This is a genomic window from Burkholderia sp. 22PA0099, from assembly GCF_047497165.1.
GTDB lineage: Bacteria > Pseudomonadota > Gammaproteobacteria > Burkholderiales > Burkholderiaceae > Burkholderia.
This window is the reverse complement of record NZ_CP163164.1, coordinates 2802937-2860607: the sequence shown is the minus strand read 5'-3', so window position 1 is coordinate 2860607 and position 57671 is coordinate 2802937. Positions and strand designations below refer to the sequence as shown.

Here is a 57671-nt window from a genome sequence, read left to right as displayed (position 1 = left end):
ATCGAGCGCGACGTGGACGGCTACCGCGCGTATTACGGCTACCTGCCGGCCGGCAAGACCTCGATCGAGTACACCATGCGGCTCAACGCGGTCGGCAGCTTCGGCTTGCCGCCGACGCGCGTCGAGGCGTTGTATGCGCCGTCCGCCTACGGCATGGCGCCGAACGCGCCGATCGTCGTGAAGCCGGCCGCGGCGCAGCAGCCGTGAGCGCGGGCCGTCCCGGCGCGCGGCGCAGGCTGCGCGTGCTGCACGTGCTCGCTGCCGCCGCGCTGATCGGCGGCGCGGGCGCGGCCCACGCCGTGCCCGGCTACGACGCCGTGCGCCGCGATTTCCGCAGCTCCGACTGGCTGCTGCTCGCACGCGACGGCACGCCGCTGCAGCGCACCCGCATCGACAGCGCCGAGCGGCGCGGCGACTGGGTCACGCTGGCCGACGTGTCGCCCGCGCTGCGCGCGGCGATCGTCGTCTCCGAAGACAAACGCTTCTACGACCACAGCGGCGTGGACTGGCGCGGCATCGCCGGGGCCGCATGGGCCAATCTGTGGAATTCGCGCACGCGCGGCGCCTCCACCGTCACCATGCAACTGGCCGGGCTGATCGGCGACAGTTCGCGCCGCTCGGGCCAGCGTTCGCTGCAGCAGAAAGCCGGTCAGGCGATCGATGCGCTGTGGCTCGAACGCAGTTGGCGCAAGGATCAGATTCTGGAGGCCTACCTGAACCTGGTGCCGTTTCGCGGCGAGACGGTCGGGCTGTCGGCGCTGTCGGTCACGCTGTTCGGCAAGGCGCCGTCCGGCCTCGACGAACGCGAATCGGCCGTGGCCGCTGCGCTGATCCGCGCGCCGAACGCCAGCTATCCGAAGGTCGCCGAGCGTGCCTGCCGGATTCTCCATGACATGCAGGCGGCGGCCGGCTGCACCGGCCTCGACGGCTTCGTGCAACTGGCGTTCGCACGCCCCGCGCCGCCCTCCTCGGCGTTCCTCGGCGGCGAGGCGCTCGCGCCGCATTTCGCGCGCCGCATCGCGGCGGAAACCAGCCCGCAACCCGGCGCACGCATCCGCTCGACGCTCGACGCCGGCCTGCAACGCTTCGCCCGCGATGCGCTCACGCACGCGCTGACCGAATTGAGCGCCGCGCCGCGCTCGCGCAACGTGCAGGACGGCGCGGCCATCGTGATCGACAACCGCAGCGGCGACATTCTGGCCTGGGTCGGCTCGTCGGGCGCGCTATCGGCCGCGCCCGAGGTCGATTCGGTGCTGGCACTGCGCCAGGCCGGCTCGACGCTGAAGCCGTTCCTGTATGCGCAGGCCATCGACGAGCGGCGCCTGACGGGCGCCACCCTGCTCGACGATTCACCCGTCGATCTGGCGGCCGGCGGCGGCCTCTACGTGCCGCAGAACTACGATCACGATTTCAAGGGCTGGGTCAGCGTGCGCAGCGCGCTCGGCTCGTCGCTGAACGTGCCGGCCGTGCGCACGCTGGTGCTGGTCACGCCGCACCGCTTCTCGCGCACGCTGACCGCGCTCGGCCTGCCACTCACGGAACAGGGCGACTACTACGGCTACAGCCTCGCGCTCGGCAGCGCCGACGTCACGCTGCTGACGCTGGCCAACGCCTACCGCGCGCTCGCCAATGGCGGGCTGGCGCGGCCCGCGTTCGATCTGCCGCGCAGCGCCGCGCAAGTAGCCGCGCAGGCTACGGCCAAGCGCGTGTTCAGCGCCGACGCGAGCTTCATCGTCACCGACATGCTGGCCGACAACAATGCGCGCACGCGCACGTTCGGCTTCGACAGCCCGCTCGCCACGCACGTGTTCTCGGCGGTCAAGACCGGCACCAGCAAGGACATGCGCGACAACTGGGCGGTCGGCTACACGTCGCGCTACACGGTGGGGGTGTGGGTCGGCAATGCGGACGGTTCGCCGATGTGGAACGTGTCGGGCGTGACCGGCGCGGCGCCGGTGTGGGCGGCGATCGTCGCGCGGCTGCATCGCGACGGCGGCAGCGTCGCGCCGAAGCCGCCGCCCGGCGTGGTAAGCGAGCGCGTCACATTCGAGCGCGCGATCGAGCCGTCGCGCGACGAGTGGTTCCTGAGCGGCACCGAAACGGCCGAGGTCAAACTGGCGGCTGGCGCGGGCGGGATGCCGGCGCGGGCTTCGGTGACCGCACCGGCCGCGCGCCGCGACGGTGCGGGCCGGCTTCGCAACGCGGCCGCCACGGCAGGTGCCGGCGGCCCGCATGCGCCACTGGCGATCGCCTCGCCGACCGACGGCACGATCTTCGCGCTCGACCCCGACATCCCGCCGCGCAACCAGCGGGTCTGGTTCGAGCGTGTATCGGGCGACAGCGGACGCGGCAGCTGGCGACTCGACGGCCGCACGATCGGGCGCGGCGAACGCGTCGCGTGGCTGCCGTGGCCGGGCCATCATCGGCTCGAACTGCTCGATGCCAGCGGCAAGCCGGCCGATCAGGTGGGGTTCGAGGTGCGCGGGGCCGTGGCGCGGCCCGGTGCGGCGGGACGCAGCGGGCCGTAAGCGCCGCTCGCCGTCCAACCGAAGCCGGCGCGCGGCCGCGGCCTCACCGGCGATTGCGCGCCGCACGCGCCCATAACAACCGGCCGACGATCAGGCCGATCACGATCGTCGCGCCATAGCCCGCCGCGAGCACGATCTCCGGATCGGATTCCGAACTCCGCGCGGCCACCACCGCCGTGCCGATCAAGACGATCAGCAGCCCTGCCAGCCATTTCATCGGCATCTCCCCCTCCATCCCGTCGTTTTATGTCGGTCGCACGCCGCTTCGGTCGTTATAACGGCTCGCGCCCGCTTGCGCAGGGAGGGAAAACACGGGAGACGTCGCGTCGTATCCAAACCGCGTCGGATTCCGAACGATTCGCGCTCGATGGCTCGAATCGTCGGAGGAATCGGTCGTTCGGATGCCTATGAACGGCTCGCCGGCGTCGCCGTAGGCGTGACGGCATGGCGGACCGCAAACCCGGTTCGGTGCGATACCGGTCGGCGGCGAGCAATGCGTGTGCCGTCGGGCTTTCCGGGGCATGGCAAGCAAGCGCGCGTTTCCACGCGGTGCGATCGGAAATCATTGCGCCGCGCCAATGAAAAAGCCCCGCCTGAAGCGGGGCCAAACGATTCCGGAATCGATCCAGTCAGTGAGCGGCAGCGACCAGCCGATAGCGCTTGTACAGTTCAGTCACATCGAAGTAATAGGTGCGCGACTGGCCGCCGGCATCCACCGTGTCGATCGCATCGATCTTGCGGGCCGGCACGGTATCCAGCGATTGGCGGCCTGCCCGCAGCTTCTTGGCGAGCAGCCAGTTCACTTCCTCACTGATGGCCACGACATGCACGGCCGTATCCGGCGTCAATCCGTCGCCGCTATGTGCAATATCCTGCTCGATACCGAACAGATACAGCCGTATCTCGTCTTGCGCCTGCGTATCACCGGATTTACCGAGCAGAAAACTGTAGACCGACATCAGGCTGAAAATCGGAATATCGCGAAGCGGCCGGATTTTCTCGATCTCTCGAAGTTTGGCGAGCGCGGCGGTTGCATCGCCTTGCTGTATCAATTGCATCGCCTGCTTCTGGTCGTCCTGCACGGCTCGAATCAATTCAAGATAATTGAAACTCGTATCGTTCAGGAATGTGATGCGCCGTTCATGCGCGTCTTTCAAGGCGGCGGCGAACTTGCCTTGATCGGCCGTAACCGGCAGCGGCTTGAAAATATCCGGATTCGCCTGCTTGATCTCCTGGGCTTCACGCGGATTCGTCGTGAAATAAACGATGCCCGGGCTGCCGCCGGCCGGTGCGACATACGACACTTTCTGCAGCGTCGCGCCCCGATATTCGAGCGTGCTCACGTTGCCGACCGTGCCCGAATGCAGGCGCACCCACACGCCCATCTCGCCGATCCGCACCACGCGCACCGGATCGTCGGGCGTATCGCCACTGCCGGAGCGCTTGAGCAGGATGTCCGCGAGGGCATCCACGCGCTGGCGGCATTCGGTGGCTTTGATGATCAGGCCGAGCTTGTGATAGATATTGAAGCAGACGATCTGCGCGTCGTAATCGGGATATTGCGCAAGTGGCGCGTATTTCTCCAGTTCCTGCAATTTCGTCAACGCGTCCCAATCCTTGCCCGAACGATCGAGTGCATTGGCGGCGGTCACGATGGACAGCGTGTCGCGGCTGAACTGCTGGAAATTGATTTGGGCATTGTCGGCAAGCGCTTGCCGCGCCGTTTGCATTTGTTCGACCGGCGACGCGGCGTCTTGAGCAATCGCGGCCGTGGCGATGAAGCCGCACAGCAGGAAAATCAGACATCTGATCGGCTGCATGAATACCTTGTTTTTGATTTGATATCGGGGAATTTATTTCAAGCGCGACAGTATGCCTTGGCGTTATCGACTTGCGTACTCGCCTGCATGTCTTTTTATTTCGGCGGTGGAAAGCGATTCATGCAAATTCCTTTCCCAATGCCATCTGATTGATTACCTATCGAGCGCTGTCAGGCGGCGCGGATACCCACCCGCCACGATGCCGCCGCTGCCGCTTCGCCGGTTGCCCGTCACGAACCGCACCCTTTCCTCGAAATTCCTCAAAAAACGCGGCCACAACCTCAAAATCTCAACTAGCAAACGTTTGCTTTTCAGAAAAAAATAAATCGGTGCGCTACCGCACCGTTGCAATCGAACCGATTCGCGAGTGACGTCGTCATGGGCGCCGTCGAATTCCCGACATCCATGCGATCGATCATGTATCTTGCGCGCCCCGGGGCCGGCGGCAGCTGGCACTGGCCGTTTCGGCCCGGGATCGTCGTCACGGGCGGCGCTTGCCGCCCCGTCGATCAGGCGATCAGGAAGCGGTCGCGATCCTGTCCGGCGATCCAGCCCGGCACGCGGCCGCGGCCGGTCCAAGTTGCGCCCGTTTCCGGGTCGCGATAACGGGGCTTCGGCTTCTGATCCTCCTTGCGGGGGCGGCCCAGGCGCGGCGGAAACAGATCGCGCTCGGTCAACCCGTATTCGGCGATGGCGCGCCGGATATCCAGAATCACGGTCTTGAGCTCGGCTTCCCGGGCTTCTCCGGCCTGGCGGGTCAGCTCGTTCAATTTCTCGAGCAACTCGTGGTAATTCGACATGACAGCTTCCTCGTAGAACACCGTCGTTCTCGCGCGTCTTGGCATGAGGCTGTGAGGAATCGATGCACGCTGCGACGGTTTATAACGATCAAACAGGTCTCAACCCACTATCGCAAGATAGTGGCTCGCTTTTTTTCATGCGTCCTGCCCCGACATCCGAGTCGATGCGGGAAAACGGCCCCCGATCGGGCGCGAACGATTGCGCGACACGCCGCCTTTGGCCATGGCGGAATGTTGTCGTCGGGTTGCATGGCATGCCGGCTGGCGCGCCTCGCATCCCGTCACGGCGTGCAGCGCGTTGCCCCACCGCCGTGCCTGTTGCCACGCAATCGTATTGGCTCTCGAAACCCAACCGGACACCGTGCGAAAACGGTACGCGCATCACCGGACGAAGCGGCTTCATCCCCTCCGGCGTTGCACGTCGAACCTGCGTATTGCCCGTGACTCGGCCGCCCGTTTTCGCAGACGACGACCGTGGCACCCGGCGTCGCCCGGCTCGCGCCGAACCCGTTACTCAACCTGCTACTCAACTCATTACCCATTGCGGCGACCCAGGCCCCACCCTGGCATCGCATGGGTCCTGCTGCCTGCCGCTTCATCAAGCCAGGCCATCCCCGCCTGCCCGGAATTCATGTGGTTCGCGTCGAGCCGCGCAGGCGGCGTGCCGCAAGCCGGCGTTGCCGGCAGGCCGCGCCCCGTCAGCATGCGCCGGCCCCATTCGAGCAAGCCGCCCGGCAACGCCGCCGCGGTGTCGCGCGCGCAGCGCGCCGCATCGTCCGGCTTACCGGCCGAGATGCTCGCGAGGCTGTTGCCGAGCCAGGCCGGCGCACGACCATCGGCCAGCGCGAACGGGCCGAGCCGATGTTCGAATTCGGCTGCCGCGAACGGATGCGCGACGCTCTGCGGATCGGTCGCGCGCGGCGACAGCACCACCACGCGGTCGTACAACGACAGCGCGCGGTGTGCCCCACCGCCCATCCGTTGAAAACAGGCATCGTTCACGCACACCAGCACGCGCGGCGCGGCCGTCGTATCACCCCAGAACGCGCGCACCCGCTGACGCCCGGCCTCGACCACGGCGCGGGCCCGAGCGGCATCCGCGGCCGTGGCGCTCCGTTCGAGATACAACGCGGGCGCCGTTTCGACAAAACCGAAGCACGACGGGCACAGCGCAGCCGCCGCCGCCGGCACGCTGGCGGCAAGGCCGCCTGCCAGCGCGGCCAGCACCAGCGCCACGACGCCATTCAGTACGGCGAACCGCAGCGCACGCGCCGCGAATGGCGTGCGCACGATCGGGCCGGTCTCGCCGCGCATCATGCGACGCACTCCGAACCGAGCCGTCGTGACAGCCGCCCTGTGATCACACCTCGCGCCCACCATTCAACCCGCGCAATCGGTTGCGCGCGCAACCGCTTCGCAACGCGGCGGCGGCATGCGCTCGACCTTGCGCACACCGCGAATATCGCGGTGGTCAAATACATGGTGGCGATGGCGGCCCAAATGAACGAAAGCATTGTGAAAGCTATGCCTGACGGGCTTTTGACCCATTGATCAATGGATCGGTAAACGGATTGGGAGAATAAAACTTGAGGGTTAAGGCGGAAATTTGAGCGTTGCCTGCCGATTTTCGAGTCATACCCCCTCCAAATTGGAAGCAATACGAATGAAATGCCGGTATTCATCGGACAATTGGAAGGTAATCCGATCACAGCATGCGCCGTGAATATGACGCCATCAGGCAGCGGCATGCAGCACACCAATTCGGAAAGCTGTTGCATGGCAACCTCCGCCATGAATTACTTTCGATGCGCCGGGGTGAAATACCGCGCCGGACTGCTACAATCGCGGTCCAACCTGAAAGATCGTGCGAAATGGGTTTCGAACAACTCGCTGAATTGAAGAAGCAGCTCGCCCAACAGCGAGCTGACGCCAAGCCGCAAGGCAAGTCCCCGAGCCAGGGCCAGTCCCAAGCCAGATCGTCGGCGAAGCCGTCGTCCGAGAAGCGTCACGGCCAGCCGGGGCAGAAGCCCGCATCCGGCAAGCCTGCCGGCCACGCGGGCGGCAAGCCCTCCGGCAAACCGCAGCAGGGCCGCCGTCCGGCGCCCGCCGTCGACGCCAAGCCGGTCAACCCCACGGTGCTCGCCATCGGCAAGCTGCAACGCCGCTTCCCCGCCGCCTTCCCGAAGAACCCCGCGCCCAAGGTGCCGCTCAAGATCGGCATCTTCAAGGATCTCGTTGCGCACACCGCCGAGCTGAGTCTCGACGAAGCACAACTGCGCGATGCGATCAAGGAATGGTGCCGCGGCAGCCGTTACTGGGCCAGCCTCGTCACGGGCGCGAAGCGCGTCGACCTGACCGGCGCCGAAGCGGGTGAAGTGACCGAACAGCAAGCCGCGGGCGCGGTGCGCCTCGACCAGGCTCGCCGTACGCGCGCCGCCAAGTCGAAGGCCGGCGAAGCCAAGCGCGACGAGGCAGCCAAGGTGGAAGGCGAAGCAAACGCCGACACCGCGGCCCAACCGCAGGCTGAAGCGGCACAAGCTGCCGACGCGGCAGACGTGCCGGCCGAAACCGACGCTGCCGCACAGGCAGCCGCCCCGGAAGCGCCGGCCGCCAGCGAAGCGGCGCCCGACGCCGCATCTGCCGATCAGGAAACCGAACCGAAGTAAGGCAGCGAACCCGGCACCTCGCAGGATCGTGCCTTGCTCCTCCCTCGCTTCATCCCACGCGCCGACGGCTCACCCCGTCGGCGCGTGTCGTTTGGCGCGCCCGGTTAACGGAACATCGTCGTCGCCAGTTCCACCACCTCGTTGCCCTTCGCGTTCAGCACCGCCTTCAGCATGTACAGGCTGAAGCCCTTGGCCTGCGCCCACTCGATCTTCGGCGGCAACGCGATCTCCTGACGCGCGATACGCACGTCGACCAGCACCGGCCGGCGCTGCGAGAACGCCTGCTTCAACGCCCCTTCCAGTTCATCCGACCGGTCGACGCGAATCGATTCGATGCCCGCGCCGCGTGCGATGGCCGCGTAATCGGTATCGGCCAGCCGCGTGTCGTCGTCGAGATAACCGCCTGCCTTCATCTCCATCGAAACGAAGCCGAGCGAGCTGTTGTTGAACACGACGAGCACGAGCGGCAGCTTCTGCTGGCGCGCCGTGAGCAGCTCGCCCATCAGCATCGACAGCCCGCCGTCACCACACAGCGCCACCACCTGACGATCGGGCTGCGCGGCCTGCGCGCCGAGCGCCTGCGGCAACGCATTGGCCATCGAGCCGTGATTGAACGAGCCGAGCAGGCGGCGCTTGCCATTCATCTTCAGATAGCGCGCGGCCCACAGCGTGGGCGTGCCGACATCCACGGTGAAGATCGCATCGTCGTCGGCCAGTTCGCTGACGAGCCGCGTCAGGTATTGCGGATGGATCGGCGCGTCGTCGGGCGACGGCCGGGCGAGGCTGTCGAGCCCCTCGCGCGCCTCGGCGTAATGCTTGCGCGCGGCGTCGAGGAAATGGCGGTCCGCCTTGCGCGCGAGCCGGCCGTTCAGCGCCGCCAGCGTCGCCTTGACGTCACCCACCACCCCGAAATCGACCGGCACGCGCTTGCCGATCGTTGAACCGCGACGGTCGATCTGGATCACCTGCGCGTCGCTCGGATAGAAATTCCGGTAGGGGAAATCGGTACCGAGCATCAGCAGCGTGTCGCAGGATTTCAGCGCGTGATAGCCGGAGCTGAAGCCGATCAGCCCGGTCATGCCGACGTCGAACGGGTTATCCCATTCAACATGTTCCTTGCCGCGCAGCGCATGGACGATCGGCGCGCCGAGCATGTCGGCCAGCGCCACCACCTCGTCGTGCGCACCGGCGCAGCCACTGCCGCACAGCAGCGCGACCTTCTTCGACGCGTCGAGCCGTCGGGCCAGTTCGTCGACCTGGGCCGCCGCCGGCACCAGCGCGCTGCCCTCGTAGCCGATATGGCTCGGCGTGGCGTCGGGCGCGGCCTCCAGCGCGATATCGCCGGGCAGCACGATCACGGCCACGCCGCGCTCCTCGATCGCCGTGCGGATCGCGCGGTCGAGCACGCGTGGAAATTGCTTCGGATTCGATACCAGTTCGACGAAATGGCTGCATTCGCGGAACAGCTCCTGCGGATGCGTCTCCTGGAAATAGTCGAGGCCGATTTCGGACGACGGGATATGCGCGGCGATCGCGAGCACCGGCACATGACTGCGCTGGCAGTCGAACAGGCCGTTGATCAGGTGCAGGTTGCCGGGGCCGCAACTGCCGGCGCACACCGCCAGCTTGCCGGTGATGGCGGCTTCCGCACCGGCCGCAAACGCGGCGGTTTCCTCGTGACGCGTGTGCGACCACGCGATCGTGCCAAGCCGCCGCAGGCTGTCCGAGAGGCCGTTCAGGCTGTCGCCCGTGACGCCCCAGATACGTTCGACACCGGCTTGCGCCAAGGTGCTGGCAAGATAGTCCGCGATGGTTTTGCTGGCCATAGGCCCTCCGCTCGAGTGGAAACAGGGTTCGCGCGCGGCCGTGCGCAAGCACGCAACGGCCGCGCATTCGAATCAGAATCAGTGGAGGATTGTGCCCGCTTGCGGCAAACCGCGCAGTTAGGCCGGGGCGGACCGCGCCGCCCCGTGAAGCTTACGAATCCGACAGCCGCGCCCGCACCGTGTATTCGCCGGACATTTCCCGCTCGGGCCGCACCGTATACCGCGACGCCTCGAAATCCACCGGCAGCGGCTCCACCGGGAAGCCGTGCTTTTCCCACGCGTCGAGCCCGCCCTTCAGCGCCTTCAGGTTGTGCACGTTCTTGCGCTGCAACTGCTGGATGATCTTCTTGGCCGTGGCTTCGTTCGGGCATACGCAATACACCACCAACGGCCGCGACAACAAGGCCGGATCGAGCTTGTCGGACGAGTCGAGATCAAGCGGATAGGCGCCCGCGATCCGGTAGGCGTCCTTCTGGCGGATCGCGCGCGGGCGCGCATCGAAGATCAGCGGCGGGTTCGGCGACTTCATCATCTCGTCGAGCTGCGATGGCTCGATGCGCACCTTGCCGAGCCAGCGGCGGAACTGCATGCGGCGCACCCAGCGATACAACAGGAAGGTCAGGAAGATCGCGGCGAACGCGTCGAAGATGGTGCCGCCGCTGCTGCGCACCCACAGCACGATGCGCACGATTTCATGATCGAGCGCCGCGCCGCCGAGCAGCCAGGTCGAGGCCCACAGCGTCGCGCCCGCGAAATCCCAGAACAGGAACACCGGCACGGCGATGGCCGTGGTGCCGAGCAGCGGCGCCGACATCAGGCCAAGGCCCGGCAGGAATTTGGCGACGATCAGGAGCGGCGCGCCGTGGCGTTCGAATACGTTACGAGCGATCCGCAGCGTGGTGTCGAGCGACAGCGAGTAGCGCACCAGCCCGTTGAGCAGCCGGCGCCCGCGCAGGCGCCCGGCGCTGAACCACAACGAATCGGCCAGCAGCGTCGCGCCGATCGCCGCGGCGAACATGCTGGCGTAGGACGCCTGCCCCATCGCCGCCATCGTCCCGCCCAGGATCAGCATCGGCGCGGCCGGCACGGGCAGCCCGAGCTGCGTGACGAGCACGCTCAGGAACACGGCCCAAGGGCCGAGCGACGAAGGAATTGCTACGGGAAAGTGCCACACGGCGCCGCTCCTGGATCGAATCGAACCGGACTGCGCGGGGCGGAACCGCCCGGTGCGACATCGGCACGGGGTGCGGCACCCGGCCGCACGACCGGGATCAGCGCATTTTAGACGGTTTCGGTAACCGTACGTTGACAAAGGATTCTTGCGCAAACCGGTGCAGCGCGATTTTTATCCGCAAGACCGGTTCACGAACCACACAAACTACACGAGCCATCGAACCTGAAATCAAAACAATCCAAACCATCGTGTCGAATCGATTCAGTGTGCGTGTTTGTCTCTTGCCATTAGCCAAAAACAAGTAAACCAAGCACAATTTCACATCGAAAAGAACGAACCGACGCTCACCGCCACGAGCCGGCCGACGGACGCACGCAGGCACTGCATGCGGATACGGCTCGCGATGCGGCTCATACCTAAAAGCTCATGACCGATAGCGGTTCCTCACGCCCCTCATCCGGGCCGCCGCGCGAGCGTTCGCGCTCGAAGTTCGCTGCGGCGCTGGCGCGCCCGGCTGCTGCGGGGTTCGGCGCATTCGTCGTGGGCGCGGTGCTGTCCGCCGCGCTCGCGTGGTTTGTCGGCCAATCGTGGCAGGACGCCACCACGGCGCGCTTCGCGCGGCGCACGGGCACCGTCAGCGCCAATCTGCAACGCGAGCTGCAGGCGGGCGCCGCGGTGCTGACCGGCGCGCGCGGCCTGCTGCAAGCCTCACCCGGCTTGAGCCCCGATGCCTGGCGCGCTTACGTGTCGGGCCTCGATCTCGACTACGCCCGTGCCCCGCTGCGAGCGCTCGGCTACGCGAGCGCGGGCAGCACGGCATCGCCTTCCGCCGCGACGATCGCGCTGTTCGCGCCGGTGGCCCACGGCGCGGCGCCCGAATTGCCGGCGCAGGACGCCGAGGCGATGCAGCGCGCCGCCGACACCGGCCAGATCGCCTTGGCCGCCCATGCAAGCCATCCCGCTCCGGACGCGGCCGGCGGCGTGGCGCCCGCGCTGACGCTCTACCTGCCCGTCTACCGCGACCCGGCCCCGGCAAACACGGCCGCCCGCCGCGGCGCGCTGGCCGGCTTCCTGTTCGCACCGCTCGACACCGCACGCGCCTTCGAGCTGGCCACCGAGGAAGACCGCAACCTCGGCCTGCAAGCCTATGCCGCACTGCCAGGCGCCCCGCTCTACGCCACCGACATGCCGCCCGACGAGGCTCCGATCGCCCACTCGCGCTACCGCCGCACCGACACGCTCCATTTCGGCGGCGACACGCTGACACTCGCCTACACCGCGTTCGACACCACCGGCGGCGCCCGCACGCTGGCCTCGCTGGTGCTGGCGGCCGGCCTGATCGCGTCGCTGTCGCTGGCCGCCGCGATGGCCGGCTGGTCGCGCGCACGCGCCGCCGCACGCGCCGTGCCGAGCGGCAGCCGTCTCAACGAGGCGCGCATGATGGGCATCATCCGTTCGTCGATGGAAGCGATCATCACGGTCGACGAGGACCAAAAAGTGGTGATCTTCAATCCGATGGCGGAAAAGGTGTTCGGCGTGTCGGCCATGGACGCGATCGGCGCCCCGCTCACGCGCTTCATTCCGCCACGGTTTCGCCCCGCCCACGGCCAGCACATCGCGCGCTTCGGCGTGACCGGGCAATCCGAGCGCCATCTCGGCAGCCAGCGCCTGCTCTACGGCCTGCGCGCGAACGGCGACGAATTCCCGATCGAGGCCTCGATCTCGCAGATCCACGACGGCGCCGGCAAGCTCTACACGGTGATGATGCGCGACGTAACCGAGCGCCTGCAGGCCGAAAACGCGCTGAAGGCGTCGCGCGAGGAGTTGCGCGAGCTGTCGGCCAACCTGCAGCGCGTGCGCGAGGAGGAAAAAACCCGCATCGCCCGCGAACTGCACGACGACCTCGGCCAGCAACTGACCGCACTGAAGATGGATTTGTCGGCCGTCGAGCACCGGCTGCTGCGCAACAGTTCGCCCGAGGCACACGAGAGCGTGGACGAGCCGCTGCGCGAGATGCGCCGCCTGATCGACGCGACGGTGGCCTCGGTGCGCCGCATCGCGGCCGACCTGCGCCCCGTGATGCTCGACGATCTCGGCCTGGTGCCGGCGATCGAATGGCTCGTCAACGATTTCACGCACCGCTACGGCATCGACGTCGAGCGCCGCATCGAGCCGGGCGAACTGGAATTCTCGAACGCAAGCGCGACGGCGCTGTTTCGCATCGTGCAGGAAGCGCTGACCAACGTGGCGCGCCATGCCGACGCCACGCGCGTGGAGCTGGCGCTGACGATGGACGAGCACCAGTGCGTGCTGCGCATCGCCGACGACGGCGTGGGCGCGACGCACACCGACGTGCGCCGCGCGCCCGACGACAAATCGTTCGGCCTGCTCGGCATTCGCGAGCGCGCCCACATGCTGGGCGGCGCGGTACGCATCGAAACGGCGCGCGACCAGGGTTACGCGCTGACCATCACCATTCCCCTACCGTCGATTCAACAGGACCCGAACCTGCCATGATCCATGTGCTGATTGCAGACGATCACGCCCTCGTTCGCGACGGCTTGCGCCACATCCTGAAGGAAGCCACCGGCTTCGACGTGGCGGGCGAGGCGCACGACAGCGCCTCGACCATCTCGCTGATCCGCCAGACCCCCGCGCAGGTGCTGGTGCTCGATCTGTCGATGCCGGGCCGCAACGGCGTCGAACTGATCAAGCAGATCAAGGATGAAAAACCGGCGCTGCGGATTCTCGTGCTGACCATGCACGCCGAGCAGCAATATGCGCTGCGTGCGTTCCGCGCCGGCGCGTCGGGCTATCTGACCAAGGAAAGCGCCAGCGCCGAGCTGGTGGGCGCGGTATCGAAGGTGGCGTCGGGCGGCGTGTACGTGAGCCTGTCGATGGCCGAGCGGTTCGCGCAAAGCCTCAACGAGCCGGCCGACACGCTGCCGCATCAGCGGCTGTCCGACCGCGAATTCGACGTATTCCGGCGCATCGCCACCGGCCAGACGCTGACCGAGATCGCCAACGCGCTGTGCGTCAGTGCGAAGACGGTCAGCACCTATAAAACCCGGATTCTGGAAAAGATGCAGATGCCGCACGAAGCGGCACTGGTGCGCTACGCGCTGCGGCACCGGCTGGTCGACGACCCCGACGACTGACCCCCGCCGCGTGCCGCAACCGGCCGGCACCCGTGTCAGCCGCAGAAGCGGAAGAACCCGCTGCGCAGCTTGACGGGATCGCCGCCCGACGTCTCGATCAGCCGCCGCGCGGCTTCCTCGATTTCGTCGCGATGCGCGGCGAACGCGTGACGCAGATCGCCCTCGCCCGACGACGCCGCGCCGAAATAATCGGCCAGCGCCTCCGCGCTGATCTCGCAGCGCATGCGTGCGGTATCGACGAGCACCGGGAAGGCGATGGCCGGATCGGCCGGCGTGAACAACGGGGGATCCTGCGGAAACGAGATATGCATGACAGCCTCCTCAACGGGCAGCGCAAAATGCACCCGACGATTCAGCATAGTCGGCGCGGCGAGCCATCGCTTGCGCGCGATCAAATTCGCTACATCGCTTACATCATGTCGCAGATGCCCACCCCGGCCGCGCGGCGAAAAGCAGGTTCGGGCTCGCAAGCCGCATACCGCGCCCGTGTTCAGGGCAGCACCGCCGCGCCGCGCGATTCGAGCAACCGCCGCAGGATGCCGCGATGGCAATGCGCCTCGTCCTCGCAATAGCAGCCGATCGAGAAATCGCTGCCATGCGACAGCGCCGCCAGCAGATCGAGCACCTTGCCGGCCTCGCCCTTCGCCATCTCGGCGCGGAAGCTGCGCGAGAACGCGCGCCATTTCGCGTCGGTATCAGCCGCATGCGCGGCTTTGACCAGTGCCTCGCTCGGCGCCAGCACCGGCAGCCAGACGTCGTAATAGTCGCGGGTAGCGAATTCCGCCTTCGGCACGCCGCGCGGCGGCCGCCGCACCGTGCCGATCCGCACGCCCTCGCCCGGTTCGCGCGGCGAACCGAGCCGCACCACGCGGATGCTCATTGCGCCCTCCTTGCTCATCGTTTCATCAGCCACGACGATACGACAGCCGGCCGCGCGCCGCAGCGAACCGCGCATGAAAAACGGGGCCGCCGCCCGTGCCGCATTCGCGACACGAGGCGGCGGCCCCGTTCAGGAGGTCAGCCGGCGCCAGCGCCGAAGCGCCGCGCTCAGACCCCGCTTGCGATCACCTCGCCGATCGCATCGACCACGATGCCGACGTTCGACTCGTTGAGCCCGGCCACGCACATGCGGCCCGAACGCAGAATGTAGACGCCGTGCTGCTCGCGCAGCACGTCGACCTGCGTTTCGGTCAGCCCGCTGTACGTGAACATGCCGCGTTGCTTGATGTAGCGCGACAGCGCCTCGCCCTGGATATGGGCCTTCAGGCCGTCGTGGATCGCCGTGCGCATGCGCGCGATGCGGCGGCACATGGCGGCCAGTTCCTCTTCCCACTGCGCGCGCAGCTCGGGCGAACTCAGCACCGCCGTGACCAGCTTCGCGCCCTGCGTCGGCGGGTTGCTGTAGATCGCGCGCACGTTGCTGGCCAGTTGGCCGAGCAGGCGGCCGGCCGTCGTGGCGTCCTCGCAGATCGCCGACAGGCTGCCGCAGCGCTCGCCGTAGATCGAGAAGTTCTTCGAGAACGACGTGGCGATCAGCGCCGGAATGCCGCGCCGCGCGATTTCGCGCACCGCGAACGCATCGGCGTCGAGGCCCGCGCCGAAGCCCTGGTAGGCCATGTCGACGAACGGCAGCAGCTCGCGCGCCTGCAGCACGTCGATCACCTTGAGCCATTGCGCGTCGTCGAGGTCCACGCCCGTCGGGTTGTGGCAGCAGGCGTGCAGCAGCACGGCGCTGCGCGGCGGCAGCGCGTCGAGCGCGGCCAGCATGGCGTCGAACTTGAGGCCGCCGGTGGCGTCGTCGTAGTACGGGTAGGTATTGACCGTCAGGCCCGAGCGCTCGAACACGAAGCGATGGTTTTCCCAGCTCGGGTCGCTGACCCAGATCGGCGTGCCGGGGAAGTAGCGCTTGATGAAATCGGCGCCCACCTTCAGCGCGCCCGAACCGCCCACGGTCTGCACCGTGGCGATCCGGCCGGCGTCGCGCACGGCGCAATCCTTGCCGAACACGAGCGTCTGCACCGCGTCGCGGTACGCCTCGATGCCGGCCATCGGCAGGTACGGCTTCGGGCCGATCGCGGCGGCCAACTGCTTTTCAGCCTCGCGCACGGGGCCCATCACCGGAATGCGGCCGGCTTCGTCGAAATAGATGCCGATGCTCAGATTGACTTTCCGCTCGCGCGGATCTTTCTGGAAGTTCTCGTTGAGCGAGAGAATCGGGTCGCCGGGAAAGGCGTCGATGTGTTCGAACATGGTGGTTCCTGGTCGATCGATGAAATGCGTGGCAACCGGCTCAGGCCGATGCGCCGCGGGCCGCGTCCGTGTCGTTCGGGCGGCGTCCGCGCCAACGATACCCGATTCCGAGCACGATCAGCCACACCGGAATCAGATAGACAGACAGCCGCAAGCCCGGCGACAGGTACATCACGACCAGAATCGCCGCGAGAAACGCCAGGCTCAGGTAATTGGTGAGCGGATAACCGAAGCTGCGGAACTGCGTCGGCTGGCCGGCTTCGCGCTTGGCGCGGCGGAACCGCAGGTGGATATAGCTGATCATTCCCCAGTTGATGATCAGCGCCGACACCACCAGCCCCATCAGGAAACCGAACGCCTTGCCCTGCATCAGGTAGTTGATCACCACGCACAGGCCGGTGGCCACCGCCGACACGCCCAGCGCCACCACCGGAATGCCGCGGCGGTTCACGGCCAGCAGCGCGCGCGGCGCGTTGCCCTGCTTGGCCAGGCCGAACAGCATCCGGCTGTTGCAGTACACGCCGCTGTTGTAGACGGACAGCGCGGCGGTCAGCACCACCACGTTCAGCACGTTCGCCACCAGGTCGCTGCCGAGCGCGTGGAAGATCAGCACGAACGGGCTGCCGCCGCTCGCCACCTTCTGCCACGGGAACAACGACAACAGCACGCCGAGCGCGCCGATATAGAAGATCAGGATGCGGTACAGCACCTGGTTGGTCGCGCGCGGAATGCTGCGCGAGGGGTCGTCGGCCTCGGCGGCGGTGATGCCCACCAGTTCGAGCCCGCCGAACGAGAACATGATGACCGCCATCGACATCGCCAGCCCGCTCACGCCGTTCGGGAAGAACCCGCCGTTGCGCCAGAGGTTCGCGACGCCGGCCTCCGGCCCCGCGCCGCCCGACAGCAGCAGCCAGCCGCCGAACACGATCATGCCGACCACCGCCGCGACCTTGACGATCGCGAACCAGAATTCGGTTTCGCCGTAGGATTTCACGCTGACGAAGTTCAGCAGGTTGATGATCGCGTAGAACACCAGCGCCGACACCCAGTTCGGCATGTCGGGCCACCAGTAATGCACGTACACGCCCACCGCCGACAATTCGGCCATGCTGACGAGGATGTACAGCACCCAATAGTTCCAGCCCGACAGGAAGCCGATGAAGTGCCCGCAGTATTTGTCGGCGAAGTAGCTGAACGAGCCGGCCACCGGTTCGTCCACCACCATCTCGCCGAGCTGCCGCATGATGAAGAACGCGACGATGCCGGCGATCGCGTAGCCCAGCAGCACCGACGGCCCGGCCGCCTGGATCGTTTCGGCGATGCCGAGGAACAGCCCGGTGCCGATCGCGCCGCCCAGGGCGATCAGTTGGATGTGGCGGTTCTTGAGCCCTCGCTGCAGTCCGCCGTTCTCGTTGTGTGTGTTGTCGACCATAGTGTCTCCATACAGTGCGCCCGGCCCCGGGCGTCACCTGTTGTCCCCCGTCAAGACGCCGCGCGAGCCGCCCCGATCTGCCCGGAACGGCACCGGCTGCGCGCCGAAAATCCGCAATTGTAGCGGGTTGCACCGGCGCAACCTGCCGGCGGCCACCGAAACCGGCGGAAACCCGCGAAAAACTCGCTGAAATCGATGCAAATAGTGTGTCATCGACCGAGGCCCCGATCGCCTCGAATCACCTTTCGATCAGCCTGGCAATAACTTCCAATTTCATCCGATGAATTTCGGCGCGCCCTGCAACGCGCCGAAACCGGCGTCATGACCGAAACCGCACGCCACGCCCGCCGTGCGGACGTGGCACCGATGGACGCCGCGCCTTACGGGATCTGGCCCTGCACGAACGCGTGCGATTGGCCATGACGGGATCGCCGCCATTCGGCACAGCCCGGCACCCTCGATTGAAAGCAATCAGATAGTGATAAGAAATGAAATGGAAATCGATTCTTCCCGTGATTTTCATTTGGCCGTCAAAGGCGCGTCACGCTTTCAGGCATATCCATGCCCGACCCACCAGGCGCGCAGCGAAACCCCTCGCGCGCCCGCCTTCGCATTTCTTTCCATTCAAAGTTTTCGTAATACAGGCGATACGCACACGTAACGATTACGAAAGTAACTCTTCCCGCCAGCTTCATACCGGCCTGTTCCAATGCACGCACTTCGAAGACAGGGGGGGTCTCCCGCTTCGAGGGCCCCGCCCGCTACCAACAATGGTCCGCGCCGTCTCGAACGGGGAATTACGTAATAAACACAAGACGGTCTTCCACTGGAGTCTCACACAATGCTGCTTCGTCGAACCTTGATTGCCACTGCCTGCGCCGCGTCTGCGATCGCGCTGGCTGCCTGTGGCGGCAATGATGACAACTCGCCCGCCGCGAGCACCACGCCGGCCGCCACGGTGTCGTCGCAAGACGCCCTGACGACCAAGACCCCGATCAAGCACTTGGTCGTGATCTACGGCGAAAACGTGTCGTTCGATCACTACTTCGGTACGTACCCGAACGCGACGAACCCGGCCGGCGAACCGGCCTTCACGGCCGCCGCCAACACGCAGACCGACATTCAAGGTCTCGGCGCCGCAACCAGCACGCTGCGCACCGCCAACGGCAACTTCACGAACACGCTGAACACGACCAACGCCGCGAACCCGTTCCGTCTGGACCGTTCGCAAGCAGCGTCGGCCGACCAGAACCACGCCTACACGGCGGAACAGCAAGCCTACGACAACGGCGCAGCCGACCTGTTCCCGCTCTACACGGGTACCGCAACGGCCGGCGGCGCGGGCGCCTTCGGTACGAAGGGCCAGGTCATGGGCTACTACGACGGCAACACCGTCACGGCCCTGTGGAACTACGCTTCGCACTACGCGATGAGCGACAACGCGTTCACGGACACGTATGGTCCGTCGACGCCGGGCGCACTCGAAGTGGTGTCGGGCAACACCAACGGCATGCAGATCGTGAAGACGTCGAAGGCGGTTTCGACGGTCGCCGCTTCCACGTACTACATCAACGATGGCCAAAGCGGCTACACGATGATCAACGACGTGGATCCGGGCTACGACATCTGCTCGAGCACGACCGACCAGGCCATGATGCAGGGCAAGAACGTCGGCGATCTGCTGAACGCGCAGAAGATCACGTGGGGCGGCTTCATGGGCGGCTTCAACCTGTCCACGATCAACTCGAACGGCACGACGCAATGCAAGCGCTCGTCGATCGCGACGGCAGTGGGCGCGGCAACGGCCGACTACATCCCGCACCACAACTGGTTCCAGTACTTCGCTTCGACGTCGAACCCGAACCACACGCGTCCGAGCTCGACGGCCGCGATCGGTTCGAGCCTGCAAGCCGACGGCAAGACGGCTGAACCGGCGAACCACCAGTACGACACGGACGACTTCTTCGCGGCAGTCAAGGCCGGCAACTACCCGTCGGTCAACTTCCTGAAGGCACCGGCTGCACAAGATGCGCACGCTGGCTACTCGGATCCGCTGGACGAGCAAGCGTTCGTGACGAAGGTCGTCAACTTCCTGATGCAGCAGCCGGACTGGAAGAACACCGCCGTGGTCGTGACGTATGACGATTCGGACGGTTGGTACGACCACCTGTACACGGCACCGACCTCGGGCTCGTTCGACGCAGTCGACCAAGTCAACGGCAACGGCCTGTGCGGCGTCGCCAATACGCAACCGCTGGGTGTCGCAGGCAAGCCGGTCAACGGCCGCTGCGGTCCGGGCACGCGTATCCCGTTCGTCGTGATCTCGCCGTACGCCAAGACGAACTACGTCAGCCACAAGCCGATCACGCAAGCTTCGGTCACGCGCTTCATCGAAGACAACTGGCTCGGCGGTGCACGTCTGGGTGGCGGTTCGTTCGACGCCACGGCTGGCGACATGAGCGACCTGCTGAACACGTCGGCAACGGCCACGGCCAACACCACGCCGCTGTACCTCGACCCGACGGTCGGCACGCAACTGAGCGCCGCTCCGGCGAACTGATCGACCCGGTCTGATTGACCGAAAACCGGCCGGCGCGCAAGCGCCGGCTTTTTGCCTGTGCGGCCTCGGCCGCCCCGAATACGACACTACCCGTATGAACGCTACCGTCACGCCAGTCGTTCCGCCCTCTTCCCCGGCACCGCGCCGCCGCACCCTGCGCAACGCCGCGCTGACGATCCTCGGCGCCGCCGTGCTCGCCGCGGTCGGCTACGCCGGCTATGCCGTTGCCTACCCGGCCAGCGTGCCCGACGCCGTGGGCGAGATCGTCGAGAACCTGACGGGCGCGAATCCGCATCCGGTGACGCTGCAACGCCCCCCATGCAGCCGCTTTCGGCGGTGGCGCTGATCGGCAAGCAGTTGTTCTTCGACCCGATGCTGTCGGCATCGGGCAAGCTCTCGTGCGCCTCGTGCCACAGCCCGGCGCACGCCTACGGCCCGCCGAACGGGCTCGACGCCCAGCTCGGCGGCACCAACATGAAGCTGCAGGGCTACCGCCCGCCGCCGTCGCTGAAGTACCTGGAGCGCCAGCCGAACTTCAGCATCGGCCCGGACGCCGGCGAGAACGACGCGGCGGCCACCGTCCAGCAGCTCGCCACGCAGAACGCGGGCGTGGTGAAGAACCAGAAGACGGCCGGCGGCGCGGCCTCGGTGCAGATGGTGCCGCAGGGCGGCCTGTTCTGGGACGGCCGCGCCGACACGCTCCAGCAGCAGGCGTTCGGCCCGCTGCTGAATTCGGTCGAAATGGCCAACCCGGACACCGACAGCGTGCTCAAGCGCGTCGAGGCCAGCCAGTACGCGAAGCCGCTCAAGCAACTGTTCGGCGAATCCTTGTTCAGCAACCCGCAACTGGCGATCTCGGAAGTGATGTTCGCGATCGCGCGCTACCAGTTCGAGGATCCATCCTTTCATCCGTACAACAGCAAGTACGACCAGTGGCTCGAAGGCAAGGCGCGCCTGACGCACGCCGAACTGAATGGGCTGCGCCTGTTCAACGATCCGGACAAGGCCAACTGCGCGGGCTGCCACCTGTCGCAGCCGACCCCGGACGGCCTGCCGCCGATGTTCACCGATTACCAGTACGAGGCGCTCGGCCTGCCGCGCAACCACGCGCTGGACCAGAACAAGGACCCGGCGTTCTTCGATATCGGCGTGTGCGGCCCGTTCCGTACCGACCTGAAGGATCAGTCGCAGTACTGCTCGATGTTCCTGACGCCGACGCTGCGCAACTCGGCCACGCGCCAGGTGTTCTTCCACAACGGCATTTATCACGACCTGCAGCACGTGATGGATTTCTACAACGAGCGCAACACCAATCCGGGCAAGTTCTACCCGCGCGGCGCCGACGGCAAGGTGCAGAAATACGACGACATCCCGGCCAAGTACCAGGCCAACGTCGACGTGACCGATGCCCCGTTCGACCGCAAGTTCGGCGATCAGCCGGCCATGACGCAGGCCGACATCAAGGACATCATCGCGTTCCTGCACACGCTGAACGACGAGCCCGTGACGACGCACTGACGCTCGCACGTTCCGCCGCGCCGCCACGGGCGGCACGGCGCCGTGTCGCCCACATGAAAATCCCCCGCTTCGCGGGGGATTTTTTTTGCGCGCTTGGTGGCGTTTTTTGATCGCAAATCGAGTTGCCTATGCAATTTCTCTATTTTTTGAAAAAGTGTTTCGAATCAGTCCCCGAAAACGTTTGTTTTATTTTTTCCAATGCCGGGCATTGGGGCAATCACTGAATCCGGCTTAATAAAATCCAGTTGCCGCTCATCAGACAATTGGATAGCATCCCGAAAGTAAATTTTTCCAGCCGTGCATTTAACTTTTTCAGGCGTCATGAAATCCGTCCCGGCATCTGTCCCAGCAGTGAATTCGGCACCCGCAAACATTTGCGCGCAATCCGAATTGACATTGCACGCAGCCACGCCGGATGACGACGCGTTTCTGAGCGAAGTTTTCGTCAGCACGCGCCGCGAGGAATTCAAGCGTACCGGCTGGCCGCCCGAACGCATCGACGCGTTCCTGCACGAGCAGTCGCGGTTGCAGCAAACCTACTATCGCGAGCACTACCCGCATGGCTGCTTCGACGTGGTGGCGCTCGACGGCCAGCCCGTGGGCCGCCTGTACCACGCCTGGCGGCCCGCGCAGCTCGGCGACGAGGTGCGCGTGATCGACATCGCCCTGCTGCCCGCCCGGCGTGGCGCCGGCCTCGGCACACGGCTCATGCACGCGGTGCTGGCCGAGGCGGCCGCGCAGGGCCTGCCGGTCAGCCTCAGCGTGGAACCGGACAATCCGGTGCAATCCCTGTATCAGCGGCTGGGTTTTCGGAAAACCGGTTCGACCGGCGTGTACGACTCAATGCGGCGTGACGCGGCGCCGTTCGATCGGCCGGCCGAGGCGCTGGCATCGTTACGCCGCGTTACCACAGCGGCATGATGAAAAATAAATCGTGACAGTTTCGCAAATTCGCATGTAACCCTAAAGAAAGCGTCATGGATGGCGTTAACCGATCCAGACACATAGCGAAGTGATAATCGAAACCTTATTTCCGAGGTTTTAAAAAAAGTCGTCACGGGAATACGGTCCCGTGAAAAAAATGCAAAAGGAACCGTTGCGGAGTTATGGCCCGGATACACGAGGCCGAGCCCGAAATGGATCACAAGGATCGCCGATCGGCCTGCCAGGGGGTGTGGACGACCGGCGGGCGTACGGACCAACGCCTGGGAATTGATGTGTCGGAACTGCCTACCCACGACGAGTTGAAAGGCCTGATCGGCCAGGTCCTCGTCATCTCGACGGCCGACGAGGCCGCCGTGCCGCTGACGCAGACGCGTCTCACCGAGGCGCCGGACGGCGTCGCGATGAATCCGGCCCATACCTGCTATCTCGCTCATTTCGAACTGCCGATCGACGTACGGCTGCCGCAGGACACCTATCGGTTCGGCGCGCCGGATGGCCGTGCCTGGCTGCTGTTCGTGACCCCGACGCGCCCGCTCGATACCGGCGCCGGCACGTTGTGCGCCGTGATTCATAGCCGCGTCGAGCCGGACACGCCGGCCGGCGCGCAAGCCTCATAACAACACCCGTCACTTTCCCCACCGACCTCCTTCAGGAGTCAACATGTCCGATCAGTATCTTGGCGAAATCCGCATGGTCGCTTTCGACTTTGCGCCCTATGGCTGGGCGCTCTGTCAGGGCCAGATTATTTCGATTGCGCAGAACAACGCGCTGTTCGCCTTGCTCGGCACCAATTACGGCGGCACCGGCACCAGCACCTTCGGCCTGCCGAACATGATGGGCCGCAGCCCGGTCGGCACCGGCCAAGGCGCCGGCCTGCAAAACATCGTGATCGGCGAATCGTCGGGCACGGAAACGACGACGCTGCTCAGCTCCAACATGCCGATCCACACGCACGCTGCGATCGTAACGGGCGGCGGCGGCACCAGCACCGTGTCGATCTCGATCCCGGCCACCACCGCCACCACGGCGCCGCAATCGGTGCCGGGCAGCAACATGGTGCTCGGCCCGGGCGCATCGAGCGGCCACACGGCCACCGTGTACAGCACCGCCGCACCGAACACGAACCTGCTGCCGTTCAACGCGAGCGTGACGATGGCGCCCCCGTCGATCACCAACTCGACGGCCGGTGGCAGCCTGCCGTTCTCGATCCGCAATCCGTACCTCGGCCTGACGTTCATCATCGCGATGCAGGGCGTCTACCCGACGCGCGGCTAAGCAGGTCGTTCGCATCACACATTGCCCGGGCTCGCGTATCGGCCCGGGAGCGCAAGCGCGGCATGGGCCGGGCGCCGCACAGAGGAGAGTCACCGTCATGAAGATCATCAAGCAATGGCTGGCGCGTCAGAATCAGGACGCCGGCCGGCCCACGCCGCGGGTCGCGGCCTCTCCCCTGTTGCTCGCGCTCGAACCGCGTGTCGTGTACGACGCCTCCGTGGCGGCCATTGCCGCCCAGCCGCACGCGCATGAACACGCGCAGGCGGAAACGCATCGCAGCACCGAAACCCATACCGAGGTCGCGGCGGCCAACAGCGCAAACAGCGCGTCGGCCTCGAGCGCCCCGGTGGACAAGCCCGTGCGCAGCGCGGCGCGCTCCACCAGCGATCCGGCCTCCAGCACCACCGGCTCGGCCGGCACCACGGACACCCCCACGCAGGACACGCGTGCGGTCAAGAACGACATCAGCACCGAGATGCCGTCGACCCAGCAGACCCAGGTGGTGTTCATCAATTCGAACGTCGACAACTACCAGACGCTGATCGACGGGCTGCCGGCGGGCACGCAGTACGTGGTACTCGACGCCAATTCCGACGGCCTCGCCCAGATCGCGCAATATCTGCAAACGCACAAGGGCGTGGATTCGATCGCCCTGATCTCGCACGGCAACGACGCCGTGTTCGAGGTCGGCTCGACCCAGATCACCAATGCCAGCCTGGCGACCTACAGCGCGGAACTGGCCCAGATCAGCGCGGCGATGAACCCGGGCGGCGATTTCCTGATCTACGGCTGCGACGTCGCCCAGCAGGCCGACGGTCAGGCGCTGATCCAGCAGATCGCCGCCATCACCCACCTGAACGTGGCGGCCTCGGCCGACCCGACGGGCGCCGCCGCACTCGGCGGCAACTGGACGCTCGAATACCAGGTTGGCGACGTGCATTCGGCGCTGGTCGAATCGGCAAGCGCGCAGGCGCAGTTCAACGAACTGCTGTTCGACACCAACACGCCGGGGCACGAGTACTACGACCAGGCAGCCCAGGACCAATTCAAGGCGCTCGGCTCGTCGCAGTTCACGCTCGACGGCATTGTCTACACGCTCGACCAGGCCGCCAACACGCTTGCCTACAACCCGTCCAATGCCCCGAACGGCAGCAGCGGCAGCGATCTGAGCACCGGGCCGGACGACGGCGTACTCAGCATCAATGACGATGGCGGGTCGGCGATGAGCAACGTGACCATCTCGCTCGCCAACGGCCATACGTTCAACCTTCAGCAATTCGAGCTGAGTTCGTTCAACGGCGACCTGTTCATTGTGGCGCACTACGCCAACGGCACGTCGAGCCAGCCGATCCAGCTCGCCACGGCCGCCGTGGGCGGCTTCGACGGCGCGGTGCAGTCCCAGCTCGGCAGCGCGTTCAACAATATCGTGTCGTTTTCGCTGATCGACCAGAACGATTCGGGCAGCTTCGAGGTTCAACTCAACAACCTGTTCTACACCGACACCGGCCCGACCGTCACCACCAGCACCTCGCCCGCCAGCACGGCCTGGAGCTCGGCCGACAACGGTGCCGGCACGGGCGGCGCGCCGGTGGCCGTCGACGCGGGCCTGACGCTCAGCGATGGCGGTTCGTCCACGGCCAAGACGGCCACCATCTCGATCACCAATTTCCAGACCGGCGACGTGCTCGGCTTCACGGCGCAGAACGGCATCACCGGCACCTATAACGCGACCACCGGCACGCTGACGCTCTCCACCGGCGCCGGCACCGCGACCATCGCGCAATGGCAGGCCGCGCTCGAGTCGGTGACCTACTCCAGCTCGCTGACCTCGCCAAACCTCAACACCACCACGCGCACCGTGTCGTTCTCGTTCAACGACGGCACCTTCGGCAGCAACACCGCCACCCGCAACGTGTCGATCACGGCCACCGACCAGTCGCCAGTGCTCACCAACAGCGGCTCGGCCAGCTACAGCTACCTCGTCGGCTCGAGCGCCGCCGCGGTCGGTTCCAGCGTTCGCGTCAGCGATGCCGACAACACCACGTTCCGCAGCGCCACCATCACGATCGACAGCGGCTACGCATCGGGCGACATCCTCAACTTCCAGGCACAGAACGGCATTTCCGCGAGCTACAGCGGCGGCGTGCTGCACCTGACCTCGGGCAACGGCGTCACGCTCGCGCAATGGCAAACCGCACTCGATTCGATCACGTTTTCGACCACGAGCAGCTCCACCGCCCAGCGCGACGTCTCGTTCACGATCAACGACGGTACCAAGGACAGCATCGCGCTGCATAACACGGTCAATGTCGCGGCCGGCCCGACGGTCACCCCCGACAGCGGCTCGGCCTCGTTCGTGACCGGCGACAACACGGCCTCGACGCCGGTGGCGGTGGATTCCGGCATCGTGATCAGCGACGGCGCCAGCAGCACGCTCGACACAGCCACGATCAGCATCACCGGCAACTTCCAGGTCGGTCATGACCAGTTGTTGTTCACCAACAATCCGGCAACGATGGGCGACATCGAAGGCAGCTACAACACCAGCACCGGCGTGCTCATGCTGTTCTCGTCAAGCGACACCGCCACGCTCGCGCAGTTCCAGGCCGCGATGCGCTCCGTCACGTTCACCAGCGACCTGGTCGTGCCGTCGAACGCGACGCGCACCCTGAGCTTCCAGATCAGCGACGACACCCAATTCAGCCCGGTGGCCACCCGCACGCTGACCGTGACCGACACCGACCAGACGCCGATCCTCGGCAGCGGCGGCAATACGGTCGGCTTCACGGCGGCCGACAACACCACCTCCACGCCGGTGGTGGTCAACAGCTCGATCACCGTGGCCGATGCGGACGGCGGCCCGATTCGCACGGGCACCATCACGATCAGCGGCAACTACCAGGCCACCGACTCCCTGCAGTTCACCGCCAACGCCACGCTTTACGGCGATATCAGCGGCGCGTATACGAACGGCACGCTGACCCTGACCGGGTCCACCGCCACGCTCGCGCAATGGCAGGCCGCGATGCGCTCGATCGCCTTCACGTCGAGCGCCGTCACGCCGTCGAACGCCTCGCGCACCGTTTCGTTCACCGTCAGCGACGGCACCAAGACCAGCACCGCGGTGACCAGCACGGTGACCGTGACCGACACCGACCAGACGCCGCTGATCACCGGCTCCAGCGGCACCGTCACGCTGACCCAGGGCGACAACACCAATTCCACGCCGGTCACGGTGGACAACGGCATCGTGGTGTCCGACCGCGACAACACCACGCTGGCCTCGGCCACCGTCTCGATCGGCAGCTACGACAGCGCCTCCGGCGACGTGCTGCAGTTCGTGGCCAATCCGTCCACGATGGGCAACATCAGCGGCACCTATTCGAACGGCGTACTGACGCTGACCTCGGCGGGCGCCAACGCCACGCTCGCGCAATGGCAGGCGGCACTGCGTTCGATCCAGTTCCAGAACTTCTCGGCGGTGCCGAGCACCACGCCGCGCGTGATCGGCTTCGTGATCAACGACAGCGCCAAGACCAGCACCGCCTGGACCCGCACGGTGGACGTGGCGCTGACCGACCAGACCCCGCTGCTCGCCACCAGCGGCGGCAACACCACCTTCACCTCGGGCGACAACACCGCCTCGACGCCGGTGGCCGTGGATACCGGCCTCACGCTGAGCGACAGCGACAGCGCCACGATGGCCTCGGCCACCGTGGCGGTCACCGGCAACTACCAGCAGGGCGAGGACGTGCTCGCGCTGGGCAGCGGTTCGTTCGGCGACATCACCGCCAGCTTCAACGCCGGCACCGGCGTGCTCACGCTGACTTCGGCCGGCGCCTCGACCACCGCGCAGTGGACCGCCGCGCTGCGCTCGGTCACCTATACCGATACGGCCGTCACGCCGACCAGCGCCACCCGTACGATTTCGTTCGCGGTGAGCGACGGCACCAAGCTCAGCGCAAACGAGACCAAGTCGATCACCGTGGTGGCCACCCACCAGACGCCGGTCCTGACCTCGGGTTCCACCACCAGCCAGAACTATCTGCCGGGCAACTCGGCCAGCAACATCGACAGCAGCATCTCGCTCACCGACCTCAACGTCGGCAGCCCCTCGGCGCTGGTCTCGCTGACGATCACGGTGCGGATCACCTCGGGCTTCCAGAGCGGCGACATCCTGGCCTTCAGCGGCCTGGGCTCGGTGCCGACCAACGGCATCAGCCCGAGCTACAACCCGGCCACCGGCACGCTGACGATCACCTCCACCGGCGGCACGCTCGCGCAATGGCAGAGCGTGCTCGACAACCTGCAGTTCGAGACCGGCAGCAACGCGCCGCTGGGCGCGCGCGCGATCTCGATCACGGTCAGCGACGGCGTGAAGACCAGCACGGCCGCCACCTATTCGATCGACGTGATCAGCTCCGCCCCGGCGCTGGCCACCACCAGCACCGGCAGCGCCAGCTTCGTGGCCGGCGACAACAGCGCCTCCACGCCGGTGGCGATCGATCCGAACCTGACGGTGGCCGATCCGCTCGGCGACGTGGTGGACACCGCGATCGTCGCGATCACGGGCAACCTGCATTCCGGCGAGGATGTGCTCAACTTCACCAACGACGGCATCACGATGGGGGACATCACCGGCACCTTCAACGCGCTGACCGGCGTGCTGGTGATGACGTCGTCGAGCGGCACGGCCACCCTCGCGCAGTGGCAGGCCGCGCTGCATGCGGTGACCTATACCGACACGGCGATCACGCCGACCACGTCCACCCGCAGCGTCGACATCACGCTCAGCGCCGGCGCGCAGACCAGCAACACGCTCACGCGCACCATCACGGTGGCCGACACCGACCAGACGCCGATCATCAGCACCGGCAGCGTCGGCTCGGCCTCGTTCGTGGCCGCCGACAACGCGACCTCCACGCCGGTCGCGATCGACAACGGCATCTCGCTGTCCGATCTGGACACCACCACGCTGGCCTCGGCCACCGTGCAGGTCGGCACAGGCTTCCACGCCGGCGAGGACGTGCTCGGCTTCACCAACGACGGCCTCACGATGGGCAATATCACGGCCTCGTACGACGCGGTGCACGGCACGCTCACGCTGACCTCGGCCACCGCCAGCGCCACGCTCGCGCAATGGCAGGCCGCGCTGAACGCCGTCACCTACACCGACACCGCCGTCACGCCCGACACCACCACCCGCACCATCAGCTTCACGGTCAACGACGGAGTCAAGACCAGCACCGCGTATTCGCGCGACGTGACGGTGGCCGACACCGACCAGACGCCGATCATCTCGACCGGCAGCACCGGCTCGGCCGCCTTCGTGGCCGGCGACAACGTCGGCTCCACGCCGGTGGTCATCGACAACGGCATCGTGGTGAGCGACCTCGACAACGGCACGCTGGCCTCGGCGACGTTCCAGATCGGCGCGGGCTTCCACGCCGGCGAAGACGTGCTCGGTTTCATCAACGACGGCGCGACGATGGGCAACATCACCGCCAACTACGACGCCGCCACCGGCACGCTCACGCTGACCTCGGTCGGCGCGTTCGCCACGCTCACGCAATGGCAGGCCGCGCTGCGCTCGGTGACCTATACCGATACGGCCATCACGCCCGACACCGCCACCCGCACCATCAGCTTCACGGTGAACGACGGCGTCAAGACCAGCACCGCGCTGTCGCGCGACGTCACGGTGGCCGATACCGACCAGACGCCGATCGTCGGCTCGTCCAGCATCGGCTCGGCCACCTTCGTGTCCGCCGACAACGCGCCGTCCACGCCGGTCGCGATCGACAACGGCATCGCGCTGTCCGATCTCGACAACGCCACGCTGGCTTCGGCCACCGTGCAGATCGGCAGCGGCTTCCATGCCGGCGAGGACGTGCTGTCGTTCATCAACGACGGCTCGATGGGCAACATTGCGGCCTCGTACGACGCCGCCACCGGCACGCTCACGCTGACCTCGGCCACCGGCAGCGCCACGGTCGCGCAATGGCAGGCGGCACTGCAATCGGTCACCTACACCGATACCGCCGTCACGCCGAATACCGCCACCCGCACCATCGACTTCACGGTCAGCGACGGCACCAAGACCAGCGCCGCCTACTCGCGCGACGTCGATGTCACCGGCACGGACCAGACGCCGACCCTCACGACCGGCAGCTCCGGCTCCGCCGCCTTCGTGGCCGGCGACAACGTCGCCTCCACGCCGGTGGCGATCGACGGCGGCATCGTGGTGAGCGACCTCGACAACGGCACGCTGGCCTCGGCCACATTCCAGATCGGCGCGGGCTTCCACGCCGGCGAGGACGTGCTCGGCTTCATCAACGACGGCGCGACGATGGGCAACATCAGCGCCAACTACGACGCCGCCACCGGCACGCTCACGCTGAGCTCGGTCGGTGCCAGCGCCACGCTCGCGCAATGGCAGGCCGCGCTGCGCTCGGTCACCTACACCGACACCGCCGTCACGCCGGACACCGCCACCCGCACCATCAGCTTCACGGTCAGCGACGGCGCCAAGACGAGCACCGCGCTGTCGCGCAACGTCACCGTGGCCGATACCGACCAGACGCCGATCGTCGGCTCGTCGAGCACCGGTTCGGCCTCGTTCGTGTCCGCCGACAACGCCACGTCCACGCCGATCGCGATCGACAACGGCATCACGCTGTCCGATCTCGACAACGCCACGCTGGCCTCGGCCACCGTGCAGATCGGCAGCGGCTTCCATGCCGGCGAGGACGTGCTGTCGTTCACCAACGACGGCGCCACGATGGGCAACATCACCGCCTCGTACAACGCCGCCACCGGCACGCTCACGCTGACTTCGGCCACCGGCAGCGCCACGCTCGCGCAATGGCAGGCCGCGCTGCAATCGGTCACCTACACCGATACCGCCGTCACGCCCGACTCGGCCACCCGCACCATCGGCTTCTCGGTCAGCGACGGCACCAAGGCCAGCGCCGTCCACTCGCGCGACGTGTCCATTACCGACACCGACCAGACGCCGCTGATCAGTTCGTCGAGCACCGGCTCGGCCGCGTTCACGGCCGGCGACAACGTCACCTCCACGCCGGTGGTGATCGACAACGGCATCGGGCTGAACGACCTCGACAACGCCACGCTGGCTTCGGCCACCGTGCAGATCGGTGCGGGCTTCCATGCCGGCGAGGACGTGCTCGCGTTCACCAACGACGGCTCGATGGGCAACATCACCGCGTCGTACAACGCCGCCACCGGCACGCTCACGCTGACCTCGGCCGGCAACACCGCCACGCTCGCGCAATTCCAGGCCGCGCTGCGTTCGGTCACCTACACCGATACGGCCGTCACGCCCGATACCGCCACCCGCACCATCGGCTTCTCGGTCAACGACGGCACCAAGTCGAGCGCCGTCCTGACGCGCACCGTGACCGTGGCGGATGTCGACCAGACGCCGCTGATCGGCTCGGGCAGCACGGGCTCGGCCACGTTCGTGGCCGGCGACAACGCCACCTCCACGCCGGTGACGATCGACAACGGCATCACGCTCTCCGACCGCGACAACTCCACGTTCGCCTCGGCCACCGTGCAGATCGGCAGCGGCTTCCGCGCTGGCGAAGACGTGCTGGCGTTCACCAACGACGGCGCCACGATGGGCAACATCACCGCCTCGTACAACGCCGCCACCGGCACGCTCACGCTGAGTTCGGCCGGCTCGCTGGCCTCGCTCGCGCAATGGCAGGCCGCGCTGCGTTCGGTCACCTACACCGACACCGCCGTCACGCCGGCCACCGCCGCACGCACGCTGATCTTTTCGGTCAACGACGGCGTGAAGACCAGCGCACCGTACGTGCGCACGGTGACCGTGGCCGACACCGACCAGACGCCGCTGATCGGCTCGACCAGCACCGGTTCGGCCGCGTTCACGGCCGGCGACAACGTCGCCTCCACGCCGGTGGTGATCGACAACGGCATCACGCTGTCCGACCGCGACAACTCCACGTTCGCCTCGGCCACCGTGCAGATCGGCGCGGGCTTCGCGGCCGGCGAGGACGTGCTGGCGTTCACCAACGACGGCGCCACGATGGGCAACATCACCGCCTCGTACAACGCCGCCACCGGCACGCTCACGTTGAGTTCGGCCGGTTCGCTCGCCTCGCTCGCGCAATGGCAGGCCGCGCTGCGTTCGGTCACCTACACCGACACCGCCGTCACGCCGGCCGCCGCCACGCGCAGCATCAGCTTCAGCGTGAACGACGGCGAGAAGTCGAGCGCCGCGATCTCGCGCACCGTGACCGTGACCGACGTGGACCAGACGCCGGTCGCGACGCCGGGCAGCACCGGCTCGGTGGCCTTCGTGTCCGGCGACAACGTGGTGTCCACGCCGGTGGCGATCGCCAGCGGCATCACGCTGACGGACCGCGACAACGCCACGCTGGCCTCGGCCACCGTGCAGATCGGCGCGGGCTTCCGTGCCACGGAGGATGTGCTCGCATTCGCCAACGACGGCGCCACGATGGGCAACATCACGGCCAGCTACGACGCCACCACCGGCACGCTCACGCTGAGTTCGGCCGGCTCGACCGCCACGCTCGCGCAATGGCAGGCCGCGCTGCGTTCGGTCACCTACACCGATACGGCCGTCACGCCGAACACGGCGGCGCGCACGGTGATCGTCTCCGTAAACGACGGCGTCAAGACCAGCGCGCCGATCACGCGCACGGTGACGGTCACGGCCACGCATCAGACGCCGGTGCTCGGCGCCGACGACACGCAACTGAGCTACACCGCCGACGGCAAGACCACCTCGACGGTCGCGGTCGGCACCGGCATCACGCTGACGGACCGTAACGGCAGCCCGCCCACCAGCGCCACGGTGTCGTTCGGCGGCAGCTTCGACGCCCGCCACGACGTGCTGAGTTTCGTGCCGAGCGCGGCCACCGGCGACATCCAGGCCAGCTTCAACGCCGCCACCGGCACGCTCACGCTGGTCTCGGCCAGCGGCACGGCCACCGTCGCGCAATGGCAGGCCGCGCTCACCGCGGTCGGCTACACCGACACGCAAGCCGAGCGCGCCGACGGCACGCGCACCATCGTGTTCTCGATCAGCGACGGCACCAAGACCAGCGCCCCGCTCACGCGCACGCTGCAGATCGTGGGCGTGCCGGCCCAGGTCGGCACGGCGATCCTGCCGCAATGGGTGCTGACGCCCGCCGCGAAGACGCTCGAGCGTGGCAGGGCCATCACCACCGACCTGCTGCGCGCCGCGCCGCTGCTCGCCGCCAACACGCTCGGCAGCTCCGACGGCGTGTCGAACGGGTTGATCGTGCTCGACGCGTTCAACGCGGACGCCAACGGCCTCGGCCGCGACGTCGGCGCCATCACGCCGCGCCAGACCTTCACGTTCGCCACCCACGACGCGCGCTCGAACTCGCTTGGCGACACCTTCGTCCAGCCGCTCGATTCGCTCGTGCCGGCCAGCCTCGACGCCACGCCGTCGGCCGCGCACCTGCTGCCCGCCGTGGATGTCCACCCGCTGCATCAGTCGGGCCAGGGCTTCGCGCTCAACGTCAAGCCGCTGCTGCATGCGCCGAACGCCGCCACCGCGCCGAACCCGGCCGACACCGCCGTCACGCTCGCCAACGGCGCGCCGCTGCCGGCGTGGCTGCACTACGACGCCGCCACCGGCGTGCTGAGCGGCACGCCGCCGGCCGGCGTGCACGAAGTGCGCGTGACGCTGATCCAGCACGACGCCGCCGGCAACCTGGCGCGCCGCGAAGTCGTGATGCGTCTCGACGCGCACGGCCCGGCCGCCAAGGCCCCCGCGCATGGCCCGGCCCATACGCCCGCCGCTCCGCACGCCGCGCTGCCGGCCGCCAAGGCGTCGCTCGCCGCGCAGTTCGCGAATGCACTCGCTTCACTGCACGTCACGCACCAGGACGCCGTGCCGACCGACCGTCAAGCCGCCGCCATCAACGGGGAACGCCGCTCATGAAATCCGCTTTCGCCAATCCACTCGCCCATTTTTCGAAGAGACCCGCTGACGTGAAAAACAAGACGCTCCGGGGACGCGCACCGCGTCCCGCCCTGCTCGCGGCCGCCCTCGCCGTCGTCTGGCTGTCCGGCTGTGCCATCAAGCCGGCCCCGTTCACCGATGCCGAGCGCGCCGACACGGTCCGCACCGACCGCGTGGCGATGTTCTCGAACCAGCAGGCGGTGAGCGGCCCGATCACGCTCGACGAGGCGATGGCCCGCGCGATCCGCTACAACCTCGACCATCGCCTGAAGATGATGGAAGAGGCGCTGGCCCAGCGTCAGCTCGACCTGTCGAACTTCGACCTGCTGCCGAAGCTGACCGCCGCGGCCGGCTACACGAACCGCAACCACGAACTCGCTTCGTCGTCCGAAGGCCTGTACACGCGCGATCAGTCGTTGATTCCGTCGTACTCGACCGACAAGAACAGCCGCACGGCCGACCTGAACCTGTCCTGGAACATCCTCGATTTCGGCGTCAGCTACTTCGAGGCCAAGGAACAGGCCGACCGCGTGCTGGTGCTCGAACAGCGCCGCCGCAAGGTCGTGCAACTGATGATGCAGCAGGTGCGCGAGGCCTATTGGCAAGCGGCCGGCGCGCAGCGCCTGCATGACCGCATCGGCCCGCTGCTCGACCAGGCCGGCTCGGCGCTCGACGATTCGCGCAAGACGCAGGCGCAAGGCCTGCGCTCGCCGATCGAGACGCTGAACTACCAGCACGCGCTGCTCGACCTGATGCGCCAGCTCGAAGCCGTGCGCGACCAGCTGGAGGAAGCCAAGCCGCGTCTGGCCTCCCTGATGAACCTGGAGCCGGGCAAGGACTTCACGCTGGCCGCCGGCAACGATTTCAAGGTGCCGACCTTCGACATGGCCATGCCGAAGATGGAAGACGTGGCGCTGCAACGCCGCCCGGAACTGGTCGAAGCCAGCTACAACGAGCGCATCAGCGTCAACGAAACGCACAAGGCGATGGCCAAGCTGCTGCCGGGCATCGAGTTCAGCCTCGGCGCGCACTACGACAGCAACAGCTTCCTCGTCTACAACGCATGGCGCGCGGCCGGCATCAGCGTGAGCTGGAACCTGCTGAACCTGCTGAACGTGCGCAACATCCGCGGCACGGCCCAGGCCCAGCTCGACGTGGCCAAGATGCAGCGCATGGCGCTGAACATGGCGGTGCTCACGCAGGTGCACGTCGCGCGCAGCGAACTGGCCGCCAAGACGCGCCAGTTCGATCTGTTCAAGCAGATGAACGATGTCGACGGCCAGATCCTCGAACACACGCACAACGCCACCGTCGCCAACGCGCAGGGCAAGCTCGAGGAAATCCGTATCGCCACGCAGGCGATGATGTCGGAGCTGCGCCTGTATCAGAGCTACGGCGAACTCGAAAGTGCCTACGGCCAGATGCTCGCGACGCTCGGTCTCGACCCGGTCAGCGACAAGCTGAACGGCCAGGATCTCGCCTCGATCCAGAAATCGATCGTCGAAGCCCAGCAACGCTGGGACGTGATGGCGCAAGGCGGCGACCTGGCCGCCGCCGTGCCGGCCAAACCGGGCCCGACGCTCACCGCAGCCGCCGCGCTCGACGCAGGAGCCGTACAGAAATGAAGCAGTTCCGGCACTACCGGGCAGCCGGCGCAGCCGCGCTGCTCGTGGCATCACAGTTCGTCCTGGCGGCGCCACCCGCGCCGCCGGCCCCCGCACCGGTTACCGCACCCGTGGCGTCGGCGGCCCCCGCCGCCGGCAACGCCGATTCGCGTATCCGCATCCAGCTCGTCTCGCGCGACCAGGTGGACGTGTCGAGCGAAATCTCCGCGAAGATCGCCTCGCTGCCGTTCCGCGACGGCGATGCGTTCCGCGCCGGGCAGACGCTCGTCACGCTCGACTGTTCGCTGTACAACGCGCAATTGCACAAGGCCCAGGCCGATGCCGACGGCGCGCGCGACCTGCTCGACACCAACCGCAAGCTGCTCGCGCTGCATTCGATCGGCCAGCTGGAAGTGCAGCAGGCGCAGGCCAAGCAGAAGGCCAGCGCCGCCGACGTGGCCTACATGTCGGCCACCGTGCGCAAGTGCGCGATCGCCGCGCCGTTCGACGGCCGCGTGTCCAAGCGCAGCGCCTCGCCGCAGCAGTTCGCCGAACCGGGCAAGCCGCTGCTGACGATCGTCGACACCAGCCATCTCGAACTGAAGATGATCGTGCCGTCGAAGTGGCTGGCCTGGCTCAAGCCGGGCCACGCACTGAGCGTGCAGGTGGACGAAGTCGGCAAGACCTACCCCGCCAAGGTGGCGCGGATCGGCGCACGCGTCGATCCCGTCACGCAGACGGTGGACGTGACCGCCGCGCTCGATTCGGGCGCGCCGGAACTGCTGCCCGGGATGAGCGGCTGGGCTACTTTCGCGCGGTGACGGCATGACGGCAACACGGATGGCGGACGATGCGGCGCAGGTTCGCATCGACGGCCAGCAGCTCGCGCTGCTCTGGCAATTGTCGGCGCGCACGCGCGCCGCGGCGACCGAGACCACGCTCGGCTTCACGATCGTCAACGAGACGCTGGCGCTGGTGCCGTATCGGCAGGCCGCCTGGTGGCGCGGCGACACGCCCGGTCATGTCGCCGCCGTGTCGGGCTTGCCGCAAAGCGACCCGAACGCACCCTACGTGCAGTGGCTCGGCCAGTTGTGCAAGGCGCTCGCGCGCGGCCTGCAAAGCGCGCCGCCCGAAGCCGCCGGCGCCCGCGTGGAAGGCGCGGGCGCGCCCGTGCTGCCCGCGCGCCCGCGCGTGCGCACCTTCACCGCCGCCGATCTGCAGGCCGATGCGCAGCATGTGGCCGACGAATGGAGTGCGTGGTGGCCGGCGCATGGCGCCTGGCTGCCGCTGACCGACCGCGGCGGCCGCGCCGTGGGCGGCGTGGTGTTCGCGCGCGACGACGCCTGGACCGCCACCGACACCGCCCTGCTGACCGAGCTCGGCCAGGTCTGGGCACATGCCTTCGAATCGTTCGCACCGCGCGCCACCTGGCGCGAACGCGCGCGCGTCCTGCTCAAGCCCGGCCGCCAGCAGCGCCGCGTGCTGATCGGCCTGGTCGTGCTGTGCGTGATCCCGGTGCGGCTCACGGTGCTCGCGCCGGCCGAAGTCACGCCGAAGGACCCGTTCGTGGTGCGCGCGCCGCTCGACGGCGTGATCGACCATCTGTACGTGCGGCCGAACCAGCCGGTGCAGAAAGGCACGCCGCTGCTCGGCCTCGACGCCACCACGCTGCAATCGCGCTACGCCGTGGCGCGCAAGGATTTCGACACCGCGCAGGAAGAATTCCGCCAGACCGCCCAGCTTGCCGTCACCGACGACAAGACCCGCCTCGACATGGCCGAGCGCCAGGGCAAGCTCGATCAGAGCCGCGTCGAACTCGACTACACCGCGCGCCAGCTCGCGCGCGTGAGCGTCAGCGCGCAGCGTGCCGGCGTGGCGATCTTCAGCGATCCGAACGAATGGACCGGCAAGGCCGTCGCCGTCGGCGAGAAGATTCTCGTGCTGGCCGACCCGGATCACGTGGAAGTGACCGCGTGGCTGCCGGTGGCCGACAACATCGACATCAAGCCGGGCACCGTGCTCACGCTGTATCCGAAGAGCTCGCCGCTGTCGAGCTACGACGCGCGCATCGATTCGATGGCCTGGCGCGCCGAGCCGACACCCGACGGCGTGCTCGCCTATCGCGTACGTGCCACGCTCGACGCCGGCGACGCCCATGCGCCGCTCGGCGCGATGGGCACCGCGCGCATCCGCGGGCCGTGGGTACCGGCGATCTATTACGTGCTGCGCCGTCCGTTGACGCTGGCTCGCCAGTGGCTCGGCTGGTAAGTCGGGAATCCGAACCATGTCCCGACTTCCGCCGCTGCGCCAGGAACTGACGCTCTCGCCCGGCGCCGCCACGCCCGAGGGCTCGCCCACCTGGATGCTGCACGACCCCGCCGCCAACCGCTTCTTCCAGATCGGCTGGCCCGCGTTCGAACTGCTGTCGCGCTGGCCGCTCGACGATCCGCACGCGATCGTCGAAGCCGTCAACCGCGACACCACGCTGAGCGTCACGCTCGACGATCTGGAAGCGCTGCTGCGCATGCTGCGCCAGCAGAACCTGCTGGTCAGCGCCAGCCCGGCCGACACCGCCCGCCTTGAACAGCACGAAGCCGCGCATCACGTGTCGCGCGCGATGTGGCTGCTCAAGCATTACCTGATGATCCGGATTCCGCTGTGGCATCCGATGCCGTTCCTGCGCGCCACCGCGCGCTACGTGGCGTTCGCGTTCAAGCCCGCGTTCTGGTACGGCGTGGCCGCCGTCGCGCTGTTCGGGCTGTTTCTCGTGTCGCGGCGCTGGGACGAATTCCTGCATACGTTTCACGGTTACGCCGACTGGCGCGGGCTGGTCGGGGTGGGCATCGCGCTCGGCTTCGCCAAGGTGCTGCACGAGTTCGGGCACGCCTACACCGCGCAGCGCAACGGCTGCCGCGTGCCGACCATGGGCGTGGCGCTGCTGGTGATGGTGCCGGTGCTCTACACCGACACCACCGAGGCGTGGAAGGTGCAGGACCGCCGCGAACGGCTGCGGATCGGCTCGGCCGGCATGCTCAGCGAGCTGGCGCTCGCCGCGTTCGCGACGCTGGCCTGGAGCCTGTTGCCCGACGGGCCGTTGCGCGCCGGTGCGTTCCTGCTCGCCACCACCACCTGGGTGGCCACGCTCGGCATCAACGCCAGCCCGTTCATGCGTTTCGACGGCTATTTCCTGCTGTCCGACTGGCTCGACATGCCGAACCTGCACGACCGCGCGTTCGCGATCGGCCGCTGGTGGATGCGCGAACGGCTGTTCGGGTTCGGCGATCCGCAGCCCGAGCCGTGCAGCGCGCAGCGGCGGCGCTTCCTGATCGGCTTCTCGTTCGCCACCTGGCTGTATCGGCTGGTCGTGTTCATGTCGATCGCGCTGGTGATCTACCACGCGTTCTTCAAGGTGCTCGGCATGCTGCTGTTCTGCATCGAGTTCGGCTGGTTCATCGCGCGGCCCGTGTGGCGCGAGGCGCAGCACAGCTGGCAGCGCCGCGACGAACTGCGCTGGTGCCGCGAAACGCGGCGCAGCGCCTTGATCGGCATCGCGCTGGTGGCGTTCTTCGTGCTGCCGTGGCATGCCGGCGTGAGCGCGCCCGCCGTGCTGGCGCCCGAGCGCGCGCAGGGGCTGTACACCGTCGAGCCCGGCTATCTGGCCGAGACGCCCCCGCCCGCCCGCGACGGGCAGCGCGTGAAGGCCGGCGAGACGCTGGCCGTGCTCGTCTCGCCCGATCTGGAGGCGAAGCTGGCCGCCGCGACGGCCGAGGAAGCGCGGCTGCACTGGGAAGTCGACCAGCAATCGTTCGACGACCGTTTGCAGCAGCAAGGCACCGCGCTCGTGAAGCACTGGGATTCGACGCGGCAGACGGTGGAAGGCTTGCGCGCGGAGATCGCGCAACTGACGATTCGCGCGCCGTTCGACGGCACCGTGCAGGCCAACGACGACGCACAGGCGGCCGGCACCTGGCTGCCGCGGGGCGAGCGGCTGTACGACATCGTGGCGCCTGGCGCCGTGAAGGGCGACGCGTACGTCGACGAGCACGACGTGACCCGGCTGCAAGCCGGGCAGACGGCGACGTTCGTGGCCAACCTGCCCGAACTGGCCGCGCGCCGCTGCAAAATCGAGGCGATCGACAAGGTCAACGTGGCCACGCTCGACGAGCCGACCGTGGCCAGCACCTACGGCGGGCCGATTCCGGCCGAGCAGGACCCGAAGACGCATCAGATCGTGCCGTTGCAGGCCACCTGGCAGGTGCGGTTCGCCGGATGCGACGGCAAGCCGGGGCTCGGGCGCGAGGTGCCGGGCACGGCGCAGTTGGGGGCCGGGCGGGAGAGCTATCTCGGCAGCGGCGTGCGATTCGTGGCGGCGGTGTTGCAGCGGGAAGTGGGGTTTTGAGGGTGGATCGGTTCACAGCGGTGTAATCGGCTCAAGTCGAAACGATCGGTGCCGATAATGCGGCCAACGAGCGAAGCACCGAATCGACAACCACCATCAAAAACAATGAAAAAGCAGATCAGACTGAGCGCGCTGGGCGGGGCTGCCCTGGTGGCGCTTTTCACCTCGGGGTGCGCGGCAATCGTTGGAGGGACCAGCGAACCCGTCTCGGTCGACGCCCGTTCGGGCACGGGCGACACTGTCGACGGCGCAAATTGCAAGCTGCAAAACTCGAAGGGAATCTGGTACCTGACGACACCCGGTTCCGTCGTCGTGCATCGCGCCTATGGCGACATGCAAATTTCCTGCACGAAACCCGGCGAGGTATTTGACGATGCTCGCAGTAAGTCGAAGGTACGCGGCTGGATTTTCGGCAACCTACTGTTCGGCGGCCTGCCGGGCCTGATTATCGATATCGCGACCGGCGCGGGCTACGACTACCCCACGGTGATCCGGATGCACCCCGCAACCGGCGCAGCAGCGCCGGCCGATGCCGCAACGAACACAGCTGTCGACGCCAGCACCACTACCGCGGCAGCCGTTCCGTCCGGGCCGACAATCCATGCCGCCCTGTTGCCGACCATGGAGCACCCCGTGCCTGCCGATATGCCGACCTCAAAACCGGCTGCCATTCAATCCGCTCAAACGCCGGACGCGGCCGTCTTGCCGACGGTGCAGCGAATGGTGTCCGGCAGTATCGAGACGCTGGTGGCGGCGCATGCCGATCTGGCCGACATGTGCCGTACGAACGGCCCGACACCGGATATACAGGTTGTCGAGCGATCACGGCACGGTGTGCTGGCCATTCGGCAGGGCACATTTTTCGCGCCGGCCGACAGCGGGCCGAATATCTGTTCAACGGGGCAGATTTACGGCACACAGATCTATTATCGGCCCGATACCGGGTTTCATGGGGCCGACAGGATTCGTTATGCCGTTGCAACCGCGAATGGGCGATTTACCCGGGAAGTGGTTATTGAAGTGAAGTGAGTCGTGTCCGGCACACTGAGAAATGCATGGCACGCATTGACTGCCGACACGATTTGCGTAATATGCGCGCTGCGATAACCGTTCACCGTTACGCAAACAAATACTCAATGAAAAGAGAGAAGACCAATGCCATCTTTACGAGCCTTGCTGGGCGCAACGGTGTCTGTTGCGCTGACGGCTTGCGCGTCCACCAACGCCCCGAATTACACCCCGTCCGTCGATAATCTCCAAACGCTTCATTCCGCGGGGTCGCTGGAAACACGTATTCGCACGTTCGATTCACGTCCCGGCCAGGATAATCCCTACCCCGTCCCGCTGCGTGCCGCCCGCATGCGCTCACCGGTCGGCGATTCGTTCGGCGCCTATCTGTCGAACGCCATGGAGCAGGAATTCCTGATATCGGGCGCGATTTCGCCTGAGGCAAAAGTGGAAGTCAGCGGCACATTGCTGAAGAACGACGTAGACGCATCGGGCCTTTCACGCGGTGACGCGACGATTTCCGCGCGCTTTATCGTACGTCGCGGCGACCAGGTGATCTACGACAGCGTGAAAACCGCAAGCGGCGATTGGAAATCGTCCTTCGCGGGGGCCGTTGCAATCGGCAATGCCATTGAGGCTTATCCGCATATCGTCGCGCGCCTGCTGGCGCAGCTTTATGCCGATCCGGTTTTCGTCAAATCCATTCATTAAAAAAACAAGGGGCCAATATGAAACGCCTGTTCATGGCTGCGATGATGATCGCGGCGCTGTCGGGGTGCGCGCACAACATTACCATTTCAACGGATACCAAAGCGCTGACGGCAACGCCGAAGACCGAACAGATCGATAAATCGGTCGGCCTGATCATCACCGACGAAATGCGTAATCGCGACGTCACGACGCCCGGCGGCGGTGGCGACAAAATCACCTACAAGCCGTATCGCGATCTCGAGTTTCCGATGTACCTCGTACTGACACGCAGCTTCAAGAGCGTCGAGCGATTCAACGCGGAGCCGGATGCCGCCAGCGCTCGCGCGAAGGGCATCAGCTATCTGGTCCGGCCGGAAATCATCACCACGTCATCGTCGCCGAGCCCGCTGACGTGGCCGCCGACCGACTTCTCCGTGACGCTCGTGTGCACGATCAGCGACCTGGACGGCAAGACGATCGGCAAGGCACAGGTCAGCGGGCACGGCCATGCGGAATTCAGCGAATTCAAGCATCAGCTCGGACTCGCCGCCGACCGCGCATCGCTCGATGCCGCGACCAAGCTGCCAGCGGCGATTCAGCAGGCCATCGACGGCCAGCAGACGTCGCACTGACGGACAACCCTGCGGTGCCGCACTGAGCGATTAGGCGCGCGCGCATCGCAGGATATCGCCGTAGCAAGCACGACGTTCGACCGCGACCTCACCCTCACCGCTTCTCCACCCTCGCAACCAACGCCTCCAGCCTCGACAAGAACGCCGCCAGCACCGGCGACGCATTCCCCGCACTGAACCCCACCACCAACTCGATCGTCGGTGCCGCCCCCGCCAGCGGCCGGCTCACGACCGACCACGGCATCAGGTTCTGCACATAGGCCGGAATCAGCGTCACCGCCCGCAACGACGCGATCAGCGACATCACCATCGCCGGGTTGTCGACGCTCTGCACCACCTCCACTGTCACACCCTGCTCCGCCAGATACGCATCGATCTGTTGCCGCAGGAACCGGGCCTTGTCCGCCATCGCGATGAACGGCGCGCGCCGCAACGCCTGCGGATCGATGGCCTGCTGCGCCGTGAGCGGATGATCGCTCGGCATCAGCACAATCAGCGGCTCCTCGCCGACCTTCCGGTAAGCCAGGTCGTAGCCCGATTCGGCGCGCATGAACGCGGCGTCGAGTTCGCCACGCGACAGCGCCGTGGCCAACTCCGTGGAGTAGTCGCTCGACACCGTCACTTCGATATTCGGAAATTGCTCGCGCAGCAGATGCATCGCGTCGGTCAGCCAGGTCATTTCCTGGCCGGTCAGAAAGCCCAACGCGAAGCGCGGCTTGGCGGGCAACGCCGCGCGCCGCGCCGAGGTCACGGCCGCGTCGACCTGCGCCAGCGCGAGCCGCGCGTGGTCGATGAACGCCTTGCCCGCCTCGGTCAACTCGACGCCGCGTGCGCTGCGGCTCAGTAGTTCGACACCCACCTGATCCTCCAGATCGCGGATCTGCCGGCTCAGCGACGGTTGCGACGTATGCAGCCGTTTTTCGGCTGCCTCAGTCAGGCTGCCTGTCTCGGCCACAGCAATGAAATACCGCAAATGACGTAATTCCATGCGCCCTCTCCATGCCTGGCAAGCATGCCATCCAGCTTATTAAGTCTTTTTCAAGGCCGCAAGAAGCCCATAAATTGGCTTCTGTCGTCCCGCACCCCTTCAGCTTGACGCATCCATCCCATGCGTTCCAGCGATACCTTACCGGAGTTTCCCATGAGCAGCCCCGTTGTCCTCATCACTGGCGCCCTGACCGGCATCGGCCGCGCCACCGCCTTCGAATTCGCCCGCGCCGGTGCGCGCCTCGTCATCTCCGGCCGGCGCGCGGCCGAAGGCGCGGCGCTCGTATCCGAACTGCGCGAGCTGGGTGGGCAAGCCACGTTCATCCAGGCCGACGTCCGTCACGAAGACGAAGTCCGCGATCTGATCGACCAGACCGTGGCCCGCTTCGGTCGGCTCGACGTCGCGGTCAATAACGCAGGCACCGAAGGCACGCCCGGCCCCATCACCGAGATCACCGCCGACAGCTACGCGGCCACGTTCGACACCAACGCCCTCGGCGTGCTGTTGAGCCTCAAGCACGAATTGCGGGTGATGATCGAACAGCGCGCGGGCAGCGTGATCAACATTTCGTCAACCTACGGACACGAAGGCGCGGCCTACGCCACCCTGTACGCGGGCAGCAAGCATGCGGTGGAAGGCATCACGAAATCAGCCGCGCTCGAAGTGGCCGCCACCGGCGTGCGCGTCAACGCGGTCGCGCCCGGCCCGACCGACACCGGCATGCTCGACCGCTTCACCGGCACGGCCGAGCGCAAGGCAGCACTGGCCGGCGCGGTGCCGCTCGCGCGCATCGGCACACCGAAAGACATCGCCGCCGCGGTGCTGTTCCTCGCATCGGATGGCGCCAGCTTCATGACCGGCCAGATCGTCACGGTCGACGGCGGCAAGACCGCGGGCTGAACCGCACTCACTTCTCACCAGACACCGATCCGTATGGATAACGCACGATTCAGCCCGCTGTCGCCGGGCCAGATCCAATCAGGAGACCGTGTCGTCATGGCGCCGCTCACACGCATGCGCGCCTATCCCGCCGGCGACATGCCGACCGCGCCGATGCTCGACCACGACACGCAGTGCGCCATCGAAGGCGGCCTGATCGTCGGCGAGGCCGACTGCGGCACGTTCTACGGCGGCGAAGCGCTCGGCTATGCCGATTGCCCCACCGCTCAAACCACCTGACCTCAAGGAAAACTGAACATGAATACGTTGACAGGCAAGACCGCGCTGGTGACCGGCGCATCGCGCGGCATCGGCCGCGCCAGCGCGCTCGCCCTGGCGAACGCGGGCGCACAGGTGCTGGTGCACTACAGCCGCGGCGCGCTGGAAGCCGACGCAGTGGTCGCAGAGATCCGGCAAGCGGGCGGTAAAGCCGAGAAGATCGCCGCCGACCTGCGTCTGGCCGACGGCCCGCACGCGCTGGCGCAGCAAACCCGCACGATCATCGGCGGCCGCCTCGACATCCTGGTGGCGAACGCCGGCATTTCCCACGCGGCGAGCATCGAGGACACCACCGTCGATGCATTCGACGACCTGTTCGCCGTCAACGTGCGCGCGCCGTTTTTCCTCGTGCAGCAACTGATGCCGGTGATGTGCAAGGGCAGCAGCATCGTCCTGCTCTCCTCGCTGGCGGCGCACGCGGCGCTCGGCACGCTCGCCGCCTATTCCGCCACCAAGGGCGCGATCGACACGCTGGTCAGGCACTTCGCCGTGGCACTCGGCGAGCGCGGCATCCGCGTCAATGCGGTGGCACCCGGCATCGTGCCGACCGACATGTCGAACTTCGCCACCACCGATGCCGGGCGCGCGTTCGCGATCGGCATCCAGGCGCTCAAGCGAATGGCCGAGCCGGCCGACATCGGCGCAGCCGTGGCGTTCCTCGCCTCCGACAACGCACGCTGGATCACCGGCGACACGCTGCATGTCGACGGCGGCTCGAAGCTGTAAGCGCCACTTCCGATTTCATTTAATCAGGACAACATCATGAAACTGTTTCATGCCGGCGGTTCCCCCAACGCGCGACGCGTCCGCATTCTGGCCGCGGAGAAAGGCCTCGACATCAAGCTGGTGCCCGTGGATCTCGGCTCCCGCGCACAGTTCTCGGAGGACTATCGCGCGATCAACCCGCGCGCGGTGGTGCCGACGCTGGTGCTCGACGACGGCACGGCAATCGGCGAAGCGCCCGTGATCATGCGCTATCTCGACGACGCCTTCGCATCGGGCTCGCTGTACGGCGCGACGCCGCAAGACAAGGCGATCGTGGCAATGTGGGAGCGGCGCGCGGAACTGGAAGGGTTTGCCGCCGTGATGGAAGGTGTGCGCAACGCGGCCGAAGGACTCAAGGGCCGTGCCCTGTCCGGGCCGCATCGGTACGAGCAGATTCCTGAACTGGTCGAGCGCAGCAAGCAGCGCGTCGCGAATTTCTACAGCGATCTGGAAGCACGCTTGACTAGCGTGCCGTTCCTGGCCGGCGAGCAGTTTTCAGCAGCCGACATCACGGCACTGGTGACAGTGGATTTCGCGACGCGTGCATTGGCGATGCCACTCAAGGAGGCGCACATCGCGCTCAAGCGCTGGCATGCGCAGGTTTCGGCGCGGCCCAGCGCAGCGGCCTGACGGTCTCACCAGGCGCGTACGATCCGGCGCGCCTGGTGACGATTGCTCGCACGCCGGCACATCGCATCGCGCTGACGCAAGCATATAATTTCCGCCGCTGGCTTAAACCACGCCATGTAGATGTAGCGCCGTCGCTCGAAGCGAATGCCATGCTTGCCGATGCCGGAAATCTTTGATCCGAGGCGCGTGGCTAATGGCAGAGAGGCCCGTTGCAGCCGTAACACACACCAGTCCCTCCCCGTTCCGATCAAGCCCGTATTTTGCTGTATGCTGAAAGTTCTGCTGTTGAACGTTCACCCCGGATCGCCGCATCTGCCACCACGCCGACCCACAATATCGCGAGGTCGCCATGGCTCAACACCGGTTCAGCATTCCACGCGCGGCACTGACGGCGCTGCATCACGACGTGTCCGAATGGATCGCCACCCGAGGCATGTTTCTACGGGACATGCCGGAGTTCATGATCTCGGGAGCAAGCGATGCGACCTTGCCCATTCTGTACACCGCCCAGCTCGAAGAAGCCTTCTTCCTTGCCTATCCGCATTGGGGGCAATACATCGTCAAGTGAGTGAATCGGCGCCATCGCAATGGATAAATGCAGCAGCGCACCGGGCCTGCCCGTCTAGATCTGGACGTAGTGTTTCAGATATCGAGAGCATGCCTCTCTGAGGAGAATCTGGTTCTCCCGAGCATCGGCAGGAAGCACGTCGAACGCCGTACGCGTCGACAGGAACGACACGACAAACGTCGGACCATACGCGGCATGCATGGCATGCGCGACATGGAACGATGCGTGGATCAAACAGATTCGATCACGCCAGTCGCATTTCATGCCTTGATGGGCAATCCATTCCCGCAACAATTCCACGAGCTGGGTAATGGACAACCACATGTTCAATTTTTGTTTCGCGGCCAACTGAGCAATGACGAGGAAGTACAACAGGCCGACATACCTCATGAACGCACGCTTTCCGGCGGGGCGATAGTTCATATCGATTTCTTCATCGTGACCGTGAAGGCGTTTCAAGGCGACCTGCTGCCGCCAGCCATTCAATCACCGTCGTTTTTTTCAACAAGATGCGCTCGCACACCCATTTGGTTTCGAACAAGCCCGTGCCTTCGGCCGTTTCGATCAAGCCGGCGTAGATATCGACTTCCCGACGCATTGCGCAATGCAAACTGTGCAAGGCGGTCGCACCCTTTTGATCGGCCACGCAGGCACCCGCTGGCGTGATCGACGTATCCGACTCGGCCTCGTAATCTGCCTCATCCACGTCGTTGATCCGCCTGACGCACTGACCCAGCAGCCATCGCTGCTCGATCGTCTGATCGAGAACGGCGTCCATTTTCAGACGTTGCTCATCATGCAGCGAAGCACACGCGAGAATCCGTCTCACGCATTGCTCGGTGTGCCCGGCCAGGGCACGCGCCTCATGTAGTCCGTCCAACAGATCGCCTCGACGCTGCGACATGGTGGTCACCTCCAGGAAGGTAGACGATTCGCGACACCAATCAGCCAGACGGGCTCGGCTTGCTTTGCGGATCGGGCGTGATGCTCATTGCCTTTTCAATCGCGGCAATCAGCTTGAACGCATCCTCCCGACCTAGCGTGAATCCGCGATTGGAATACTCGCAGCCGAACGCATAGTAGGTCGGCAGCAGGGTCAACATGTGGGTGTCCTGATTGAAGTCCACCTCGCAACCTGTCATTGCGAAACACGTCCTGCCTGCAAGGTGCGTCACTTCCATATTCCGCTCCTCAATACAGCTTCCGAGGCGGCATGGCACGCTTGATTCGAGCCCGTTGCCGGGACACCGCGCTGGCGGATTTGCGCTTGCGTTCCGTGGTCGGCTTCTCGTACGCGCAGCGATCCCGAAGCTCCTGAATCAAACCCGTTCTCTGGATTTCCCTTCGGAACCGACGCAGCGCCACTTCGATGGGTTCGTCGACCTTGAGCACGACTTTAGTCATGGCGCCCCCGCATGGAAGCGTTGCGTTTCAGCGATGCACCGCGAGCGCGCGGGATAGAACGAACCACACTCATGCCAACATCCAATTTTCACCGCCATTTTTATCGATGACACCTTCCGCAAACTTGAGCGACGCGCGTCGCGCTTCACCTGCGGTCGTGAACGGCAGCGTCTCGTGCAGCTTGAACGTGTCGCTGTAGGTCGCAACGGGGCCGTACCGGCAGATTTTGACGGCGGCGGAAAAGCCATCGTCGTAATTGCGCCCGGAACCCGGCGACGACGCCGTATGGGGGTAAACCAGCGGATAGATTTCAAACCCGCGATACCAATGCATGCTCATGATCGCCTCCTGGCGAACAGCAGTAGCCAATGCCGTGAAGTGAGAAGGATTTTCCGAATGGAGCGGATTCGGAATTTTCGATAGATAGGACGTCGAACAATCGACGAAAGAGCCCCGAGGGAAGGTAACGCACGTCGGGGCAAATCGGCCGGGAGGGAAGGTGTGGCCTGGAACCGTGACTCATCATACACCGCTTGTTCGCGGCGAACGGCGCGAGGCCGGGAATTTATTTCGAACTGCGGTGCTCACCGGGCAAGCATTCGACCGAAGATGGGCGGCCTGAAACGATCGACGATCGGGCTGCGGCACGCTGCGCATGCGCCCCGTGCGGCGGTTCGAGAGCCACGCGGCACGGCTCGATCACGGGGGCCGCCAATGACTTGGGTATCAAAGCTCCCGAGCTGGCTCGCCCGCCGCGGCTTCGCGTCGCGCGGGCCAGTAATACAACGCCGACGAACTGAGCGGACCGGCGCGCTGCAACGAAGCCGCCACCTGCCGGTCACGAAACCAGAACGACAGCGACACCACCGGCGTGCCCGGCCTGACGCTCCGATCGAGCAACTCGGCGATCGCACGCATCGGCTTGATCATCAGATAGCACGTCACCGCGTGCGCCTCGGTCAGATCGCATGCGAGAAAGTTGGCATGCCGAAGCGTCAGGTTCGCCAGGTTCCGGGCACGAACCCGCGACACCCAATACGGCAACGGCGACATCTCGATCCCGCGAATCTCGGCGTGGGGAAATGCGTTGGCCAGCGCGATCGCCAGGGAACCCCATCCGGAACCGAGTTCGTACACCACGGCGCCGTCGGCCAGACCGGCTTGCCTGAGCAGCGCGACCACATCCTCGGCCGCCCGCGCGCTCGACGACAGCGGCGGGACGCCGGTCCGAAGCTGATACAGCAGGAGCGAGAGGCAACCGATCACCACAATCGCGACGGCGGCGACCGGAAGGACCTGATGCAGCACCACGGATGCGAGGGACATGGGATTCGGCGACGATGGATCGATGCGTGACGGCGGAGCGTGTGCATCGTAGCGGATCTGGCGAACCACGTCGCCAGACTCACACCGGTCGGGGCCGAATCGATCGTGCCAGTCAGTCAGCACACGCTGACGAGCGCATCGGCACATCGCCGCAGCACGTCGTCGGGTGCCTGCCGCCACCATCGGTCGCGAGAGAAGATTTCCACTTCGGCAAGCCCCCGATAACCGGCCGCCTCGACCTGGCGCCGGATTCCTGCCAGATCGACCACGCCGTCGCCCATCATGCCGCGATCGAGCAGCATGTCGCGCGTGTCGCGCAGCCAGTCGCTCAGGTGGAACGCCAGCAAGCGCCCCGCCGCTCCCGCTTCGTCGATCGAGGCCTCCAGCATCGGGTCCCACCAGCAGTGATAGATATCGGCCGCGACGCCCAGCCAGCGCGCCCCTTCCGGCTCCAGTTCCCGACAGATCGACAGCGCCTGCGCGAGCGTGTTGACCACCGACCTGTCCGCTGCATACATCGGGTGCAACGGCTCGATCGCGAGCGGCACGCCCGCTTGTTGCGCGTGATCGAGCAGGCTGGCGATACCGTCGCGCACTTGCGATCGTGCGCCGGCCAGGTCCCGCCCCGTCTCGCCCAGGCCGCCCACCACCAGCACGAAGCAATGAGCCTCCAGCAAGGCGGCCTGATCCAGCGCGCGCCGGTTCGCCTCGATGTTCGCGCGCCGCTCGGCTTCGGTGGCGGCGGGAAAGTACGTCGAGCGGCAGTAGCCGGTCACCGCCAGGCCCAACGCACGAATCTGGGCCGCGATGGCCGGGGCGTGCGCGGCGTCGAGCTCATGCCGCCAGGGCGCGATGCCGCCGAAGCCCGCGCGCGCGATCCGATCAATCGTCACGGCAAGCGGCTCGCGGTGCCCCAGCGTGGCCGTATTGATCGAGCAACGATCGAGCGTCAAGGGCTGCAGGGCCGCCCCGCCCGCGCGCATCGTCATGCGATCCCGAACGTCGCCATCGTGCCGCGCATGCGGTCGACGGCGAGTTCGGGGTCCCGCAGCAGGTTGGCCTGATCGGCGAGCCGGAACACGTCGGCCAGATAGCGCGGCGGACGCATGCCGTGATGGCCGCCGAGCATGTAGGCATGAGGCTGGAAGCCGTTCAGATAGGCGAGAAACACCACGCCGGTTTTGTAGAACTGGGTGGGCGCACGAAAGATGTGCCGCGACAGCGGCACGGTCGGCGCAAGCAACGCGTGATAGCGATCGAGCTGCCCGGCGGCAAGCGCCGCCAGCGCCTGCGAGGCGGCCGGCGCGATCGCATCGAACACGCCGAGCAGCGCATGCGAATAACCCGCCTCGTCGCCGGCAATCAGTTCCGGGTAATGGAAGTCGTCGCCGGTATACATCCGCACCGACGCCGGCAAGCGACGCCGGAACGCGATCTCCTTGCCGGCGTCGAGCAGCGAGATCTTGATGCCGTCGATCCGGCCGGCGTGCGCCTCGATGATCGACGCGCACACGTCCGCCGCCTCGGCGAAACCGTCGTGCCCCCAGTAACCGGCCAGCGCGGGATCGAACGCCTCGCCGAGCCAATGCAGGATCACCGGCTGGTCGCACAAGGACAGCACCTTGGCGTAGACGCGCACGTAATCGTCCGGCGAGGTCGCGACGCGGGCCAGCGCGCGGCTCGCCATCAGGATGATGCGGCCGCCCACGCGCTGCACGGCCTCGATCTGCTCGGCATAGGCGCGCACCACGTCGTCGCAGTCGCGCGCCGCGCCGGGGTCGAGATGGTCGGTGCCGCAGCCGGACGCCACGCGCGCGCCGGGCAGGTCGCGCGTGGCGTCGAGCGTGCGCGCGATCAACTCGAGCGACAGCGGCCACGACAGCCCCATGCCGCGCTGCGCGGTGTCCATCGCCTCGGCAATGCCGAGCCCCTGCCCGATCAGGTGGCGTCGGTAGTCGAGCGTGCGCGCCCAGTCGATGGCGGCCGGCTCGTTCAGTTCGCCGCTGGCGAGCGGGTCGGCCACCACGTGGGCGGCCGAATAGGCGATCCGGTTGAACGGCGCGGACGGCGCCACGACGGGCAGCGGCGTGCCGCGCACGGTGTAGGTGTCGATGCCGCCGGAGCGGCCGGGAAGCTTGATATGCATGATCGAATTCAGAATTTTTGAACGAGAAGCCCGCCATCGACGCGAATCGCCTGGCCGGCGCTGTAAGGCAAGCCGCCGGTGGCGCAGGTGGCCACCACCCGCGCCACTTCATCCGGCGTGCCCCAGCGGCGGATCGCCGTGCCGCCGCCGTCGAGCAGCGTGTCGTAGCGCGCGCTCGACGGTGCCGTCATTTCCGTGGCGATCAGGCCGGGCTGGATTTCGTACACGGCCACGCCGTACTCGGCCAGGCGCAGCGAGAACAGCGTGGTCGCCATCGACAGCCCCGCCTTCGACACGCAGTACTCGCCGCGCGCCACCGACGCCGCCACGGCGTTCGACGACGTGATCGTGACGATCGAACGGCCCGGGGGCGCGCTCGCCGCGCCGCCCTGCGCGGCTGCCGCCGCCGCAATACGCCGGCCGAACGCCTGCATCAGGAAGAACGTGCCGCGCGTATTGATGTCGGCGCAACGGTCGTAGCTGGCCGGCGTCACGTCGAGCAGATCGCCGCGCGACAGCACCGACACGCCGGCGTTGTTGACGAGGCAGTCGATCGGGCCGAGCTGCTGCTCGACGGCCGCGAGCAACGCGTCGTGCGCCTCGATGGCCGCGAGATCGGACACCCATGGCTCGCATCGCGCACCGGCGGCGCGGGCCGCCGCGCAGGTCGCATCGAGTTCGTCGGACGCCGCCGCATCGGTCGCCGCGATATCGAAACCCGCCCGGGCCAGCGCGAGCACCACGCTGCGGCCGATGCCGCGCCGCGCGCCCGTCACGACCGCCACCGGGCGCCGCGTCGCGGCAGCCGGGAGCGCGCCCGCACCGCCCAGGTCGTGCGGCGCGCTCATGCGCCGACCGCCTGCGATTCGCCTGCCGTGGCGCGCGTTCGGGAGGGCCGGATGAAGCGCATCAGCACCCACGTCACGACATAGGCCAGGCCGCAGATCGTGAACAGCACGTTGTAACCGCCGTTGATATTGCCGAGCAGCCGGAAGTGATCGAGCAAGGCGCCCACGAACAGCGGAAAGATCGATGCGCCGATCGCGCTGCCGAGGCCGCCGATGCCGGTAACGGAGGCGACCTGCTCCTTCGGAAACATGTCGGAGGCCAGCGTGAACATGTTGGCGGACCAGCCCTGGTGAGCCGCGACCGACAGGCTCAACAGCCCGACCATCACCCACATGTTGTCGATCCACGGCGCGAACACCATCGGCACCACCAGCAACGCCAGGCACAGCATGGTGAACGGCCGCGCCTTGCCGATCGGCCAGCCGCGCGCGATCAGCGTGGACGACAGCCAGCCGCCGGCAATGCTGCCGATCGACGTCGAGACATATACGATCACGAGCGGCAGGCCGAGATTGCGCAGGTCGAGATGAAAGCGCTCGCTGAAATACGACGGCAGCCAGAACAGCAGGAACCACCAGATCGGATCGGTCAGCCCCTTGCCGATGAAGATCGTCCACGTTTCGCGCAGCCGGAACAGTTCGCCCCAACCCGCCTGCGGAGCCGGCTGGCCGGCGGCGGCACGATCGGCGCCGATCAGCGCCAGCTCGCGCGCGCCGACCTTCGGATGCGTGCCGGGCGACGCGTAGCGAAACTGCCAGAACGCCAGCCAGACGAAGCCGGTCAGGCCGGTGATCACGAACGCCGCCTGCCACCCGTAAGCCACCGCGAGCCACGGCACCAGCGCCGGGGCCGCGACCGCGCCGATGCTGGTGCCGGCCGTCACGATGCCCACCGCGAGCGCCTGCTCCCTGCGCGGAAACCACTCCGACACCGCCTTGACCGCCGACGGAAAGCTGCCCGATTCGGACAGGCCGAGCAACGCGCGCACCCAGGCGAAGCCCACGGTGGTGGTGACCAGCGCATGCGCGCACGACGCGACGCTCCACACCAGCACGGACAAGCCATAACCGCGCTTGACGCCGATCCGGTCGATCAGCTTGCCGACCAGCAACATGCCGACGCCGTAGCTCATCGCGAACACCACCACCACGTGGCTGTATTGCGTCTCGCTCCAGTTGAAACGCAGCGCCAGATCCGGCTTCAGAATCCCGAGCACCTGCCGGTCGAGATAATTGATCGTCATCGCCGCGAACAGCAGCAAGCAGATCTTCCATCGATAGCTGACTTCCTTCATTGCATGTCTCCTCTTGTCCTCTTGATATGTCCTGGTGTGAAACGTGTCCGGTCGCGCCGGCTTCGGGTGAACTCAGGCGGCCTCGCGCGCCGATCCGGGCGCAACCAGGCCGAGCCAGTCGGCCATCGGCGCCACGGCCTGTTCGAGCAGGTGCCGCCCCGGATGCGTGCGCAGGCCGCGCGCCTCGGCGGCGGCGAGCAACGGCGTGCACGCGGGTTTCATGATCAGATCCGCGACGAGCGCGTCGGGCGCCGCGGCCGACAGGTCGATCGGCACGCCATCCCCGGCGCGCATGCCGACCGGCGAGGCGTTGATCACCAGCCGATGCGCCGCGTTGGCCGCCGGCTCGCCCACCGCGAACGCAACCTGCGGATAGCGCTCGGCCAGACGGCGCGCCAGCGCATCCGCCGCATCGCTTCGGATATCGAACAGATCGATCGCAGCCGCGCCGCGCTGGGCCAGCGCATCGGCCAGCGCAATGCCCGCGCCGCCCGCCGCGCCGACCAGCAGCGCGCGCGTCCCGGCGACCTCGTGGCGCTGCGCGGCGAGCCCGGCGACGAAGCCCTCTCCATCGAAGTTGTCGCCTTCCCAGCCGCCGTCGCCGGTGCGCCGGATGCAATTGATCGAGCCGATGGCGCGGGCGCGTGGCGTCAATTGCGCGACCCAGCGAGTGGCCTCGATCTTGTGCGGCACGGTTACCACCACGCCGGCCAGATTGCGGATCGCCCGCAGGCCGTCGAGCGCCACACCGAGTTCGTCCGGATGGACATGGGCCGGCACCAGCACCGCATGAATGCCGTGCCGCGCGAAATGCGCGTTGAACAGTTGCGGCGACTGCACCTGTGAGACCGGGTCCGCGACGATGGCGACCCAGCGCGTGTCGCCGTCGATCGCGCCCGATGATTCGAATGACATGTCTGGCTCCTGTGGCGCGTGCCGCTCAATCGAACCGCGCCGCGCGCTTCTCGCGAAACGCGGCCACGCCTTCCACGGCGTCGGGGGTGGCCTTGCAGGCCGATGCCGCGAGTTCGTGCAGCACGTCCGCGCCGCCGTCCGCTTGCGCGCCCGCGCGCAGCACCCGCTTCGCCACCGATTGCGAGACCGGCGAGCGCGTGCGCAACATGGCGCACACGGCCGCGACGCGCGCGTCGAGCTCGGCGTCCGGCACGGTGTCGTTGACGATGCCCCATTGCGCCGCCCGCGCGGCATCGATGCTCTCGCCGAGCAGCACCATCTCGCGCGCCCTGCCCACGCCTGCCAATGCCGCCAGGCGAGTGCCGCCGAGCCAGCCCGGGATCGCGCCCACGGCAGCCTCGGGAAAGCCGAACCGAGCCGAAACCGCCGCGTAACGCAAATCGCAGGCGAGCGCCAATTCGAGGCCGCCGCCGAGCGCGCTGCCGTTCAACACCGCGATGCTCGGCACGTCGAGTTCAGCGATGCGCCGGAACACGCGGTTGCCGGCGCGGATGAAGCGGGTGCCCATCGCGGCGGGATCGATGTCGCCCCACTCGCGAATATCGGCGCCGGCGCAAAAGAACCGCTCGCTCGCGGAGCGCAACAGCAACGCACGCACCGGCTCGGTTTCGAGCGTCGCGAGCGCGCGGTCGATCGCATCGAGCATGCCGAGCGTCAACGCGTTGTGCTTGTGCACCCGGTTGAGCGTGATCGTCGCGATCCGATCGTCGTCGATCGTGAATCGGATGTCGTCGTCTTGCATAGCAATCCTGATTAATAGGATGAAAACGAATCTTCGGTGAACCCGGATCAGGCAGGTTGAGCGGCACGCCTCACGCCCCCGCGCCCCTCGGGCGAGCGCAGCGCCGCATCCAGCAGCGGACGAAAACCCATGCGCGCCAGCACGTCGCGCTCCAGGTCCGCGCCGTCGGCCAGTTCGATCAGGCGCACGCCGTCCGGGTCGAGCCGGAACACCGCGCGCTCGGTCACGTACAGCACCTCCTTGCCGTCCAGGCGCGCCTGCGTGCCGCTGAACGTCACGTGGCGCACCGTCTTGACCAGCTTCGGCACGGCGCCCGGTGCAAGGATTTCCAGCGCGCCGCCGGCACCGCGCCGCACGTCGAGCCCCTTGGCCTCGAACGCCCCGCAGAACACGATCTTGCGCGCCCCCTGCGTGATGTCCATGAACCCGCCCGGGCCGACCACCGTGCTGCCGAGCATCGACACGTTGACGTTGCCGTCCTCGTCCATCTCGCCCATGCCGAGGAACGTCACGTCGATGCCGCCGCCGCTGTAGAAGTCGAACTGATCGACCATCGGCACGATCGCATCGGCATTGCGGGCCGCGCCGAACATCGCCCCGTCGAGCATCGTGCCGTTGTGGATGCCCTGTTCGACCGAGCCCCAGTAGTCGTTGGCCCGCCCCTGCGCGGCCAGGATCGCCGGAATCGCTCCCGGAATGCCGAAGCCGAAATTCACCGACTGGCCGTGGCCCAGCTCGCGCGCCGCGCGCTCGGCCACCATCAGGCGCAAGCCGTCGGGCATCTCGGGCGCGGGCAAGGCATCGGTGCGCGCCTCGCCGCTGATCGACGGGTCGTAGTCGGCGATCGCGCATTGGCGTTGCGCCGCCACTTCCACCGTCATGTCCACCATCACGCCGGGCACCCGCACCAGCCGCGCCGGCACCGGCGTCACGTCGCGGCGCTTGACCTGGGCGATGACCTTGCCGCCCGAGTTGTGCGCCGCCAGGGCCACCGCGAAGATGTCGAGATCGGCGGGCTCGTGGCGCACCGTCAGGTTGCCGCGATCGTCCGCCGACGAACCCATCACCAGCGCGAAATCGATCTTGAACGGACGGAAGCGCAGGTATTCCTCGCCGTCGATCTCGATCAGTTCGACCAGATCCTCGGTGGTCGCCGCGTTCATCTTGCCGCCGCCGATGCGCGGATCGACGAAGGTGCGCAAGCCCACCCGCGTGATGACGCCCGGCCGGCCGGCCCCGATCTCGCGGAACAGCGTGGCGATCACGCCGCCCGGAAAGCTGTAGCCCTCGATCAGGCCGGCTTCGGCGAGCCGCTGCATGTTCTTCGACCAGACCCAGTGGCCGCCGATCACGCGCTTCACCAGCCCTTCGTGGGCGAACCGGCCCAGGCCGCTGCCCTGCCCGTCGCCGAGGCCGAGCGCGTGCACGATCGTCAGGTCGCGCGGGCTGCCCGTTTCGCGGAACCGCCGCAGGATCGCCGAAAACAACGCGTCCGCTTCGAGCAGGCCGCCGCCCGACCCGGTGATCGCGATCGTCGCGCCATCGTGAATCTGCGCGACGGCCGCCTCCATGCCTGTCCATTTCGTCACGTCCCATCTCTCCATTCGATTGACCGGTTCGACTCAGTACCGAACCAGTTCGTTACTTGAGAGAAATGTTGGCATACGTAACGAAACGGTTCAAGCCGAATCGTGCGAACGCGGGTTTACGATGAGCGAGGCGGAATGCCGGGCATACCGGCAGCGGATGGGCAATGCAGGCCAGGCAGGCCAACCATGACGGTTTGCCTTCCAGCCCCGATAATGGAGGTTTTGCCGACACCTATCACCATGCCGACTTCCAAAGACTCGACGTCCCCGTCAGCGTCTGCCAAGCGCGCGCGGGACCCCGCGCAGACGCAGGCCCGCATCGTCGCGGCCGCGAAGGAGGAATTCTCGGAGGTCGGCCTCGGCGGCGCCCGCATCGATTCCATCGCGGAGAAGGCCGAGGTCAACAAGCGGATGATCTACGAATATTTCGAGGGCAAGGAGAAGTTGTTCCAGGTGGTGCTCGAGGAGGCGTACACGCAGGTGCGTACCGCCGAGCGCAACCTCGGCCTCGATGATCTTCCCCCGGTCGAAGCGATCTGCAAGCTGATGCGCTTTACCTGGGAGCACTATCTGAAACACCCCGAATTCATGTCGCTCGTGAACAGCGAGAACCTGCATCGCGCGCGGCATGTGAAGCAGTCCGCCTTGTTCGCGGAACTGCACGTGGGCTTTCTCGACATGGTGCAGCGCATTCTCGATCGCGGCGTCGCCAGCGGCGAGTTCCGCGCCGGCGTGGATGCGCGCCAGCTCTACCTGACGATCGCCTCGGTGGGCTACTACTACCTGACCAATCGCTACACGCTGGAAGTGATCTATGGCGTGGATTTCACCTCGCCGGACGCGCTGCAGGCGCGTATCGATTTCAATATCGACACGCTGATGCGCA

The 57671-nt window shown here is 66.7% G+C and carries 50 protein-coding genes and 1 pseudogene (2 of these 51 only partly in view); 26 read left to right on the top strand and 25 right to left on the bottom strand.

Features of this window, described 5'->3' with window-relative positions; all coding sequences use genetic code 11:
- Both AB4851_RS12705 and pbpC read left to right on the top strand, forming a co-directional pair.
- A protein-coding gene (locus tag AB4851_RS12705; protein WP_414447491.1) for an MG2 domain-containing protein crosses the window boundary here: on the top strand, window positions 1-207 show its final stretch. The gene continues 5904 nt to the left of window position 1, outside the view; 207 of the gene's 6111 nt are visible here — the last part of the coding sequence; its start codon lies off the left edge, out of view; its stop codon occupies window positions 205-207.
- The gene (pbpC, locus tag AB4851_RS12700) at window positions 204-2528 is read left to right on the top strand and encodes a penicillin-binding protein 1C (RefSeq protein ID WP_414447490.1); all 2325 of its coding nucleotides are present in this window, start codon (window positions 204-206) and stop codon (window positions 2526-2528) included. Before AB4851_RS12705 ends, pbpC begins: the two co-directional genes overlap by 4 nt.
- Window positions 2529-2571: 43 nt before the next feature.
- Here the strand turns inward: pbpC and AB4851_RS12695 are convergent, their stop codons facing one another.
- Together AB4851_RS12695 and AB4851_RS12690 are read right to left on the bottom strand one after the other, a co-directional pair.
- The gene (locus tag AB4851_RS12695) at window positions 2572-2745 is read right to left on the bottom strand and encodes a hypothetical protein (protein WP_414439313.1); all 174 of its coding nucleotides are present in this window, start codon (window positions 2743-2745) and stop codon (window positions 2572-2574) included.
- A gap of 412 nt (window positions 2746-3157) precedes the next feature.
- Window positions 3158-4258, bottom strand: a complete 1101-nt coding sequence (locus tag AB4851_RS12690; RefSeq protein WP_414447489.1) for a hypothetical protein — start codon at window positions 4256-4258, stop codon at window positions 3158-3160.
- A gap of 24 nt (window positions 4259-4282) precedes the next feature.
- Between AB4851_RS12690 and AB4851_RS12685 the strand changes: the two genes are divergently transcribed.
- Complete coding sequence (locus AB4851_RS12685) at window positions 4283-4501, top strand: hypothetical protein (protein WP_414447488.1); 219 nt, start codon at window positions 4283-4285, stop codon at window positions 4499-4501.
- Window positions 4502-4857: 356 nt separating this feature from the next.
- Here the strand turns inward: AB4851_RS12685 and AB4851_RS12680 are convergent, their stop codons facing one another.
- Together AB4851_RS12680 and AB4851_RS12675 are read right to left on the bottom strand one after the other, a co-directional pair.
- On the bottom strand, window positions 4858-5148 hold the full coding sequence (locus AB4851_RS12680; RefSeq protein WP_414439315.1) for an H-NS histone family protein: 291 nt from the start codon (window positions 5146-5148) through the stop codon (window positions 4858-4860).
- Window positions 5149-5682: 534 nt separating this feature from the next.
- Entirely contained in the window at window positions 5683-6465 is a 783-nt protein-coding gene (locus tag AB4851_RS12675; protein ID WP_414447487.1) for a hypothetical protein, read from the bottom strand.
- Window positions 6466-7019: 554 nt separating this feature from the next.
- On the opposite strand from AB4851_RS12675, the gene AB4851_RS12670 reads away from it, so the two are divergent.
- On the top strand, window positions 7020-7814 hold the full coding sequence (locus tag AB4851_RS12670) for a ProQ/FINO family protein (RefSeq protein ID WP_414449181.1): 795 nt from the start codon (window positions 7020-7022) through the stop codon (window positions 7812-7814).
- A 104-nt stretch (window positions 7815-7918) separates the two neighbouring features.
- Here the strand turns inward: AB4851_RS12670 and poxB are convergent, their stop codons facing one another.
- Window positions 7919-9640: a ubiquinone-dependent pyruvate dehydrogenase gene (gene poxB / locus AB4851_RS12665; protein ID WP_414447486.1), complete on the bottom strand. Its 1722-nt coding sequence runs from the start codon at window positions 9638-9640 to the stop codon at window positions 7919-7921.
- 151 nt (window positions 9641-9791) lie between these two features.
- A complete protein-coding gene (locus tag AB4851_RS12660; RefSeq protein ID WP_414447485.1) occupies window positions 9792-10814 on the bottom strand; it encodes a VTT domain-containing protein in 1023 nt (340 codons plus the stop codon).
- A 426-nt stretch (window positions 10815-11240) separates the two neighbouring features.
- On the opposite strand from AB4851_RS12660, the gene AB4851_RS12655 reads away from it, so the two are divergent.
- Both AB4851_RS12655 and AB4851_RS12650 read left to right on the top strand, forming a co-directional pair.
- Window positions 11241-13331: a PAS domain S-box protein gene (locus AB4851_RS12655; RefSeq protein ID WP_414447484.1), complete on the top strand. Its 2091-nt coding sequence runs from the start codon at window positions 11241-11243 to the stop codon at window positions 13329-13331.
- Window positions 13328-13972 carry a response regulator transcription factor gene (locus AB4851_RS12650; protein ID WP_206128262.1) on the top strand — a complete coding sequence of 215 codons (645 nt, stop codon included), beginning with the start codon at window positions 13328-13330 and terminating at the stop codon, window positions 13970-13972. Before AB4851_RS12655 ends, AB4851_RS12650 begins: the two co-directional genes overlap by 4 nt.
- A gap of 35 nt (window positions 13973-14007) precedes the next feature.
- Here AB4851_RS12650 and AB4851_RS12645 read toward each other — a convergent pair whose 3' ends face one another.
- From AB4851_RS12645 to AB4851_RS12630, 4 genes are all read right to left on the bottom strand, one after another.
- A complete protein-coding gene (locus AB4851_RS12645; protein ID WP_414439322.1) occupies window positions 14008-14283 on the bottom strand; it encodes a DUF1488 domain-containing protein in 276 nt (91 codons plus the stop codon).
- Window positions 14284-14462: 179 nt separating this feature from the next.
- Window positions 14463-14852 carry a DUF488 domain-containing protein gene (locus tag AB4851_RS12640; protein ID WP_414447483.1) on the bottom strand — a complete coding sequence of 130 codons (390 nt, stop codon included), beginning with the start codon at window positions 14850-14852 and terminating at the stop codon, window positions 14463-14465.
- 167 nt (window positions 14853-15019) lie between these two features.
- On the bottom strand, window positions 15020-16222 hold the full coding sequence (locus tag AB4851_RS12635) for an amino acid aminotransferase (protein WP_414447482.1): 1203 nt from the start codon (window positions 16220-16222) through the stop codon (window positions 15020-15022).
- A gap of 40 nt (window positions 16223-16262) precedes the next feature.
- A complete protein-coding gene (locus AB4851_RS12630; protein WP_414447481.1) occupies window positions 16263-17654 on the bottom strand; it encodes an amino acid permease in 1392 nt (463 codons plus the stop codon).
- A gap of 493 nt (window positions 17655-18147) precedes the next feature.
- Between AB4851_RS12630 and AB4851_RS12625 the strand changes: the two genes are divergently transcribed.
- From AB4851_RS12625 to AB4851_RS12615, 3 genes and pseudogenes are all read left to right on the top strand, one after another.
- Complete coding sequence (locus tag AB4851_RS12625) at window positions 18148-18315, top strand: hypothetical protein (RefSeq protein WP_414447480.1); 168 nt, start codon at window positions 18148-18150, stop codon at window positions 18313-18315.
- Window positions 18316-18495: 180 nt separating this feature from the next.
- Window positions 18496-20214 carry a phospholipase C gene (locus AB4851_RS12620; RefSeq protein WP_414447479.1) on the top strand — a complete coding sequence of 573 codons (1719 nt, stop codon included), beginning with the start codon at window positions 18496-18498 and terminating at the stop codon, window positions 20212-20214.
- Between the two features lie 94 nt (window positions 20215-20308).
- Window positions 20309-21732: pseudogene (locus AB4851_RS12615) on the top strand (cytochrome-c peroxidase).
- A 164-nt stretch (window positions 21733-21896) separates the two neighbouring features.
- Here the strand turns inward: AB4851_RS12615 and AB4851_RS12610 are convergent.
- Complete coding sequence (locus AB4851_RS12610) at window positions 21897-22106, bottom strand: hypothetical protein (RefSeq protein ID WP_414447478.1); 210 nt, start codon at window positions 22104-22106, stop codon at window positions 21897-21899.
- Between the two features lie 16 nt (window positions 22107-22122).
- Here AB4851_RS12610 and AB4851_RS12605 point away from each other — a divergent pair, with 16 nt between their 5' ends.
- The 11 genes from AB4851_RS12605 (at window position 22123) to AB4851_RS12555 (ending at window position 42291) form a co-directional block, all read left to right on the top strand.
- Window positions 22123-22653: an N-acetyltransferase family protein gene (locus AB4851_RS12605; protein WP_414447477.1), complete on the top strand. Its 531-nt coding sequence runs from the start codon at window positions 22123-22125 to the stop codon at window positions 22651-22653.
- A gap of 215 nt (window positions 22654-22868) precedes the next feature.
- Complete coding sequence (locus AB4851_RS12600) at window positions 22869-23294, top strand: DUF6916 family protein (RefSeq protein WP_414447476.1); 426 nt, start codon at window positions 22869-22871, stop codon at window positions 23292-23294.
- Window positions 23295-23337: 43 nt separating this feature from the next.
- Window positions 23338-23952, top strand: coding sequence for a phage tail protein (locus AB4851_RS12595; protein WP_414447475.1), 615 nt, complete (start codon window positions 23338-23340; stop codon window positions 23950-23952).
- 97 nt (window positions 23953-24049) lie between these two features.
- On the top strand, window positions 24050-33937 hold the full coding sequence (locus AB4851_RS12590) for a DUF4347 domain-containing protein (RefSeq protein WP_414447474.1): 9888 nt from the start codon (window positions 24050-24052) through the stop codon (window positions 33935-33937).
- Window positions 33934-35583: a TolC family protein gene (locus AB4851_RS12585; protein WP_414447473.1), complete on the top strand. Its 1650-nt coding sequence runs from the start codon at window positions 33934-33936 to the stop codon at window positions 35581-35583. Before AB4851_RS12590 ends, AB4851_RS12585 begins: the two co-directional genes overlap by 4 nt.
- A complete protein-coding gene (locus AB4851_RS12580; RefSeq protein ID WP_414447472.1) occupies window positions 35580-36383 on the top strand; it encodes an efflux RND transporter periplasmic adaptor subunit in 804 nt (267 codons plus the stop codon). The genes AB4851_RS12585 and AB4851_RS12580 overlap by 4 nt, the downstream gene beginning before the upstream one ends.
- Before the next feature lie 4 nt (window positions 36384-36387).
- Window positions 36388-37830: an efflux RND transporter periplasmic adaptor subunit gene (locus AB4851_RS12575; protein ID WP_414447471.1), complete on the top strand. Its 1443-nt coding sequence runs from the start codon at window positions 36388-36390 to the stop codon at window positions 37828-37830.
- Between the two features lie 16 nt (window positions 37831-37846).
- Window positions 37847-39961 (top strand): HlyD family efflux transporter periplasmic adaptor subunit, encoded by a 2115-nt coding sequence (locus AB4851_RS12570; RefSeq protein ID WP_414447470.1) that lies wholly within the window; start codon window positions 37847-37849, stop codon window positions 39959-39961.
- Between the two features lie 105 nt (window positions 39962-40066).
- Window positions 40067-40990 (top strand): hypothetical protein, encoded by a 924-nt coding sequence (locus AB4851_RS12565; RefSeq protein WP_414447469.1) that lies wholly within the window; start codon window positions 40067-40069, stop codon window positions 40988-40990.
- Between the two features lie 144 nt (window positions 40991-41134).
- Window positions 41135-41680, top strand: coding sequence for a hypothetical protein (locus AB4851_RS12560; protein WP_414447468.1), 546 nt, complete (start codon window positions 41135-41137; stop codon window positions 41678-41680).
- 17 nt (window positions 41681-41697) lie between these two features.
- Window positions 41698-42291, top strand: a complete 594-nt coding sequence (locus AB4851_RS12555) for a hypothetical protein (protein WP_414447467.1) — start codon at window positions 41698-41700, stop codon at window positions 42289-42291.
- Between the two features lie 94 nt (window positions 42292-42385).
- Here the strand turns inward: AB4851_RS12555 and AB4851_RS12550 are convergent, their stop codons facing one another.
- Window positions 42386-43279: a LysR substrate-binding domain-containing protein gene (locus tag AB4851_RS12550; RefSeq protein WP_414447466.1), complete on the bottom strand. Its 894-nt coding sequence runs from the start codon at window positions 43277-43279 to the stop codon at window positions 42386-42388.
- A gap of 153 nt (window positions 43280-43432) precedes the next feature.
- Between AB4851_RS12550 and AB4851_RS12545 the strand changes: the two genes are divergently transcribed.
- The 5 genes from AB4851_RS12545 to AB4851_RS12525 all read left to right on the top strand — a co-directional run bounded on the left by AB4851_RS12545 (window position 43433) and on the right by AB4851_RS12525 (window position 46460).
- The gene (locus AB4851_RS12545) at window positions 43433-44179 is read left to right on the top strand and encodes an SDR family NAD(P)-dependent oxidoreductase (protein ID WP_414447465.1); all 747 of its coding nucleotides are present in this window, start codon (window positions 43433-43435) and stop codon (window positions 44177-44179) included.
- A gap of 96 nt (window positions 44180-44275) precedes the next feature.
- The gene (locus AB4851_RS12540) at window positions 44276-44458 is read left to right on the top strand and encodes a hypothetical protein (protein WP_414447464.1); all 183 of its coding nucleotides are present in this window, start codon (window positions 44276-44278) and stop codon (window positions 44456-44458) included.
- Between the two features lie 18 nt (window positions 44459-44476).
- Window positions 44477-45223 (top strand): SDR family NAD(P)-dependent oxidoreductase, encoded by a 747-nt coding sequence (locus AB4851_RS12535; RefSeq protein ID WP_414447463.1) that lies wholly within the window; start codon window positions 44477-44479, stop codon window positions 45221-45223.
- Between the two features lie 36 nt (window positions 45224-45259).
- Window positions 45260-45892 (top strand): glutathione S-transferase family protein, encoded by a 633-nt coding sequence (locus tag AB4851_RS12530; RefSeq protein WP_414447462.1) that lies wholly within the window; start codon window positions 45260-45262, stop codon window positions 45890-45892.
- 349 nt (window positions 45893-46241) lie between these two features.
- Entirely contained in the window at window positions 46242-46460 is a 219-nt protein-coding gene (locus AB4851_RS12525) for a hypothetical protein (protein ID WP_414447461.1), read from the top strand.
- A gap of 54 nt (window positions 46461-46514) precedes the next feature.
- On the opposite strand, the gene AB4851_RS12520 is transcribed toward AB4851_RS12525, so the two are convergent.
- The 13 genes from AB4851_RS12520 to AB4851_RS12460 all read right to left on the bottom strand — a co-directional run bounded on the left by AB4851_RS12520 (window position 46515) and on the right by AB4851_RS12460 (window position 56800).
- Window positions 46515-46919 carry a hypothetical protein gene (locus AB4851_RS12520; RefSeq protein WP_414447460.1) on the bottom strand — a complete coding sequence of 135 codons (405 nt, stop codon included), beginning with the start codon at window positions 46917-46919 and terminating at the stop codon, window positions 46515-46517.
- Window positions 46894-47364 (bottom strand): hypothetical protein, encoded by a 471-nt coding sequence (locus AB4851_RS12515; RefSeq protein ID WP_414447459.1) that lies wholly within the window; start codon window positions 47362-47364, stop codon window positions 46894-46896. The genes AB4851_RS12520 and AB4851_RS12515 overlap by 26 nt, the downstream gene beginning before the upstream one ends.
- Before the next feature lie 40 nt (window positions 47365-47404).
- Window positions 47405-47641 carry a hypothetical protein gene (locus AB4851_RS12510; protein ID WP_414447458.1) on the bottom strand — a complete coding sequence of 79 codons (237 nt, stop codon included), beginning with the start codon at window positions 47639-47641 and terminating at the stop codon, window positions 47405-47407.
- A 10-nt stretch (window positions 47642-47651) separates the two neighbouring features.
- Window positions 47652-47864 (bottom strand): 30S ribosomal protein S21, encoded by a 213-nt coding sequence (rpsU, locus tag AB4851_RS12505; protein ID WP_414439341.1) that lies wholly within the window; start codon window positions 47862-47864, stop codon window positions 47652-47654.
- Between the two features lie 69 nt (window positions 47865-47933).
- A complete protein-coding gene (locus AB4851_RS12500) occupies window positions 47934-48203 on the bottom strand; it encodes a hypothetical protein (RefSeq protein WP_414439342.1) in 270 nt (89 codons plus the stop codon).
- A 387-nt stretch (window positions 48204-48590) separates the two neighbouring features.
- A complete protein-coding gene (locus AB4851_RS12495; protein ID WP_414447457.1) occupies window positions 48591-49259 on the bottom strand; it encodes an SAM-dependent methyltransferase in 669 nt (222 codons plus the stop codon).
- 47 nt (window positions 49260-49306) lie between these two features.
- Window positions 49307-50179, bottom strand: a complete 873-nt coding sequence (locus AB4851_RS12490; protein ID WP_414447456.1) for a sugar phosphate isomerase/epimerase family protein — start codon at window positions 50177-50179, stop codon at window positions 49307-49309.
- A complete protein-coding gene (locus AB4851_RS12485) occupies window positions 50176-51336 on the bottom strand; it encodes a dihydrodipicolinate synthase family protein (RefSeq protein WP_414447455.1) in 1161 nt (386 codons plus the stop codon). Before AB4851_RS12485 ends, AB4851_RS12490 begins: the two co-directional genes overlap by 4 nt.
- 8 nt (window positions 51337-51344) lie before the next feature.
- Window positions 51345-52184 (bottom strand): 3-ketoacyl-ACP reductase, encoded by an 840-nt coding sequence (locus AB4851_RS12480; RefSeq protein ID WP_414447454.1) that lies wholly within the window; start codon window positions 52182-52184, stop codon window positions 51345-51347.
- Window positions 52181-53479, bottom strand: coding sequence for an MFS transporter (locus AB4851_RS12475; RefSeq protein WP_414447453.1), 1299 nt, complete (start codon window positions 53477-53479; stop codon window positions 52181-52183). The genes AB4851_RS12480 and AB4851_RS12475 overlap by 4 nt, the downstream gene beginning before the upstream one ends.
- Window positions 53480-53551: 72 nt before the next feature.
- Window positions 53552-54394 carry a shikimate dehydrogenase family protein gene (locus tag AB4851_RS12470; protein WP_414447452.1) on the bottom strand — a complete coding sequence of 281 codons (843 nt, stop codon included), beginning with the start codon at window positions 54392-54394 and terminating at the stop codon, window positions 53552-53554.
- Window positions 54395-54419: 25 nt separating this feature from the next.
- Window positions 54420-55196 (bottom strand): enoyl-CoA hydratase/isomerase family protein, encoded by a 777-nt coding sequence (locus AB4851_RS12465; protein WP_414447451.1) that lies wholly within the window; start codon window positions 55194-55196, stop codon window positions 54420-54422.
- Between the two features lie 47 nt (window positions 55197-55243).
- On the bottom strand, window positions 55244-56800 hold the full coding sequence (locus AB4851_RS12460) for an acyl CoA:acetate/3-ketoacid CoA transferase (protein WP_414447450.1): 1557 nt from the start codon (window positions 56798-56800) through the stop codon (window positions 55244-55246).
- A gap of 225 nt (window positions 56801-57025) precedes the next feature.
- On the opposite strand from AB4851_RS12460, the gene AB4851_RS12455 reads away from it, so the two are divergent.
- A protein-coding gene (locus AB4851_RS12455) for a TetR/AcrR family transcriptional regulator (RefSeq protein WP_414447449.1) crosses the window boundary here: on the top strand, window positions 57026-57671 show its 5' portion. The gene runs 17 nt beyond the window's last position; only the first 646 of its 663 coding nucleotides appear in the window; it begins with the start codon at window positions 57026-57028; its stop codon lies off the right edge, out of view.

Bases quoted from the DNA above. Each gene is read 5' to 3' on its own strand.
- AB4851_RS12625 (WP_414447480.1), top strand. From the start codon at position 18,148: ATGGAAATCGATTCTTCCCGTGATTTTCATTTGGCCGTCAAAGGCGCG.
- AB4851_RS12550 (WP_414447466.1), bottom strand. From the start codon at position 43,279: ATGGAATTACGTCATTTGCGGTATTTCATTGCTGTGGCCGAGACAGGC.
- AB4851_RS12460 (WP_414447450.1), bottom strand. From the start codon at position 56,800: ATGGAGAGATGGGACGTGACGAAATGGACAGGCATGGAGGCGGCCGTC.
- AB4851_RS12515 (WP_414447459.1), bottom strand. From the start codon at position 47,364: ATGTCGCAGCGTCGAGGCGATCTGTTGGACGGACTACATGAGGCGCGT.
- AB4851_RS12485 (WP_414447455.1), bottom strand. From the start codon at position 51,336: ATGCATATCAAGCTTCCCGGCCGCTCCGGCGGCATCGACACCTACACC.
- AB4851_RS12555 (WP_414447467.1), top strand. From the start codon at position 41,698: ATGAAACGCCTGTTCATGGCTGCGATGATGATCGCGGCGCTGTCGGGG.
- AB4851_RS12645 (WP_414439322.1), bottom strand. From the start codon at position 14,283: ATGCATATCTCGTTTCCGCAGGATCCCCCGTTGTTCACGCCGGCCGAT.
- AB4851_RS12640 (WP_414447483.1), bottom strand. From the start codon at position 14,852: ATGAGCATCCGCGTGGTGCGGCTCGGTTCGCCGCGCGAACCGGGCGAG.
- AB4851_RS12535 (WP_414447463.1), top strand. From the start codon at position 44,477: ATGAATACGTTGACAGGCAAGACCGCGCTGGTGACCGGCGCATCGCGC.
- rpsU (WP_414439341.1), bottom strand. From the start codon at position 47,864: ATGACTAAAGTCGTGCTCAAGGTCGACGAACCCATCGAAGTGGCGCTG.
- AB4851_RS12620 (WP_414447479.1), top strand. From the start codon at position 18,496: ATGCTGCTTCGTCGAACCTTGATTGCCACTGCCTGCGCCGCGTCTGCG.
- AB4851_RS12655 (WP_414447484.1), top strand. From the start codon at position 11,241: ATGACCGATAGCGGTTCCTCACGCCCCTCATCCGGGCCGCCGCGCGAG.
- AB4851_RS12580 (WP_414447472.1), top strand. From the start codon at position 35,580: ATGAAGCAGTTCCGGCACTACCGGGCAGCCGGCGCAGCCGCGCTGCTC.
- poxB (WP_414447486.1), bottom strand. From the start codon at position 9,640: ATGGCCAGCAAAACCATCGCGGACTATCTTGCCAGCACCTTGGCGCAA.
- AB4851_RS12575 (WP_414447471.1), top strand. From the start codon at position 36,388: ATGACGGCAACACGGATGGCGGACGATGCGGCGCAGGTTCGCATCGAC.
- AB4851_RS12570 (WP_414447470.1), top strand. From the start codon at position 37,847: ATGTCCCGACTTCCGCCGCTGCGCCAGGAACTGACGCTCTCGCCCGGC.
- AB4851_RS12510 (WP_414447458.1), bottom strand. From the start codon at position 47,641: ATGGAAGTGACGCACCTTGCAGGCAGGACGTGTTTCGCAATGACAGGT.
- AB4851_RS12670 (WP_414449181.1), top strand. From the start codon at position 7,020: ATGGGTTTCGAACAACTCGCTGAATTGAAGAAGCAGCTCGCCCAACAG.
- AB4851_RS12675 (WP_414447487.1), bottom strand. From the start codon at position 6,465: ATGATGCGCGGCGAGACCGGCCCGATCGTGCGCACGCCATTCGCGGCG.
- AB4851_RS12650 (WP_206128262.1), top strand. From the start codon at position 13,328: ATGATCCATGTGCTGATTGCAGACGATCACGCCCTCGTTCGCGACGGC.
- AB4851_RS12595 (WP_414447475.1), top strand. From the start codon at position 23,338: ATGTCCGATCAGTATCTTGGCGAAATCCGCATGGTCGCTTTCGACTTT.
- AB4851_RS12635 (WP_414447482.1), bottom strand. From the start codon at position 16,222: ATGTTCGAACACATCGACGCCTTTCCCGGCGACCCGATTCTCTCGCTC.
- AB4851_RS12610 (WP_414447478.1), bottom strand. From the start codon at position 22,106: ATGTTTGCGGGTGCCGAATTCACTGCTGGGACAGATGCCGGGACGGAT.
- AB4851_RS12680 (WP_414439315.1), bottom strand. From the start codon at position 5,148: ATGTCGAATTACCACGAGTTGCTCGAGAAATTGAACGAGCTGACCCGC.
- AB4851_RS12630 (WP_414447481.1), bottom strand. From the start codon at position 17,654: ATGGTCGACAACACACACAACGAGAACGGCGGACTGCAGCGAGGGCTC.
- AB4851_RS12500 (WP_414439342.1), bottom strand. From the start codon at position 48,203: ATGAGCATGCATTGGTATCGCGGGTTTGAAATCTATCCGCTGGTTTAC.
- AB4851_RS12465 (WP_414447451.1), bottom strand. From the start codon at position 55,196: ATGCAAGACGACGACATCCGATTCACGATCGACGACGATCGGATCGCG.
- AB4851_RS12565 (WP_414447469.1), top strand. From the start codon at position 40,067: ATGAAAAAGCAGATCAGACTGAGCGCGCTGGGCGGGGCTGCCCTGGTG.
- AB4851_RS12525 (WP_414447461.1), top strand. From the start codon at position 46,242: ATGGCTCAACACCGGTTCAGCATTCCACGCGCGGCACTGACGGCGCTG.
- AB4851_RS12585 (WP_414447473.1), top strand. From the start codon at position 33,934: ATGAAATCCGCTTTCGCCAATCCACTCGCCCATTTTTCGAAGAGACCC.
- AB4851_RS12590 (WP_414447474.1), top strand. From the start codon at position 24,050: ATGAAGATCATCAAGCAATGGCTGGCGCGTCAGAATCAGGACGCCGGC.
- AB4851_RS12540 (WP_414447464.1), top strand. From the start codon at position 44,276: ATGGCGCCGCTCACACGCATGCGCGCCTATCCCGCCGGCGACATGCCG.
- AB4851_RS12490 (WP_414447456.1), bottom strand. From the start codon at position 50,179: ATGACGATGCGCGCGGGCGGGGCGGCCCTGCAGCCCTTGACGCTCGAT.
- AB4851_RS12470 (WP_414447452.1), bottom strand. From the start codon at position 54,394: ATGTCATTCGAATCATCGGGCGCGATCGACGGCGACACGCGCTGGGTC.
- AB4851_RS12480 (WP_414447454.1), bottom strand. From the start codon at position 52,184: ATGAGCGCGCCGCACGACCTGGGCGGTGCGGGCGCGCTCCCGGCTGCC.
- AB4851_RS12545 (WP_414447465.1), top strand. From the start codon at position 43,433: ATGAGCAGCCCCGTTGTCCTCATCACTGGCGCCCTGACCGGCATCGGC.
- AB4851_RS12600 (WP_414447476.1), top strand. From the start codon at position 22,869: ATGGATCACAAGGATCGCCGATCGGCCTGCCAGGGGGTGTGGACGACC.
- AB4851_RS12690 (WP_414447489.1), bottom strand. From the start codon at position 4,258: ATGCAAACGGCGCGGCAAGCGCTTGCCGACAATGCCCAAATCAATTTC.
- AB4851_RS12695 (WP_414439313.1), bottom strand. From the start codon at position 2,745: ATGAAATGGCTGGCAGGGCTGCTGATCGTCTTGATCGGCACGGCGGTG.
- AB4851_RS12475 (WP_414447453.1), bottom strand. From the start codon at position 53,479: ATGAAGGAAGTCAGCTATCGATGGAAGATCTGCTTGCTGCTGTTCGCG.
- AB4851_RS12530 (WP_414447462.1), top strand. From the start codon at position 45,260: ATGAAACTGTTTCATGCCGGCGGTTCCCCCAACGCGCGACGCGTCCGC.